This is a genomic window from Luteibacter sp. SVR4-7G, assembly GCF_056755555.1.
In genome coordinates this window covers 1-57,671 of record NZ_JBPGXO010000014.1, presented here as the reverse complement: position 1 = coordinate 57,671, position 57,671 = coordinate 1, and the positions used below count along the sequence as shown (strand labels likewise).

The following is a 57,671-nucleotide window of genomic DNA, read 5'->3' as shown; positions in this document are numbered from 1 at the left end:
CCCACCTTCAGCTCGCGGGCCTGCGCAAGGTTGCGCTCGTCGAAGGCTTCGTCGAGGAGCGAGTCCACCTCGTCGTCCGGCTCCGGCGCGGCGGCCGGTTCCTCGATGGCCTGGATCGCTTCGGGAAGCGGCATCACGCTGGCGACGATCGTGCCCGAAGCCGTCTCGGGCGCCGCTTCGCCCAGCTGCTGACGATAGAACGCGTGCAACTGGCCGAGGAGCTGTTCGGTATCGGCTTCCTGGAAGGCCACGGCGGCGAGGCCGCGGCGGAGGCCGCGCTCGATGCCGGGCAGCATGGCGCGCAGGTCGCGGCGGCCGTTGAGGTCATGCACCGGTCGCGCGCTGGCGATGAAGTCGTCGATGAAGCGCAGCGAGTCGCGGAACTCGTGCGATTCCTCACCCTGGCGGAGAAGGGTGAGCACAATGTAGTTGGCCCAGGCGCGGGTGAGCACGCCATAGACGAGCGGCGGCAGCGATGCGCCGCCGATGCGGCTGACGATCTCCTGCGCGGCGCGGCGGCGGGCCTGTTCGAGCTTCTCGCGGCCACGGGCGGATTCGGCCACGCGCTGCTCGGCCAGTTCCGCACGCTTGCGGCTGACGTCCAGGAAATCCTGCAGTTCGGCGACGAGCCTGGTGAAGATGCCCATGTCGTCATCGAAGTCGTGCAGCAGGCGCTCCACGATCGACTTCACTTTCTCGAACAGCCGCCCGTCGCGATCGGCTTCGGCCGACCAGCCCTTGGCGGCGTCGGCCAGGGCGTCCAGCAGCTGGCGCGCCGGATGCGACTTGTGCGCGAACACGCGGCGATCGAGCAGCGCGACCTTGAGATACGGAATCTGCAGGCGGGCGAGCATCACCTGCATCTCGGCCGGCAGGTTGTGATCCTCGAGGATGAACTCGAAGAGCATGCCCACCAGGTCGATGGTGTCCTCGTCCATGCCGGAGACATGCGCCGTCTGCTGGCCGCGCAGCTGGCCGATCTGGGCGAGCAGCTGTTCCTTGAGCTGGGCGACGTCGCGGGTGACGTCGGCCTGGGTGGCCAGCGGCGCGGCGTTGCTCGGCAGCACTGCGATCTGGCTCTGCAGCAGGGTCAGCGCACCGAGCAATTCGGTGGGGCTGGGCAACGGGCCCGTGGCCAGCGGCATGCCGCCACCGACGGTCGCCGTCTCGCCCCGCCGCGCCGAGAACAGCGCATGCAGCGACTGCATGAACTCCGCGGCAGCGGCATCCGTCACCGGAGCGGCGACCTGGGCCTGCGGGGTGGCCGGCGACACCGGCCCGATCGGCGCGGGCGCGTCGCTGCGCCGCGTGGGAATCTCATGGCGCAGCTGCGGCAGCACGCCGGCGGCGGCCAGTTCGTTGTTGATGTCGTCGTAGAGCTCGTCGATGCCGGCGAGCACGTAGCGGTCGAACAGCTTGTAGATGATCAGCTTGACCCGGACCTCGACCATCAGCTCGCGCATCGCCTGGCGGAACGCACCGGCGAGCGAGGCGGGGCCGACGGGATTGCTGGCGTCGTCCATCTTGGCCCCGCCGCAGATCACCGACAGGCGCTGGTTCACGGCGAACAGGGCGCGCGCGAGGCGCTGCTCGTTCTTGCCGATCATGCTGGTGATGGCGAGCGATTCTTCCAGCTCGTTCTCGCCGACGAGGCTGAGTTCGATATTGGCGAGAGGACGCGCCTGCGCGTCGGCGTCCGGGGCGCGCGTGCGGCCCGCGGAAAAATCGGCCAGGTCACGCGCGACCTGGCCCAGGAACGTGCGTTCGACGATCGCGCGCTTCTTGCGCACTTCGCGCATGCCGTCGAAGAACTGGGTCTGGGCCGCGTTGTTCTCGGCTTTCTCGGCCAGGTCGAAGAGGGCGTCGTCGATGTTCTCGAACATGTTCGAAGCCAGCGCGTGCAGCCGCTTCGTAGCCAGGCCGCGCACCGTCACCAGCAGCGCGCCCACGCGCTCGCTGCGCGGATCGAGGCGCTGGCTCAGGTCTACGACGTTGGACGGCTCGCTCGCGTTGTTCATCGCGCATCCTGGATGTGTACTGGCCCCCGCCCGAGGCGCCATTGTGCTGGAACGAATGCCTTATAGCGTGACTTGCATCACGGATTCTGGGCGCGACCCGTTTCCGGAGTAAAGCCCGTCAATTGGACGGTACCGATACCAGCCTCGGGGAGCATCACGGGGATGCCGTCCTCGACCCGGTAAATCAGCTTGCCGTCGGTGGTGATCAGACCTTCGGAGACCGTTTCGGCGACCTTCTCACCGGCCACCGTGTCGACCGATCCGGCGCGGATGGCGTTGTTGAGCTGGTCGCGCTCCGCCGCCGAAAGCGGGCGGAGGGGGCGTTTGCTGACCGGGCAGCAAAGAATGTCGAGAAGACGCTTGTCCATGGATAGGGCCGCCGGAGGGGCCACCTTGATGAAAGGAATGCCTTTACAATAGCGACTTTTGGGTGCTCCGGCCATGACTTCCAACGGCGGTAACGAAGCGGACAGGCCACGTATCGGCGTGGTGATGGGCTCGCGTTCGGACTGGGAAACGATGGAGCACGCCTCCGCCACGCTGACCCGCCTGGGCATCGTGCACGAGGTGCGCGTGGTCTCCGCACACCGGACCCCCGATCTCCTTTTCGACTATGCCGCCACGGCCCGCGACCGCGGCATCCAGATCATCGTCGCCGGGGCCGGCGGTGCCGCGCACCTGCCGGGCATGCTCGCCGCAAAGACGCCGCTGCCGGTGTTCGGCGTGCCCGTGCAGTCCAAGGCCCTGAATGGCATGGATTCCCTGCTTTCCATCGCGCAGATGCCGGCCGGTATCCCCGTGGGCACCCTGGCCATCGGCCGTGCCGGTGCGGTCAATGCCGCGCTCCTGGCCGCGTCGGTGCTGGCTCTCCATGACGCCGCCGTGGCGTCGGCCCTCGACGCCTTCCGTGCCGAGCAGACCCGCACCGTCCTGAACGACCCGGATCCCCGCTCGTGAGCCGCAAGCTTCCCACCGTAGGCATCCTCGGCGGCGGCCAGCTGGCCCGCATGCTGGCCCTGGCCGCCGCGCCGCTGGGTATCCGTACCCTCGCCGTCGATCCTTCGCCCGAGGCCTGCGCAGGCCAGGTCACCGGCCTCGTGGTCGCCGACTGGAGCGACGAGGCCGCCCTGGCGGACTTCGCCGGGCAGGTGGATGCGGTCACCTTCGATTTCGAGAACGTGCCGGCCGCCGCGGCCGAGCGCCTGGCCGGCAAGCTGCCGGTCCATCCCAATCCGCGGGCGCTGGCCGTGGCCCAGGACCGGCTGGCCGAAAAGACCCTGTTTCGTGAGGCGGGCCTGGACACGCCGGAATTCGCCGCGGTGGACACCCGCGACGACCTGGTTGCCGCCGTCGGGCGCATCGGCCTGCCGGCAATCCTGAAGACGCGTCGCTTCGGCTACGACGGCAAGGGCCAGTTCCGCCTGAGGTCGCCGGCAGACATCGACGCGGCGTGGGCGGCGCTCGGCGAGGCCGCGGCGAAGCACGGGCTGATCCTCGAGGCCTTCGTTCCCTTCGACCGCGAACTGTCGGTAGTGGCGGTGCGCGGCCGCGACGGGGAATTCCGGACCTGGCCGCTCACCCGCAACTGGCATGTCGACGGGGTGCTGTCGCTGAGTCTCGCCCCGGCGCCCGGCACCTCCGACGAGCTGGCGCAGGCCGCGATCGAACAGGCGAAGGCGATCGCGGAACGGCTCGATTATGTCGGTGTGTTCGCGCTGGAGCTCTTCGTCCGCGGTGGCGAACTGCTGGGCAACGAGATGGCGCCGCGCGTGCACAACTCGGGGCACTGGACTATCGAAGGCGCGCATACCAGCCAGTTCGAGAATCACATCCGCGCGGTGCTCGGCCTGCCGCTGGGCGACACTGGCGTCCGCGGTGCGAGCGCTATGCTCAACTGGATCGGCGAGATGCCCGATCCAAGGCCGGTGCTGTCGATCGCCGACGGCCACTGGCACGACTACGGCAAGGAGGTCCGCCCTGGCCGCAAGGTCGGCCACGCCACGATCTGTGCCAGCGATGCCGGCAGCCTGAGGACGAAGCTGGTGGAAGCAGGGGCCGGGCTGGGCCGCGAAGCACAGGTAGCCCCGGCGATCGAAGCCCTGGGCTGACAACGGAATGTAGGAGCGCGCCTTGCGCGCGACATGTTTTGAGGCCGTGACCTGGAGCTGGCGCGCGAGCTTGTGGACAGGCGCGAAAGATGTCGCGCGCAAGGCGCGCTCCTACAAAAAGGCCGGGTCGTGGGACCCGGCCTTTCATCTGCTGATCCTGGGCTCAGGCGAAGTTCTTCGCCGCGAAGTCCCAGTTGACGACGCCCCAGAAGTTCTCCAGGTACTTCGGACGCGCGTTGCGGTAGTCGATGTAGTAGGCGTGCTCCCACACGTCGGCGGTGAACAGCGGCTTGTCGCTGCCGGTGATCGGGGTGGCCGCGTTGGAGGTGTTCACGATGGCCAGCGAGCCGTCCGGGCGCTGCACCAGCCAGGTCCAGCCCGAGCCGAAGTTGCCGATGGCCTGCTTGTTGAACTCTTCCTTGAACTTGTCGACCGAGCCGAACGCCTTGTCGATCGCATCCTTGAGCGCGCCGGTGGGCTCCGAAGCCTGGGAGGCAGGGCGCATGGAGTTCCAGTAGAACGTGTGGTTCCAGGTCTGCGCGGCATTGTTGAAGATGCCGCCCGAGGAGCTCTTGACGATCTCTTCCAGCTCCTTGCCCTCGAATTCCGTACCCTTGATCAGGTTATTGAGGTTCGTGACGTAGGCCTGGTGGTGCTTGCCGTAGTGGAACTCCAGCGTCTCGGCGGAGATGTGCGGCTCCAGGGCATTCTTTTCGTACGGGAGCGGGGGAAGTTCGATCGCCATTGCGGGACTCCTTAGCGGTGGCTGGGGGATGGGACTGCTACACTATGCAACTACTCGCATTCTAATGAAAACCGAGCTATGGACGTCGTAGACGAGATCAAGGCCATCGTGGGGGCCCATCCGATCGTGCTTTTCATGAAAGGCACGCCGGAATACCCCACCTGTGGCTTCTCCGATCGCGCGGTGAAAGCCCTCCAGGCCGCCGGCGCGACGTTCCATTCCGTGAACGTGCTGGCCGATCCGCGTATCCGCGCGGGGCTGCCGCATTACTCGAACTGGCCCACGTTCCCGCAGCTGTTCCTCCTCGGCGAATTCATCGGCGGCTGCGACATCGTCGAAGACCTGCACGCCGCGGGCGAGCTGAAACGCATGGCGGCGGATGTCGCCGGAGCGGCGTCTTGAGCGGCTTGCCGTCCGCGCGACTGCCGCAAGGGTGGGTTCCCGCGTCCGGTGCCCTCGCCGGACGGGTGGTCATCGTGACCGGTGCGACCGGCGGCCTGGGCGGCGAAACCGCGAAGGCTGCCACGCGTGCCGGTGCCACGGTGGTCATCACCGGCCGCAAGGTGCGCGCGCTGGAAAAGTGCTACGACGAGCTGGTGGGACTCGGCGGCGGCGAGCCGGTGATCCATCCGCTGGACCTGGAAAGCGCCACGCCGAACGACTACGCGGCACTCGCCGAAGGTATCGAAAAGGAGTTCGGCCGCCTGGACGGCATCGTGCACGCGGCCGCGCACTTCAACGAGCTCACGCCCATGGCGATGCACAAGCCGGACGACTGGTTGCGTGCGATGCAGGTGAACGTGTCCGCGCCGTTCGCGCTCACCCAGGCCTGCATGCCCCTGCTGGCCAAGGCCGCGGATAGCGCGGTGGTGTTCGTGCTAGACGACCCGGAGCTCGTCTCGCGCGCGCACTGGGGCGGCTACGGCGTGTCCAAGGCCGCGGTGGAACGCATGGCCGCGGTACTGCACGCCGAGAACGGCCGCGGGGCGCTGCGCGTGCACGCGTTGCTGCCGCCGCCGATGCGCACGGCGTTGCGCCGCGCGGCGTACTACGGCGAGAACACGCTGGAGAAACCGCTGCCCACGGCCTCGGCCGAAGCCGTCGTCTACCTGCTTTCCGGTGCCGGCGCGGATGCGCGGGGCACCGTGCTCGATATCCGCGACTAAGGAGCTGTACCCATGGAAACGCAGATGACCACCCTGTCAGCGGGCATCCTGCTGTTCCTGATCATGGATCCGCTGGGGAACATTCCGCTGTTCCTCGCCCTGCTCAAGGACGTTCCGCCGCAGCGCCGGCGCAAGGTGATGATCCGCGAACTGCTGATCGCCCTGGCCGTGCTCGTGGCCTTCCTGCTCGGCGGACAGTACATCCTCAAGCTGCTGCAGCTGCGCCAGGAATCGGTGAGCATCGCCGGCGGCATCGTGCTGTTCCTCATCGGCATCCGCATGGTCTTTCCACCGGTGGAAGGCGGCGTGTTCGGCAAGCCGGGCGAGGGCGAGCCGTTCATCGTGCCCATGGCCATTCCCGGCGTGGCCGGTCCTTCGGCCATGGCCGCGCTGTTGCTGTTGACCAATTCCCAACCCGGACGCACGGCGGAGTGGGGTATTGCCCTGTTCCTCGCCTGGCTCACCACCGCGGTGATCCTGCTCAGTTCCACCTTCCTGTTCCGCTGGTTGGGCGAAAGCGTGTTGACGGCCATGGAGCGCCTGATGGGCATGTTGCTCATCGCCCTGTCCGTGCAGATGTTTCTGAGCGGCCTTTCCGCATACCTGCATATCGCCGTCTGATCGACATTCGGCACATTGCCGCAAGAACATACGTGGCGGTAGGGTTACTGTCATAATTGCCCGCGAGCATGTGGACGTCTAAGGGAGCCCAAGCCATGCTGAGCATCGATCAGACCCTGCTGGAACGCGTGCCGTGGCTGGCACAGCATCCGCGCCTCCGCAAGCCTATCGTCGGTGTATTGGAAAGCCTCGCCCAGGAAGATCGCTTCAACCGCACGCTGGCCCTGGCCGGTCCGGCGCGAGGTTTCGAGTTCTGCGAAAAGACGCTCGACAACCTTGGCGTCAGCTGCCGCGTCACCGAGCGCGAGCGCGAGAACATTCCTGTCGAGGGACCGCTGATCGTCGTCGCCAACCATCCCCTGGGCATGGTGGACGCGATTGCGCTGGTGCAGTTGATCGGCTCGGTGCGCCGCGACGTCCGTATCCTCGGCAACGACGTGCTCGCCGCCGTGCCGCAGCTCGGCTCGCTGCTGCTCCCGGTGGACGTGTTCGGCAAGGGCGCCACGTCAAGGATGCGCGCCATCTTCCGCTCGATCGAAGCGGGCGAAGTCCTCATCATGTTCCCCGCCGGCGAAGTGTCGCGCGTGCGTCCGAGCGGCGTGCGTGACGGCAAGTGGAACGACGGGTTCGCGCGCATCGCCATGCGCGCGGGCGTGCCGGTCCTCCCGGTGCACATCGCCGCGCGCAACTCGGTGGCCTTCTACGGGCTGTCGATGCTGGCGAAACCGCTGAGCACGGCGATGCTTCCGCGCGAGGCCACCTCGGGCCGCCAGCGCGTGGGTTTCCGCATCGGCAAGCTCGTGGACGCCGAAGAGCTGAAGCAGGCCAGCGGCGGCTCGTCCGAGCAGGCCGCGAAGCTGATGCGCCGGCACGTCTATCGCGTGGCGCGCCAGCGCGGCCTGGTCTTCGGCGGCCAGACGCCGCTGGCGCACCCCGAACCCGTCGAACGCGTCGTCGCGGAACTGGACAAGGCCGAACTCCTGGCCGAGCTGCCGGACGGTAAGAAGATCCTGCTCATGCAGGGGGCTACCGACAGCTACGCCATGCGCGAGATCGGCCGCCTGCGCGAGCTCACCTTCCGCCGGGTGGGCGAGGGCACCGGCAAGCGCCGCGACCTCGACGCCTACGATCCGCTCTACGAGCACCTCGTGCTGTGGGACGCGAAGGCGCTGCGCATCGTCGGTGCGTACCGGTTCGGCCACGGCGGCCGTCTGATCGCCGAGCACGGCATGCGTTCGCTATACACCTCCAGCCTGTTCGACTACTCGCCGGCGCTGGAGTCCCGCCTGGCCCAGGGCCTCGAGCTCGGGCGCAGCTTCATCGCTCCGGCGTACTGGCGCTCGCGCGCCCTCGACCAGCTGTGGCAGGGCATCGGCCTTTACCTGCAGCGCCACCGCGACCTGCGTTACCTGTTCGGCCCGGTCAGCATGTCGGTGAGCATGCCGCGAGAGGCGCGCGAATGGATCGCCGCGGCGCATCAGCACTTCTTCGGCGCGCCGGGGCTGGCCGCCGCCCGCCTGCCGTTCGTGATCCCGGAGGCGACCCTCGAATCCGTACGTCGCGAACTGGAAGGCCTGGACGCGGCCGCGGGCCTCGGGAAGCTCAAGCATCGCCTGGATGCCCTCGGCGTGACCCTGCCGGTGCTCTACCGCCAATACGTGGACCTCGTGGAACCGGAGGGCGTGCAATTCCTCGCCTTCGGCGAGGACCCGGACTTCGCAGGCTGCGTCGACGGTCTGGTGATGCTGGATCTTGCGTCCCTCAAGCCTGCCAAGCGCTCGCGCTACCTCGGCAAGGCCTGAGTCCGTTACTGCGGAGATCGCTTCCCTTCGCGGGAAAGATGGCAGTCCCTTATGGCTGCTGACGGTAGGGTGGCTCTTACAAAGAGCCACCCTAGAGCCGCATACGTCGAAAAAAGTCACGCCCTGACAACCACTTGGCTCGCAAGATGGCTGGAGCAGGAAAAAGTGGTATTTATCGAATCTGCGTGAAAACGTTACAAAATTGTCATACAATGCCGTTAAAGTTGGCTTAACAACTGTCGCCACCGTGTCCCGAAGGGGGCCGGGCATACCGAGACGACACAGCCAGAGATTGGGGTTTCCAAACGAAAGCGCGCGATCCGGCCAGGGGCCGGCAGCTGTTCGTTTGGCCGAAAAATTTTTCGTTGCAAGCCACAGGGTCGACCATTAATGAATAGCCGAGTCCGCGCCAAACTTCTGCCGCTTGCGATCGCATCGCTGCTCGCGGCCCCTGCCTTCGCGCAGGAAACGTCCTCCACCATCAGCGGTCGCGTGGTCGACGCCGGTGGCCAGCCGGTCGCCAATGCCACCGTGGTCATCGTCCATGAGCCCTCGGGCACTTCGAAGACGACGACCACCGACGCGAACGGCCGCTACTCGGCCCAGGGCCTGCGTGTGGGCGGTCCGTTCGACGTCACCGCCACCAAGGACGGCATGCCGTCGGTGCGCCAGGACAACGTTTACCTGCAGCTCGGCAGCGACACGGCGGTGAACCTCACCGCGACCGCCGCCAGCGCCGCCGATGCCACCGCCCTGGGCGGCGTCACCGTCTCGGCCGTCTCGGGTCAGTTCACCTCGGAGAACAAGGGCCTCGGCACTAACATCTCGCAGCGCGAGCTCAAAGCAGCTCCCTCGCCGAGCCGCAACATCGCCGACATTGCACGCCGCGATCCGCGCGTGAACGTCGACCACGGCACGGGCGCCATCTCGGCCAACGGCCAGAACACCCGCCTCAACAACATCAAGGTCGACGGCCTTGGCGTGGGCGACCCGTTCGGCCTGAACTCCACCGGCATGCCGACCGTCGGCTCCCCGGTGTCGCTCGACACGATCGACTCGTTCAACATTTCGACCGCCAACTACGATGTCGCCTCCGACACCGTCGGCGCCGAGATCAACGCGGTCACCAAGTCGGGTACCAACGAGTTCCACGGTTCGGTCTACTACGGCTTCAAGAACGCCAGCAGCATGGTCGGCGACGCCGGCTGGCTGGACCACGATCGCGAGTATCGCGAATTCGACCGTAACTGGACGGCCGGTGCCACCGTCGGCGGCCCGATCATCAAGGACAAGCTGTTCTTCTTCGCCGGTTACGAGAAGGAAGAAGTCACCGGCCTGAGTTCGGGCGCCGTCAACGGCCTCGACCCGTCGCTGGCCAGCTCCACCACCGGCAAGATCTCGCAGGGCGACCTGGACAGCATCATCGCCGGTGCTCGCGGCCTCGGCCTGCAGCCGGGTTCGCTCGGTGCGAACGCCGGCACGCTGACCGACAAGCGCTACATCGCAAAGCTCGACTGGAACATCACCGACGGCCACCGCATGAACCTTGCGTACTCGCGTACCAAGGAAGTGAAGCCCAACCCGCAGGGTAACTTCACCGACGCCGTCGGCCTGTCGAGCTACTGGTACACCGTTAACACCGACATCAAGAACTACACGCTGCAGTCGTTCGACGACTGGACCGACAATTTCTCGTCGGAAACCAAGATCGGCTACAGCGATTACCAGCTGAACCGTTCGGTGCCGTACCAGCAGCCGCAGATCGGCGTGCGCATCAACAACACCAATTTCGGCACGAGCGCCACGGGTCCGACGGTCAACCTCGGCGAAGACCAGTTCAGCCACTACAACTCCGCGTCGGTGAAGACCCTGAACGCGATGTGGGCAGGTACGCTGTACCTCGACGAGCACACCATCAAGGGTGGCTTCGAGTGGGAGCGCAATCGTATCTACAACCTGTTCGGCCGCACGGAATTCGGCGCGTACACCTTCGGCAACAATGGTGTCGTGAACTTCCCGCTTGGCCTGTACAGCAACTACTCGCTGTACCAGCCGGCGCCTGGCTACTCGCTCAACGACATCGCTGCCCAGTGGGAACTGCGTCGCCACACCTTCTTCCTGCAGGACACCTGGCAGCCGACCGATAACCTCTCGGTGCAGTACGGCTTCCGCGTCAACAAGTACCTGACCGACGACAAACCGCTGTACAACGCCACGTTCGAGCAGCGCTTCGGCTTCAGCAACGCGAACACGATCAACGGCACCAAGCTGGTCGAGCCGCGCCTGTCGTTCAACTACACCTTCGACAGCGAGTACAAGACCCAGCTGCGCGGCGGCGTGGGCCTGTTCCAGTCCGATCCGCCGACGGTGTGGATGACGAACCCGTACCAGAACAACGGTATCAACATCGTCACCTATTCGTACGATCGTCAGCCTGATGGTGTTACGTGCAAGTTGGGCAAGCAAACTCTGCCGTGCCCGCCCTTCAGCCCGAATCCGCATGCTCAGCCAACGAGCGGCGCAGGTACGGTTCCGCAGATGGCCGTCGACACCGTCGACAAGAACTTCAATCTGCCGAGCGTATGGAAATCCTCGCTGGCCTTCGATCGTGAGCTGCCGTGGCAGGGCATCGTCGCCAGCATCGAGTGGCAGCACCTCGACGTGCAGGACGGCATCCTGTACCAGAACCTCAACATCGGCGCGCCGACGGGGCTCATGCCGGACGGCCGCTACACCTACGCCGGCTGCATCGGCGGTTCGACGCCGCTGGGCGGTGCGACGGGCGCCAACTGCGCGGGCAACCTCACCGGTTCCAACACCGGTGGTGCGAACGCCCGCTATCGCCAGGACGGTCGCTTTGCCCAGGGCGTGACCTACCTGACCAACACCAGCAAGGGCGGTGCGGACACGGTGACCCTGTCGTTCACCAAGCCGATGGAGAATGGCTGGTCGTGGAGCGTCGCCGCCACCGGCGGGCACTCGACCGAAGTGAACCCGGGCACCTCGAGCCAGGCCACCTCGAACTACTCGAACAGCGCCTGGTACAACCCGAACGAAGATGTGGCTTCCACGGCCAACACCAACATCGCGCGCCGTCTGAACGCGTCGATCACGTGGCAGCACAACTTCTTCGGCGACTACGCCACCACGGTCAGCGCGTTCTACGACGGCCACGACGGCGTGCCGTACAGCTGGATCTTCAGCAATGACGCGAACGGCGACAGCTACTCGAAGGACCTGGCGTACATTCCGACGCGCACCGATGGCACGGTCTTCAACAACTCGAAGGGTGCTCCCGCGAGCCAGCAGCTCGTCAACCAGTTCTTCGACTACATCCAGCACGACGATTACCTGCGCAAGAACCAGGGCAAGGTGGCTCGTCGCAACGGCGCGCAGTCGGCCTGGGTCAACCAGCTCGACCTGAGCATCAGCCAGGAAGTGCCCGGCATCTTCAAGGGCAACAAGGGCGAGATCCGTCTCGACGTCTACAACTTCCTGAACCTGGTGAACAAGGACTGGGGCCAGCAGTCGTACATCGGCTTCCCGTACACGCGTAACCTCGCCGCCTTCGGTGGCGTGGACGCGCAGGGCAACTACATCTACAACCTGCCGACGGATGCCAACGGCAACTACCAGCCGGGCCAGAAGGCCGTCTACGACGCCCCGACGGACAACAGCGCGACCAAGGTGAACCCGGTCTCCCGCTGGTCGGCCATGCTGACCGTGCGCTACACGTTCTAAGCGAAGGATTCGCTATGCGACCCAGGCCGGCACCCGAAAGGGTGCCGGCCTTTTTCTTTGTGTGGGAACAACGGTCTCTGTGGGAAACCGCGTAAGCGGCGATGGGTACTCGGGGCAAGCTGGCCCGCTGCCGCGGGATCGCCGGCATAGCCGGCTCCCACAGGGAGCGCGCCGCCTGGAGGCCGTCAGGCTTGACCCCTGCCGACCACTCGCGTGATCCTAGGCGGTCCGCTCCCACCCCGGGGCGGGGTTCGCCGCTAATTCGCGGTCAGAAGGACGTAATACCCATGAATGCCATCCAGTTCGGGGACCCGGTCAGCGGCAAGACCGTCAGCGCACGCGTCTCGCCGGCCGGCGGCCTCGACATCCTCTCCCGCAACGAGGTTGCGCGCCTGCGCGACGCCAGCGGGTCCGGTCTGCACCAGTTGCTGCGCCGCTGCGCGCTGGCCGTGCTGACTTCCGGCAATCTTTCCGACGACCCGGGCACGATCTTCGAGCAGTATCCCGACTTCGACATCCAGGTGCTGCAGGAAGACCGCGGCATCAAGATCGAACTGAAGAACGCACCCGAGCAGGCTTTCGTCGACGGCCGCATCATCCGCGGCATCAACGAACTGCTCGTGGCCGTGGTGCGCGACATCGTCTATGTATCCACGCAGCTGGAAGCCGGCGCGTTCGACCTCGACGACACCGTGGGCATCACCCACGCCGTCTTCGAGATCCTGCGCAACTCGCGCATCCTGCGCCCGCAGGTGGATCCGAACCTCGTCGTGTGCTGGGGCGGCCATTCCATCTCGCGCGACGAGTACGAGTACACCAAGCGTGTGGGTTACCAGCTTGGCCTGCGCGGCATGGACATCTGCACGGGCTGCGGCCCGGGTGCGATGAAGGGTCCGATGAAGGGCGCGACCATCGCCCATGCCAAGCAGCGCCGCAAGGGCAACCGCTACATCGGCGTGACCGAACCGGGCATCATCGCCGCCGAGTCGCCGAATCCGATCGTGAACAACCTCGTGATCATGCCGGACATCGAGAAGCGCCTCGAGGCCTTCGTCCGTCTCGGCCATGGCATCATCGTGTTCCCGGGCGGCGTGGGTACCGCGGAAGAAATCCTGTACATGCTCGGCATCCTGCTGTTGCCGCAGAACAAGGACATTCCGTTCCCGCTGATCTTCACCGGTCCGCAGAAGTCGGCTGGGTACTTCGAGCAGATCGACCGCTTCCTGCGTCTCGCGCTCGGCGACGATATTGCGCGGCATTACAAGATCATCATCGACGATCCCGCCGCGGTGGCCCATGCGATGGTTTCCGGCATCGACAAGGTGCGCAATCACCGCCTGGACAACAAGGACGCGTTCTTCTTCAACTGGGCGCTCGACATCCCGCTGTCGTTCCAGCAACCGTTCCGTCCCACCCATCAGGCGATGGCGTCGCTGGCGCTGCATCGTGGCCGTCCGCGCCACGAACTTGCCGCCGACCTGCGCCGCGCGTTCTCCGGCATCGTCGCGGGCAACGTGAAGGAGGAGGGCGTCAGGGCCATCGAGCAGTACGGCCCGTTCGTGATCGACGGCGAGGCCGAGATCATGCGTGCGCTGGACAACCTGTTGCAGGCCTTCGTGGAGCAGCATCGCATGAAGCTGCCCGGCGGCACGGCATACGAGCCCTGCTACATCGTTCGTACCTGAGTCAACGGCAGGGGCGGCCTCTTGCCGCCCCTGGCCTTCCGCTTGCTGAACACGGCATCGCGATGGTCTCTCCGCGTCACGCATCCTAGACGGGGTGGCGCGCGAGTATGCGACTCACTGGCCCACTGCCGGAGACCCGCAATGCTTTTCACTATTCTCATCATCGTCCTGATCATCGCCCTCATCGGCGGCCTGCCCACCTGGGGCTATTCCAGCGGTTGGGGCTACGGCCCTAGCGGCGGTATCGGCGTCATCCTCGCCATCGTGCTCATCTGCTGGCTGCTTGGCGTATTCTGATGGACCCACGCAGGGGGCGGCCGCGATCGTGGCTCGCCCCCTGCGGTTTCATGGCGCGGAGTCGCCTGCCGGAGCCTCGCCGACGTGCCAAGACCGTACCGTCCCGTCCCCGATTCCGAGAGGCCGCATCCCGGCACGTCGCCGCCGCCATACGAGCATGAGCCGGTAGAGAGGCCCGGGCCCGATCCGGATACCGATGGCGAGCCGGTGGAGCCCTGATGGCATCGCGTCGACCCCGCTGGCCAGGCGCCGTTCTTCCCCGTTCCTTCTTTCATCGCGACGCCCGCGTCGTCGCCCCTGAGCTGCTCAACAAGGTGCTCGCCTGCGCCGACGGGCGGGCAGGACGCATCGTGGAAGTCGAAGCCTATGTCGGCGCCATCGACCCGGCTGCGCACACCTTTCGCGGCAAGACCAAACGTAACGCCGTGATGTTCGGCCCGCCGGGGCACATGTATGTCTACTTCACCTATGGGATGCACTGGTGCTGCAATACGGTCTGTGGCGATGAAGGCGAAGGATCCGGCGTGCTCATCCGGGCGCTCGAGCCGCTGGCGGGCATAGAGCGCATGCGCGAGGCGCGGCCGAAGGTCCGGCGCGATCGCGAACTCTGCAGCGGCCCGGCCCGCCTGACCCAGGCGCTCGGCATCACCGGTGAGCAGAACGGCATCGACCTGGTGCGGGCGCGTGACGGATACACCGTGCTCGACGACGGCATGCCTCCGCCCGAGAACGTGCCGGGCTCAGCGCGCATCGGCATCAGGGAAGGCACCGACCTCCTGTGGCGCTGGCTCGTGGCGGGCAATCCCCACGTCTCCCGGGCATGAATCCGGGCAGGTGAAGGAACCTTCACGGTTTCGTGAGGCCATCGTGGTTACGGTGCGCGCCGGGGGACTAGGCCATCCATGAACCGTGACGACATCGACGAACTCCGACGCAGCCACGAGCAATTCCGCTTGCTCGTGCAGGGCGTTGCGGACTATGCCATCTACATGCTGGACCCCGAAGGCAACGTCTCCAGTTGGAATTCCGGCGCACAGCGGATCAAGGGCTACAAGCCCGAAGACATCATCGGCTCGCATTACTCGGCGTTTTTTACCCCGGAGGACGTCACCACCCGCGAGCCCTGGAAAAACCTCAAGGCTGCGAAGGAAGCGGGGCGCCTCGAGACCGAAGGTTGGCGCGTTCGCAAGGACGGCACGCGTTTCTGGGCCCACGTCATCCTGGACCGGATCGACGACGACAACGGCGAGTTCATCGGTTTCGCCAAGGTGACGCGCGACGTCACCGAGAAGCGCAACGCGGCCCTGGCCCTGGAACAGGCCCGCAATGCCTTGTTCCAGTCGCAGAAGCTCGAGGCCATCGGCCAGCTTACCGGCGGCGTGGCGCACGACTTCAACAACCTGCTGATGGCCATCCACGGCAATCTCGACCTGCTCACGCAGGTCGAGAGCATGCCGCCGCGCGCCCGCACGCTGGTAGGCAACGCATTGAGCGGCGTGCGGCGCGGCGTGGCGCTGGTACAGCGCATGCTCGCATTCGCGCGCCGGCAGCAGCTGCATCTGGCGCCGGTGAACGTTCCCGATCTCGTCTATGGCATGTCCGACCTCATGCGTACGTCGCTCGGCCCGGGCATCCTCGTCGAGGCGAGTTTCCCCTTGTCTTTGCCGGCGGTGCTCGCGGATGTGAACCAGCTGGAACTCTGTCTGCTGAACCTGGCGGTGAACGCGCGCGATGCGATGCCCGACGGAGGGACGTTGCGGATATCCGGCCAGACCGACGATGTCCGCGCCACCGACGGGCTCGGCCTTTCGCCCGGCGAATACGTGCGGCTTTCCATTTCCGACAATGGTGAGGGCATGGATCCGGTGACCCTCGAGCGCGCCACCGAACCTTTCTTCACGACCAAGGGCGTGGGCAAGGGCACGGGACTGGGGCTGTCGATGGTGCACGGCATCGTGCAGCAGTGCGGCGGCGCTTTGAGGCTCAACAGCTCGCGGCCCGGCGGCACGACGGTGGACCTCTGGCTGCCGCTCGCACAGCCTGCGGTGCTGTCCGTGGAGGTGCCTGCGAAGGGAGCAGTGATGGCATCGGCGATCCGTCGGGAAGCTCCTGTCGAAGCGCCGCTCGAGGCCACGGAAGCGACCTCGGTACTCGTCGTCGACGACGACCCGCTGGTTCTCTCCACCACGGTGGAGATGCTGTGCTTCGAGGGCTATGACGCCGTAGGCGCGTCATCGGGGCAGCAGGCTCTGAAGGTGCTCGGCGAATCGCCCTCGGTCTCGATCCTGATTACCGACCACGCGATGCCGGGCATGACGGGCATGGAACTGGCATCCCGCGTCGCGGAAACCTATCCCGACATCCACGTGGTGCTCGCGAGCGGTTATGCGGAGCTGCCGGAGCACGCCGCGACAGTGCATGCCCGCCTGCAGAAACCTTACGGCCGCGCCGACCTGCTGGCTGCGATTCGCGCGGCGTAGCGCATCAGCGCAAGAACCAAATAAAAAAAGGCCGGCATTGCTGCCGACCTTTCAAAACCTGGCGCCCGAAGTTGGACTCGAACCAACGACCCCCTGATTAACAGTCAAGTGCTCTAACCGGCTGAGCTATTCGGGCGGGGAGCCACGTATTTTGTGGAACTGGGGATGGGCTGTCAAGCTTCCTCAGCGCCTCCGTGAACGCTGCCTGGCGCAGAGCGCCGCGTCGTCCGGTGCCGCTGGCTCGCGTCGGGCCAGTCCTGCGTTTCCGATGATGACAGCCACAGCTGTGGCCGGCCGACCGCGGACGCAGAGGACGATGGTCTGGTTGGTGCCGGGAGAAGTGCCATTGGCGGCAAACCTGATCTCCTCGCGGCCCGGGCGGCGGATGCCAGCGAGTTTCCGATCGAGCTGCGACCCGGCGGCGAGGATGGCGCCCTTGCGCATGTCCCGGACGATCCAGCCCTGGGTCCAGTCGGCCCAGGACGAGCAGGTGCGCCCATCACCGCTCGCGCATGCGAGCGTCTCGTGGCCGCGCCATACCGCGATGGAGCGGGCCTTTCGCAGGGCATCGAGCAGGTCGTCGGCCGCGGCCCTCAGCCGGTGCCGCGCGACCGCTTCGCCCATGGCCGGCGCGGCGAGGCCGCAGACGATGCCAACGATCGCGATGACGACCAGCAGTTCCGACAAGGTGTAGCCGCATGAACGGGAGCTGGGCACGGTTCCGGCCTGCCGTGGGTCTGGGGCCCGCGACCATGCCAGGCTTCGGGGCTGGCGCGCCCCCGGTGCGCTGCATCACGGCGCGTAGGCACTGGCGCTTTAAACTTGACCTCCGAACCAGCATATCGTCAGCCATGACCGATCGCTTCCAGCTCGTCTCCCCCTATAAACCCTCGGGCGACCAGCCCGAGGCCATCGCCCGCCTCACCGAAGGGTTCGAGGCCGGCCTGGCTGCCCAGACCCTCCTGGGCGTGACCGGTTCGGGCAAGACCTTCACGATCGCCAACGTGGTCGAGAAGATCCAGAAGCCGACCATCGTGCTCGCGCCCAACAAGACCCTGGCGGCGCAGCTGTACGGCGAATTCAAGGAATTCTTCCCGCACAACGCCGTGGAGTATTTCGTCAGCTACTACGATTATTACCAGCCGGAAGCCTATGTGGTCGCTTCGGACACCTTCATCGAGAAGGATTCGAGCATCAACGACCATATCGAGCAGATGCGTCTGGCCGCGACCAAGGCGCTGCTGTCGCGTCGCGACGCGCTGATCGTCGCGACGGTGTCCGCGATCTACGGCCTTGGCGACCCGGAGGACTACATGAGCCTCCGCCTGATTCTCTCGCGTGGCGAGCATATCGAACAGCGCGCGCTCATCCGTCAGCTCACCGAACTCCAGTACGTGCGCAACGAGATGGAATTGCGCCGCGGCACTTACCGCGTACGCGGCGAGGTCGTGGACGTGTTCCCGGCGGAATCAGAGTCCGAGGCCCTGCGCATCGAGTTGTTCGACGGCGACGTGGAAAACCTCTCGCTGTTCGACCCGCTGACCGGCGAAGTATTGCGCAAGGTGCCGCGTTACACGGTGTATCCGAAGACGCACTACGCCAGCACCCGGCAGAGCGTGCTGAACGCCATGGAGACGATCAAGATCGAGCTCTCCGAGCGCCTGGAGCAGCTCTATCGCGACAATAAACTGGTGGAAGCGCAGCGCCTCGAGCAGCGCACGCGTTTCGACCTGGAAATGATGGCCGAGGTGGGTTTCTGCCAGGGCATCGAGAACTATTCGCGGCACATGACCCGGCGTGGTCCAGGCGAGCCGCCGCCGACGCTGTTCGACTACCTGCCGCCGGACGCGCTCATGGTGGTCGACGAATCGCACGTGACCGTGCCGCAGCTTGGCGCCATGTACAAGGGCGATCGCTCGCGCAAGGAAACGCTGGTGGAATTCGGTTTCCGCCTGCCGTCGGCGATGGACAACCGGCCACTGCGTTTCGAGGAATGGGAGCGCCGCGCGCCGCGTGCGATCTATGTGTCGGCGACGCCTGCGAAGTATGAGCTGGAGCGTTCGGACGGCAACGTGGTGGAACTCGTGGTGCGTCCCACCGGCCTCATCGATCCCGAGGTGGAGGTGCGTCCGGTGCGCACCCAGGTGGACGACCTGCTGGGCGAGATCCACAAGCGCGTCGCCATGGGCGATCGCGTGCTGGTGACCACGCTGACCAAGCGCATGGCGGAGAACCTCACCGACTACCTCTCCGAGCACGACGTGAGGGTGCGGTACCTTCATGCCGACATCGACACCGTGGAGCGCACGGAGATCATCCGCGATCTCCGTCTCGGCGAGTTCGACGTGCTGGTGGGCATCAACCTCCTGCGCGAGGGCCTGGACATGCCGGAAGTGTCGCTGGTGGCGATACTCGACGCCGACAAGGAAGGCTTCCTCCGATCCACCCGCTCGCTGATCCAGACCATCGGCCGCGCGGCGCGCAACGTCCGCGGCAAGGCCATCCTGTATGCGGACGAGATCACCGGCTCGATGAAAGAAGCGATGGACGAGACCGCCCGTCGCCGCGAGAAGCAGAAGGAGTACAACGCCGCCCAAGGCATCACCCCGACGACGGTAGTCCGGCGCATCGCGGACATCATGGAGGGCGCGCGCGCCGACGTGGGCTCGCGCGGCGGCAAGGGCAAGAAGGGCAGGGAGGCCAGGAAGGTGGCGGAGGAAGTGCCCGATTACGGCGCCCTCAGCCCGGAGCAGGTGGGCTCGACCATCAAGAAGCTCGAGGCCCGCATGTACAAGCACGCCCAGAACCTGGAGTTCGAGGAGGCCGGGAAACTCCGCGACGAGATCCACCGCCTGCGCGAACGGGCCCTCCGCTAGGACGGCCCCGACCCCTTGCAGAGCCCGGCAGGGGCCGGTAAACTGCGCAGCTCTTCGGGCGGTTAGCTCAGCGGTAGAGCACTACCTTGACATGGTAGGGGTCACAAGTTCGATCCTTGTACCGCCCACCACTTCCTCTCATGGAGTGGCACGAAGACCGCAGGAAAGGAGCCGATGGCTCCTTTTTTTGTGCCCGTCGCAGCGTGGGCTAAACTCGACGCTTCCCCTGACGGAGCGCTGCCGGTGGCCTACCTGCTGACCAAGTCCCTGCACATCGTGTTCGTCATCGCCTGGATGGCGACGGTGTTCTACCTGCCGCGTATCCTCGTGAACATCGCCGAGGCCGGCAACGAGCCGGCGGTGAAGGCGCGCCTGGAACTGATGGGCCGCCGGCTCTACAAGTTCGGCCACAACATGTTCGGCATCGCTCTCCTGTTCGGCCTCGTGCTCTGGCTGTACTTCCACGTGAGCGGCGGTTGGCTGCACGCCAAGCTGGCGCTCGTGGTGCTGATGCTGGCTTATTTCATCTGGACCGGGCGCCTACTGAAGCGGAGCATCGCGGGCGGCACGCTGCCTTCCACGAAGACGTTGCGCATCCTCAACGAGTTGCCGGTGCTGGTGCTGATCGCCATCATCTTCCTGGTCGTGGCGAAACCCTTCTGAAGTCTCACCCGGGGAGACGCGGATCGGCGATGATCGCCATCGCACCTTTTCGCCCTGGAGCCGCCCGTTGAGCGACGTGGACGACATCGTGCCGGGCCTGATGGTCCTGCACGGCAACCGCCTCGAGGAACTGCGCGACGTGCTGGTCGGCTGGCTGGCCCGCACGCCGCTGCGTCCGCTCGAGGACGAGCGCGTGCTCGTGCAGTCGAACGGTATCGCCCAGTGGTTTCGCATGGCGCTCGCCCGCGGCAGCGATGAAGGCGGCCTGGGGATTGCCGCGGCGGTGGACGTGGAGCTGCCGGGCCGCTTCCTGTGGGAGGCGTATCGCGCCGTATTGGGCCGCGACGCGGTGCCGCCGGAATCGCCCTTCGACAAGTCGCGCCTGGTATGGCGCCTGATGCGCCTGCTGCCGGCTCTTTCGGGCGATTCCGGTTTCGAGTCGCTGGCGGCGTTCCTCGGTGACGGCGACGACGCGCGCAAATGCCATCAACTCGCTGAGCGCCTCGCCGACCTTTACGACCAGTACCAGGTGTATCGCGCCGACTGGCTCGACGACTGGGCGGAAGGGCGCGACGTGGTTCGCGACGCGCGCGGTGGCGCACCGGCGCTCCCGGCGGCCGACCGGTGGCAGGCGGCATTGTGGCGGCGCCTGCTGGCGGACGTGGGAGACGAAGAGGCCCGCGGCAACCGCGCCGCGGTGCACGAGCGCTTTCTTGCCGCCGTGTCCACCGCCACTGAACGCCCCAGGGCCCTGCCGCGGCGCATCGTGGTCTTCGGCATGTCGTCGCTGCCGCGACAGACGCTGGAAGCCCTCGCCGCACTCGGCCGCTGGTCGCAGGTGCTGCTCGTGGTCATGAATCCGTGCCGGCATTACTGGGCAGACATCGTCGACGACCGCGAACTGCTGCGTGCCGAGCGGCGTCGCCAGCAGGGCAAGCCGGGCATGCCAGCCCTGCCCTCGGACGAAGACCTTCACAGGTATGCCCATCCGCTACTGGCCGCCTGGGGCAAGCAGGGGCGCGACTATATCCGCCTGCTCGACGAATTCGACAACCCGGACGGCTATCGCGAGCGCTTCACCGCCTGGGACCAGCGCATCGACCTGTTCGCGGAACCGCGCACCGACACGCTGCTTGGCCAGGTGCAGGCAGCCATCCTGGATCTGGAACCGCTTCCCGCGGTGCCGCGCCTGCTGGAAGCGGGCGACACGTCCATCGCCTTCCATGTCACCCACGGTCCGCAGCGCGAAGTCGAGGTGCTGCACGACCAGTTGCTGGCACGTTTCGAGGAGGCATCGCGCAAGGGCGATCCGATCCTCCCGCGCGACGTCATCGTGATGGTCCCCGACATCGAGACGTACGGGCCGCATATCGATGCCGTCTTCGGCCGCGTGCCGCGCGACGATGCGCGCTTCATTCCGTACAGCATCGCCGATCGCACCGCGCGCGGTACCGCACCGATGGTGATGGCGCTGGACATGCTGCTGGCGCTGCCGGAATCGCGATTCGGCGTGGGCGACATGGCCGACCTGCTCGACGTGCCGGCGGTGCGTGAGCGATTCGGTCTCGGGGAGGACGATCTTCCGCTCCTGCATCGCTGGACCGAGGGCGCCGGCATCCGCTGGGGCCTGGACGCGGCCCAGCGCGCATCGCTGGGACTGCCGGCCCTGGAGCAGAACACGTGGATGTTCGGCCTGCGCCGGATGTTGCTTGGCTATGCCGCGGGGCAGGGCGAGGCATGGGGCGACATCGAGCCTTACGGCGAAGTAGGCGGCCTTGACGCGCGCCTGGTGGGGCCGCTGGCAGACCTCCTCGCTGCCCTGGGCAAGCACTGGCGTCACCTGGCTACTCCGGCGTCGCCCGCCCTGTGGGGCGAGCGCCTGCGTGCGCTGCTGCGCGACCTGTTCGCGCCATCGGAGCCCGACGACCGCATCCTGCATGAGCGCTTGATGGATGCCTTGGAAACCTGGGAGCGAGCCTGCGCGGAAGCCTCGTTCGAGCAGCCCCTGCCGGTGGAGGTGGTACGCGAAGCCTGGCTGGCGCCCTTCGACGAGGGCGGCCTCTCCAAGCGCTTCCTCGCCGGTGCGGTGAGCTTCGGCACGCTGATGCCGATGCGTGCCATCCCGTTCCGCGTCGTCTGCCTGCTGGGCATGAATGACGGCGATTACCCGCGCGCGCGGCCACCGATGGATTTCGACCTGATGGCGCGTAACGGTGCATGGCGGCCGGGCGATCGCTCGCGCCGCGAAGACGATCGCTACCTGTTCCTCGAGGCGTTGCTCTCGGCACGCGATGCCCTGCATGTCGGCTGGGTGGGGCGCAGCGCGCGCGACAACGCCGAGCTCGCACCCTCGGTGCTGGTAGGCCAGCTGCGCGATTACCTCGCGGCCGGCTGGCGAACCGCAGGGGACGACGACGTGTTGGCGGCCCTGACGGTGACCCATCCGCTGCAGCCTTTCAGCCGCGCGTATTTCCAGCAGGGCGACGCGCGTCTCTTCACTTACGCGGGCGAATGGCGCGTGGCCCACGAGGCGCGCGACGAATACCGTGACGCCGCGCTCGAGCCGCTGCTCGTGGAGCGGCCTGTCCCGATCGCCACCTTGCGCCGCTTCCTGCGTCATCCCGTGCGCGAGTTCTTCAATACCCGCCTTGGCGTGCGCTTCGATGCGGCGGAAGCCGCGAGCGAAGACAATGAACCCTTCTCCCTTGGCGGCCTCGACCGTTATGGGATGATCGACGCGCTATTGCATGCGGCACTTCGCGAGGAAGGCCGCGACCCTGCTCATGCCATCGAAAGGGCTAGCGCACGCCTGCAGCGCAGCGGTGTCCTGCCGATGGGTGGCTTCGCCGGCATGGCGCGGCGCACGCTGGAAGAAGGCGCGCTCGCCGTGCATGCCCGCTATGCGGCGGAATGCGCACGCTGGCCGCTGGACGCGGGCAAGCGCGAACTGAGCGTGTCGGCAGACGGGCTGGTCATCGAGGACTGGCTGGCGGGGCTGCGCATGAATGGCGAAGGACACCTGGTGTCGTTGCGCGCATCCCCCACCGCCGTCATCGACAAGGAAGGACGGCCTGTGGCGCGTCGGCTCGTCGAAGCGTGGGTCGAACATCTCGTTGCGCAGGCGGCGGGGATCGCCGTGGAAACCCGCTACGTGGGGCCTGACGGCACCATCGTCATGCCGCCGCTGGGTACCGATGTGGCCCAGGGCTATCTGCTGCACGTGGTACGGATGTGGCGCGAGGGCATGCGCCGTCCGCTCCCGATCGCCTTGCGCACGGCGCTCGCCTGGCTCGGGGAAGGCGAAGACAAGGCGGAAACGGCGGCCCGCGCAGCTTACGGGCCCACGGCGCCAGGCACCCGCGCGCCTGGCGAAGTGGATAACGACGCCTATCTTCGCAGGGCGTTTCCGCAGTTCGGTGCGTTGATGGCCAGCGGCTTCGTCGACTGGCTGCCCGCCTATGCCGATTTCCTCGGCGCGCTGCGCGTGGAGGCGGCATGAGTCCTTCTGTCGCACCGCTGCAACCGGCGTCCATGCCCCTGGATGGCGTGCGTCTCATCGAGGCGAGCGCCGGTACCGGCAAGACCTGGACCATTGCCGCGCTCTACGTGCGCGCCGTGCTCGGCCATGGCCTGGCGCAGCCGTTGCTGCCGCCGCAGTTGCTCGTGGTCACCTTCACCGAAGCGGCTACGCAGGAACTGCGCGAACGCATCCGCGCGCGGCTCGTCGAGGCGTCCAGCGCCTTCCGTGCATCCGCCTCGGCGGAACCTTTCCTCGCGGAACTGATCGCCACCTATCCGGCGGACGCCCATCCCGCCTGTGCGCGCCGCCTCGAGCTGGCGGCGCAATGGATGGACGAAGCCGCCATCTTCACCATCCACGGCTGGAGCCAGCGCATGCTCACGCAGCATGCCTTCGGCAGCGGCCACGCCTTCGCGCTCACGCTGGAGCCGGACGAGAACGAGTTGCTTGCCGATTGCGTGCGCGACTACTGGCGCCAGGCGTTCTATCCGCTATCGCCACGTCAGGCAGAAGCCGTTCTCGAGGAATGGCATTCGCCGGACGATCTGCTGCGCTCGCTGAAGCCGTTGTTTTACGGCGGGGAGGTGACCTTGCGGGTCGAGGGACAGATCCTCGATGCCGTGACCGATCCGCGCTCCCTGCTCGCAGCGCGCGAAGCCTGGGAGGCGGAGAACGAGCGCCTGCGTGCCGAGGCCGCCTCGGCGTGGCGTGCCGACGTGGACCGGATCGAAGCCCTGCTCACGGATGCGTCGACGTCCAAGGTACTCAATAACAATCGTTATCGCCCCGATCGCATGCCGGGCTATCTTGCTCCCCTGCGCCGGTGGGCGTTGGGTGGCGAAGCGACCGACGAGGAGCTTCAGCGCTTCACGGCGACGCGGCTTGGCGAGGCTACCTGCAAGGGCAAGTCACGACCCGAACATCCGGCCTTCGCCGCACTAGATGCCTGGCAGTCGGGGAACGAAGGAAAGGTGGAAATCCGCCATGCGCTGCTGGCCGATGCGCTGACCCGCGTGCGCGAACGCTTCGCCATGCTGAAGCGCAAGCGCGCGCAGATCGGTTTCGACGATCTGCTGCAGCGCCTGGACGCAGCGCTGCACGGCCCGGCAGGCGACCTGCTGGCGGAGACCATCCGCAGGCAGTTCCCACTGGCGTTGATCGACGAGTTCCAGGACACCGATCCCGTCCAGTACCGCATCTTCAGCCGCGTCTACGCCGACGCGGCCGATGTGGGTCTATTGTTGATCGGCGATCCGAAACAGGCGATCTATGCTTTCCGCGGCGCGGATATCCACACGTATCTCGCGGCACGGGCGCAAGCCAGGGCCCCGCATTACAGCCTGGAGACCAACTTCCGTTCCACCCAGGCCATGGTGGAAGCGGTGAACGCCGTGTTCCTGCACGGCGAACGGCATCCCCATGGCGCGTTCCATTTCCCCCAGCGCAGTCTTCCCTTCGCTGCCGTGGGAGCAAAGGGGAGGGTGGAGCGCTTCGTGATCGATCGCCAGGAACAGCCTGCGCTGCGCCTCTGGCTGCTCGACGACGAGGTGCCAGTCGGTGTGCGTCACTATCGCGAACAGATGGCGGAAGCCTGTGCCAGCGAGATCGTGCGCCTGCTCGATGGCGCGACGCGGGGCGATAGCGGATTCGTGGATGGCGACGATCGCTTCGTTCCGCTGAAGCCGGCCGATATCGCCATACTGGTCCGGAGCCGGACCGAGGCCATACAGGTGCGGGCATCGTTGGCCTCGCGGCATGTGCGCAGCGTCTTCCTTTCCGACCGCGACTCCGTGCTCGAGAGCATCGAGGCCGGCGACGTACTGGCGTGGCTTCGCGCGGTGGCATCGCCCGCTTCCGATATCGCGATGCGAGCCGCCCTCGCGACGCGAACGCTCGACCTCGGCTATGCCGAACTCGAACGGCTGAATGTGGACGAAGCGCATTGGGAGCGACGTGGCGAGCTGTTCGTCGCATTGCGCCACGTGTGGCAACGCTCGGGCGTGCTCGCGATGCTGCACTCGCTGCTGCATCGCTTCGACCTGCCTGCGCGACTTCTTGGTCGTGCGGGCGGCGAGCGCGCGCTCACCAATGTGCTCCACCTGGCCGAACTGCTGCAGCATGCTGCGTCCACTCTCGACGGTGAACAGGCGCTCATCCGCCACCTCGCCGAACGCATCGCGGACACCGCGAGTCATCATGGCGACGACCAGCTGGTGCGTCTGGAAAGCGACGAGGATGTCGTGAAGGTGGTGACCATCCACAAATCCAAGGGCCTCGAATACCCCGTGGTGTTCCTGCCCTTCGTCTGCGCCAGTGGCGGCACCCATCCCGGGCAGGCGACGTACCGCTACCACGATGGCGCGGGGACCCAGCTGGAACTGGTGAGCAAATCCAGGGGCGGCGAGGCGTCCGAACGCGCCAAGGAGGCAGCCGACCTGGCGGAACTCCAGGAAGACCTGCGCCTGCTCTACGTGGCCATGACCCGTGCACGGCATGCCTGCTACGTCGGCGTGGCGCCCGTCTGCCACAATAACTCGCGTACCCCTCAGGTGCATCGCAGCGCCTTCGGCCACCTGCTGGGGGGCGGCAGTGAGATCGCCAACGGAGCGATCGCGGGCCTGCTTCGCGAACTCGCGAACGGCGTGCCCTCGATCCGCGTGGAATACATGCCGCCGCCCGACGAGCGCCGTTACGCCCCGGCCGAACAGGAAGTGGCGCCACGGCCTGCGCGCGAGCCTGCGATCGCCCCGGCGAAGCCCTGGCGTATCGCGAGCTATAGCGGCCTGCGTTATGCCGAGGATATCGCGGCGCCAGAAACGGCCACCGACGACGTCATCGTCGAATACGCGACCGAGCCTGTCGTGCCATCGCCGCAGGTGAGCGGCATCCATGCGTTCCCGCGCGGCGCCGAAGCCGGCACGTTCCTGCACGACCTGCTCGAATGGATCGCGGAGGAAGGCTTTGCGACCATCGCGGACGACCGCGAGCGCCTGCGCGACATGGTCGCGCGCCGTTGTGGGCGGCGGCCCGGCTGGACTGCCTTCATCGATCTCCTCACGGACTGGCTGCTCGTGTTGCTGCGCACGCCTATGCCCTTGCCCGATGCCGGACAGGTGGCGCTCACGGACGTGGACGATGCCACGCGATACCGCGCAGAGCTTGAGTTCCTGTTCGAGTCGCGGGACGTGGACACGCTGGCGCTCGATCGCATCGTCCGCGAACACACGCTCGGGGCCGCGAAGCGCCCGCATCTGGCGGCGGATACCATCAATGGCATGCTCAAGGGCTTCATCGACCTGATCGTGGAGCACGACGGGCGCTGGTATGTCGTCGATTACAAGTCGAATTGGCTAGGCGAGGAGGAGCGCGCCTATACGCCCGACGCCATGCGGCAGTCGATCCTCGAGGCACGTTACGAACTCCAATACGCGCTGTATCTCCTGGCGCTGCACCGGCACCTGCGTAGCCGGCTCGGTGACGCCTACGACTATGACACCCATGTGGGCGGCGCCGTCTATCTCTTCCTGCGCGGTGTCGACGGCCGCGGCCACGGTGTGCACGGGGAGCGGCCGCCGAAGGCGATGATCGAGGCCATGGACGCCTTGTTCGAAGGAGCCGCCGCATGATCGCCGACAGCGCCGCCTGGCTTGACCAGGCTCTCGCAGATGCCCGCATCGAGGCGGTCGACCGCGCATTTGCCCGCTTCCTGCGCGAATTGGATCCGGCGGTGGACGCACGTGTGCAGATCGCTGCCGCGCTTTTGAGTCATGAACTCGGCGACGGGCATATCTGCATGCCCCTGGAAGCGCTGCGCGAGCGCGAGCCCGGTCTCGGCGATCCGATGACTTTCCTTTCCGTATCAAAGGTGGTGGCGGATCCCGCTGGAGACCCCGCCGCGCCGCTCGTCCTCGAGCACGGATTGCTCTACATGCGCCGCTTCTGGCGCGACGAGGCGCGCGTGGCCGAGGCCATCCGCGGGCGGATGGGCGATCGCGAAGCCGGCGCCGGCCTCCGTGCCGAGCTCGACCGCCTTTTCCCGCCGGATGGCTCCCGCCCGAACTGGCAGAAGATCGCCTGCGCCCTCGCTGCGCGTTCCGGTTTTGCCGTCATTACGGGTGGGCCTGGCACTGGCAAGACGACCACCGTCGTGCGCCTGCTCGGTCTTTTGCAGACCCTGGCGTTGCGCGATGGCGGAAGCCGCCTGCGCATCCGCCTTGCCGCGCCGACGGGCAAGGCGGCCGCTCGCCTCAATGCGTCCATCGCGGGGCAGGTGGCGCAGCTTCAGATCGACCCTGCGGTGAAGCAGGCGATCCCCGCGGAAGTGACCACGCTGCACCGGCTGCTCGGTACCCGCCCGGATTCGCGCAGCTTCCGGCATAACGCGGAGAATCCGCTCCATCTCGACGTCCTCGTGATCGACGAAGCGTCGATGATCGATCTCGAAATGATGGCGGCAACACTCGAGGCCCTGCCGCCCAGTGCGCGCCTCGTGCTGCTGGGCGACAAGGACCAGCTGTCGTCGGTGGAGGCCGGTGCGGTCCTAGGCGATCTTTGCGCGCGTGCGGACGCCGGTCACTACGACCTGTCTACGCGCGACTGGGTCCGTGCCGTCTGCGGCGAAGACGTCACGCCCTGGACGGACGGTGGCGATGCCGCAACCCTGGACCAGCATGTGGCGATGCTGCGCCTGAGCCGCCGTTTTGGCAGCGACAGCGGTATCGGCGCGCTGGCCGCGGCGATCAACGAGGGAGACGCCAGCCGCGCATGTGCGGTGTTCGACCTGTTCGACGATGTGGCGCTCGGTACCCCGTCGCCGGCTGCCATCGCCAGGCTGGCCATCGAAGGCCGCGACGGCGCTCCGGGGTATCGTCATTACCTTGACTGGATCGAACGCGAACGTCCGCCCGTCGGAGCCGACGACGCGGCCATCGCCGCGTGGGGCCGCGGCGCCCTGCGAGCCTACGCGGGCTTTCAGCTGCTCTGTGCCACGCGCCTGGGCGAGCACGGCGTGCTCGGGCAGAACGCGCGCATCGCGCAGGGCCTGCTCGACCGGGGACTGATAGACGCGACCGGCGGCTGGTACGAAGGGCGCCCGGTGATGCTCACGCGCAACGACTACACCCTTGGCCTCATGAATGGCGACGTGGGCATAACCTTGTGGGTGCCGGATGGGGAGGGTGGCATGGCGCTCCGTGTCGCCTTCGCGGTGATGGACGAACGCGGTGGCGAACGCATCCGCTTCATCGTGCCGAGTCGTCTCGCGGCGGTGGAGACGGTGTTCGCAATGACGGTGCACAAGTCTCAGGGTTCGGAGTTCGAACATACGGCGCTTGCGCTGCCGCCCGAACCATCGCCCGTGTTGACGCGCGAATTGCTTTACACCGGCGTGACCCGCGCCCGTCGCTGGTTCACGCTCTTCGCATCGCCCGACATCTTGAGCCACGCCACGCAACGAAAGACCCAGCGCGCATCAGGCCTCCTGCGCCGCCTGCTGTAGCAGCGCGCCCGGCATGCGACAGCATTTCGGTCCCCCCTAGGCCGCTGTAGGAGCGCGCCTGCGCGCGACATCTTTTGAGGCCGCGACTCGAAGCTGGCGCGCCAGCTTCAGGACTGGGGCGAAAACCTGTCGCGCGCAGGCGCGCTCCTACATTGGGCGACGGCTAGCGGACGGCAAACCCATCGGGAAAGTGGGTCGCCCAGAGACCGAAACGGATGCCCCCGATTGACACGGCAGCGACCCTGATCTAGTTTTCGCCAGATATCCATGCAACGAAGGTGGCCCGCGGCAACGCCGGCCGAGTGTGCGACATGCGGACTACGCGCTTCCCAACCTGAGCCCCCGCCACGTCTTCGTACCCCGAAGGGCGCCTGGCGCCCTTTTTGTTTGTCCGGAACCACCATCCATGATCCAGATCACGCTACCCGACGGCAGCCAGCGCCCGTTCGATCACCCGGTTTCCGTGCAGGACGTCGCCGCCTCCATCGGCGCCGGCCTGGCCAAGGCCACCCTTGCCGGCAAGGTGGACGGCAAGCTGGTGGACGCCAGCTACACCATCGACCGCGACGCGGCGCTTGAGATCGTTACCGAGAAGAGCCCCGAGGCGCTGGACATCCTCCGCCATTCCACCGCCCACCTGCTGGGCCAGGCCGTGCAGCGCTTGTTCCCCGGCGCGCAGGTCACCATCGGCCCCGTGGTGGAAAACGGCTTCTACTACGACTTCGCGTACGAGCGGCCCTTCACCCCGGACGATCTGGACGCCATCCAGGCCGAGATGGAGAAGATCGTGAAGGAGCAGATCCCGGTTACGCGCTCGGTGATGAGCCGCGACGAGGCGATCCGCTTCTTCCGGGGCATGGGCGAGGAATACAAGGCGCAGATCATCGAATCGATCCCGGCCAATGAGGAGCTTTCGCTCTATACGCAGGGGGAGTTCACCGACCTCTGCCGTGGCCCGCACGTGCCCAACACCGGCAAGCTGCGCGCCTTCAAGCTCATGAAGGTGGCCGGCGCCTACTGGCGCGGCGATTCGAACAACGAGATGCTCACGCGCATCTACGGCACCGCCTGGCTCAACGACAAGGATCTCAAGGCCTACCTGCTCCAGCTGGAGGAGGCCGAGAAGCGCGACCACCGCCGCATCGGCAAGCAGCTCGACCTGTTCCACCAGCAGGAAGAAGCACCGGGCATGGTGTTCTGGCACCCGAAGGGCTGGGCCATCTGGCAGGCCGTGGAGCAGTACGTCCGCGGCGTGTACCGCAAGAGCGGCTACCAAGAAGTGCGCGGCCCGCAGATCATGGACGTGAGCCTGTGGAAGAAGTCCGGCCACTGGGACAACTACCAGGAAAACATGTTCTTCACCGAGTCGGAGAAGCGCACCTATGCGCTCAAGCCGATGAACTGCCCGGGCCACGTGCAGATCTTCAACACCAGCCTGCACAGCTACCGCGACCTGCCGATCCGCTACGGCGAGTTCGGCGGCTGCCACCGCAACGAGCCCTCGGGCGCGCTGCACGGCATCATGCGCGTGCGCGCCTTCACCCAGGACGATGGCCACATCTTCTGCACCCCGGCCCAGATCGAAGAGGAGGTCGCCGCCTTCCACGCCCAGGCCATGAAGGTGTACGAGGACTTCGGCTTCAACGACATCGCGATGAAGATCGCCCTGCGCCCGGACAAGCGCATCGGTTCGGACGAGGTCTGGGACAAGGCCGAGCACGCCTTGCGGGCCGCCCTGTCCGCCGCCGGCGTCACCTGGGAGGAACTGCCGGGCGAGGGCGCCTTCTACGGCCCCAAGATCGAGTACCACATGAAGGATTCCATCGGCCGCGCCTGGCAGGTGGGCACGATGCAGGTGGATTTCATGATGCCCGAGCGCCTGGGTGCCGAGTACGTCGACGAGCACAGCCAGCGCCAGCATCCGGTGATGCTGCACCGGGCCATCGTGGGGTCCATGGAGCGCTTCATCGGCATCCTGATCGAGCACCACGCGGGCTTGCTTCCCACCTGGCTTGCCCCCATTCAGGCCGTGGCGTTCAGCATCACCGACGCTCAGGCCGATTACGTGCGTGAAATCGTGCAAGCCCTTGTCGGACAAGGCTTCAGGGTGGCCGCCGATTTGCGCAATGAAAAGGTCGGATATAAAATCCGCGAGCATACGTTGCAGAAGGTCCCCTATCTCATCGTGGTCGGCGACCGCGAGCGGGAAACAGGTACCATCTCCGTACGTACCCGTGGAGGCGACGACCTGGGCAGCATGCCGCTGGCACAGTTCGTCCAACGCTTGGAAGCCGAGACCCGCCGATAAGGCTGCGGGTCCGGTATTGGGATCATTCTTCTGGAGGATAGCGGTATCGCTACGACCGAAAACAAGGGCAATCGCAAGAACAACGAGATCCGCGTCCCGCGGGTCCGGGTGCTTGGCGTCGAAGGTGAGCAGCTGGGCATCATGGAAACCCGTGACGCCATCCGCGCCGCCGAAGACCTCGGCATGGACCTCGTCGAAATCCAGCCGAACGGCGATCCGCCGGTCTGCCGCATCATGGACTACGGCAAGTTCAAGTTCGAAGCCCAGAAGAAGGCCCAGGCCGCCAAGAAGAAGCAGAAGCAGGTCGAGATCAAGGAAGTGAAGTTCCGTCCGGTCACGGACGTGGGCGACTACGACATCAAGCTGCGCAAGATGCGCGAGTTCCTCGAGGAAGGCGACAAGGTCAAGGTCACGATCCGTTTCCGCGGCCGCGAGATGTCCCACCAGGACCTCGGCCAGAACCTGGCCCGGAAGATCCAGACCGATATCGGCGAAGAGGGCGTGGTCGAGCAGTTCCCCCGCCTGGAAGGCCGCCAGATGGTCATGATGATCGGACCGAAGAAGAAGGTCTGATCGCCTAGGCTCCTTGTAGGAGCGCGCCCTGCGCGCGACATGTTTTGAGGCCAAGCCCCGGAGCTGGCGCGCCACCTAGAAGACTGGCGCGAAAGTCTGTCGCGCGCAGGCGCGCTCCTACACACCGTCTTAAGATTCGTGTATCATCGCCGGCTCGGTCCGAATGGATGGGCCGAACCACCGTACCCGGCAGGAAGGAAAGTGCAGGCCCTTCAAGGCCTTGCCGCCGGATCAGTCAGCAACCGAATACGGAGCATTCCGATGCCCAAGATCAAGACCAACCGGGCGGCCGCGAAGCGTTTTCGCAAGACCGCATCCGGCAAGTTCAAGGCCGGTCACGCCTTCAAGTCGCACATCCTGACGAAGAAGTCGACCAAGCGTAAGCGCGGCCTGCGCGCTCCCAACCACGTCAAGGCGTGCGACACCAAGGGTGTGGCTCGCATGTTGCCGTATCTCTAAGGGAGGCTTGAACCATGGCTCGTGTTAAGCGTGGCGTTACCGCCCGTCGTCGTCACAAGAAGATCATCGGCCGTGCCAAGGGCTACTACAACGCCCGCCGCAAGGTTTTCCGCGTAGCTAACCAGGCCGTCATCAAGGCCGGTCAGTACGCCTACATCGGCCGCAAGCAGCGCAAGCGCCAGTTCCGCGCGCTGTGGATCGTCCGTATCAACGCTGCCGCCCGTCAGTTCGGTCTGTCGTACAGCCGCCTGATCAACGGTCTGGCCAAGGCCAACATCTCGGTCGACCGCAAGGTCCTCGCCGACCTGGCCGTGCACGACATCAAGGCGTTTGGCGCGATCGCAGAGAAGGCCAAGGCCAGTCTGGCTGCGTAATCCGCTGTACCACGCGCGGTAGCGATACCGCGCGATGATGGATAACGTGGGGAGAAGGCCTTGCCTTCTCCCCATTCTTTTTTCCGCCCAGGAAAATCGGAAACCTGATGGAATCGATCGAGCATATCGACGCGTCCCTGCGGGACATCGAAGCCGCTCCCACGCTCGAGGCGCTGGATGCCCTGCGCGTGGCCCTGCTGGGCAAGAACGGCGCGGTCACTGCCGCTCTCAAGGCCCTCGGCCAGCTCTCCGGCGACGAACGCAAGGCGCGTGGCGCCGAGGTCAATCGGGCCAAGGAGCGCCTCACCGATGCCATCGCGCTGCGCAGGCAGTCGCTGGAGCAGGCGGAACTGGACCGCCGCCTCGGCTCCGAGCGCATCGACGTGACCCTGCCGGGCCGCGATGGCGAATACGGCGGCATCCACCCGATCACCCGGGCGCTCGAACGCATCGCCGACATCTTCGGTCGCCTCGGCTACCAGCGTGCCGACGGTCCCGAAATCGAGGACGACTGGCACAACTTCGAGGCGCTGAATTTTCCGCCGCACCATCCGGCCCGTGCCATGCACGACACCTTTTACTTCGGTGACGGCCGCCTGCTGCGCACGCATACCTCGCCGGTACAGATCCGCTCGATGCAGGGCCGGCAGCCGCCGATCCGCATCATCGCGCCGGGCAAGGTCTACCGCAGCGATTCCGACCAGACCCACTCGCCGATGTTCCATCAGATCGAGGGGCTGCTGGTCGACGAGACCTCCAGCTTCGCCGACCTGAAGGGCACGCTGGCCGAGTTCGTGCGGGCGTTCTTCGAGCGCGATTTCGAAATGCGCTTCCGGCCCAGCTATTTCCCCTTCACCGAGCCTTCCGCCGAGGTCGACATCCGCTGGGATGCCGAGGACGGCAGCACGCGCTGGCTCGAAGTGCTCGGCTGCGGCATGGTCCACCCGACCGTGCTGTCCAATTGCGGCATCGACCCGGAGCGCTATACCGGCTTCGCCTTCGGCCTGGGCGTGGAGCGTTTCGCCATGCTCCGCTACGGCGTAAGCGACCTGCGCGCCTTCTTCGAGAACGACCTGCGCTTCCTGCGCCAGTTCGCCTGATCGATCCCAAGTTCAACGAGTCGCTCCCATGAAATTCTCCGAAAAATGGCTACGCGAACTGGTGACCATCGACGCCGATCGCGCGGCGCTGGTCCACGCGCTGACGATGTCGGGCCTGGAAGTCGAAGAGGTCACGCCCCTGGGCGAGGGCCTCGACGGCGTCGTGGTCGCCGAGATCGTGGAAGCCACGAAGCATCCCGAGGCTGACCGCCTCCAGGTCTGCACGGTGGACGCGGGGCAGGGCGAGCTCCTGCAGATCGTCTGCGGCGCACCCAACGCACGCGCCGGCATTCGCGTGCCGCTCGCCAAGGTCGGTGCCGTGTTGCCCGGCGGCATCCAGATCAAGGCGGCGAAGCTGCGTGGCGTCGAGTCGTCCGGCATGCTCTGCTCGGCGAAAGAGCTCGGCATCGATGCCGATGCCTCGGGACTGCTCGAACTGCCGGCCGATGCGCCCGTCGGCACGCCGCTGGCTGAATACCTCGGCCTGCCCGACGCCAGCATCGAGCTGAAGATCACCCCGAACCGCCCCGACGTGCTCGGACTGAACGGTCTCGCCCACGATGTGGCGGCGCTGTTCGGCAGCCGCGTCAAGCCGGTCGGCAGTACCGAAGCGCCGGTCGGCTCGAGTCTCTCGCGCTCCGTGCAACTCGAAGCCGGCGCGGACGCGCCGCGCTACCTCGGCCGCGTGATCGAGGGCGTCGACGCCACGGCACGCTCGCCGCTGTGGCTGGCCGAGCGCCTGCGCCGGTCGGGCATCCGCCCCATCAGTGCCATCGTCGACATCACCCAGTATGTGATGCTCGAGCTCGGCCATCCGCTGCACGCGTTCGACAACGACACGTTGTCCGGCAGCATCCGGGTCCGCCATGCGGGCGAGGGCGAGACGCTGAAGCTGCTCGACGGTAACGACGCGAAGCTCGATCCGTCCTTCGTCGTGATCGCCGACGAGGCGCGTCCGCTGGCCGTCGCCGGCGTCATGGGCGGCTTCGACTCTCGCGTGACCGACAACACCCGTAACGTATTCCTCGAAGCCGCCCACTTCGCACCGTCGGCGATCATGGGCCGTGCCCGCAAGCTTGGTTTGCACACCGATGCCTCCCACCGCTATGAGCGCGGCGTGGACCCGGCGCTGCCGGCGCGGGCCATGGAGCGGGCGACGGAACTGCTGCTGCAGATCGCCGGTGGCAAGGCCGGCCCGGTCACCGTGGCCGAGCGTCTGGAAGACCTGCGCGAGCACGCGCCGGTGCTGCTCCGCCATGCGCGTCTGCGCCGCGTGCTGGGCATCGAAGTGGCAGCCGCCGAAGTCAGCCGCATCTTCACCGCTCTCGGCATGGGCGTGGTCGAGGTTGCCGACGGATGGCAGATCACGCCGCCGAGCAGCCGCTTCGACATCGAACGCGAGGAGGACCTCATCGAGGAGGTCGCCCGCATCCATGGTTACGAGCGCATTCCGACCCACGTGCCGGCGGGCGAGATCGCCCTGCGCGCCGAGCCGGAAGCTCGCCTGACCGAGATGGCGTTGCGGGACCAGCTTGCTGCCCGCGGCTACTACGAGGCGGTGACCCTGTCCTTCGTCAGCGCCGACCTGCTGAAAACCTGGCAGCTGGAGCGCGACTGGGTGCCCCTGGCAAACCCGCTCTCCGCCGACCTGGCGGTCATGCGCACCTCGCTGCTGCCCGGCCTGGTCGAGGCGCTGCGCCATAACCGCGCCCGCCAGCAGGAGCGCGTGCGCCTGTTCGAAGTCGCGCGCAGCTTCCACGCTACGGGTGGCGCCCCGGACGAGGTCGGCCGCGTCGCCGTCGTCGCCTCGGGCGGCGCACGGGCGGAGCAGTGGGGCGAGGTGTCGCGCACGGTCGACTTCTTCGACCTCAAGGGCGATCTCGACGCCTTGATCGGCCATACCGGCGAACCGCAGCGCTGGTCGGTGGACGCCGAGGACCTGCCGTCCTGGCTCCACCCCGGACGCGGTGCCCGCGTGCTCCGCGACGGGCAGCCGGCCGGCTTCCTTGGCGCCCTGCACCCGGCGCTGGCCAAGTCGCTGGACCTCGGTCCCGATGTCCACGTGATGGAACTGGCCCTCGAGCCGATTCTCTCCCGGCGCCTGCCGAGCGCCGGCCGCGTCCCGCGTTTTCCTGCGGTACGCCGCGATATCGCGGTGGAGTTGCCGGAGGAGGTGACCTGGTCCGCCGTGGAAGCCGCCGTGCGCGGCGCGCTCGGCGACGTCCTCAAGGAGATCCGCCTGTTCGATCGCTACGCGGGCAAGGGCATCGATGAAGGGCGAAAGAGTCTCGCTATGGGCTTGATTTTACAGGACGCTTCACGCACCCTTACCGACGACGATGCCGACGCTCGCGTGGCAGACGCAGTGGGGGCATTGGAGAAATCATGCAAGGCGAGACTGCGAGGATAAGATGGCGCTGACCAAGGCGGAAATGGCCGAGCGGCTTTTCCTCGACGTGGGCCTCAACAAGCGCGAGGCCAAGGAATTCGTGGACGCGTATTTCGAGGTCGTGCGCGAGGCGCTGGAGCGAGGCGAGCAGGTGAAGCTGTCGGGCTTCGGCAATTTCGACCTGCGGCAGAAGAATCAGCGGCCCGGTCGCAATCCGAAGACCGGCGAAGAAATTCCCATCTCTGCCCGGCGGGTGGTCACCTTCCGTCCCGGCCAGAAACTCAAGGTAAGAGTCGAGGGCTATGCTGGATCCAGGGAATAACACCGAACTTCCCGCCATTCCGGCGAAGCGCTACTTCACCATCGGTGAGGTCAGCGAGCTTTGCGGCGTCAAGCCGCATGTCCTTCGCTACTGGGAGCAGGAGTTTCCCGCGCTCAAGCCCGTCAAGCGCCGCGGCAACCGCCGCTATTACCAGCGCCACGACGTGCTCATGATCCGCCAGATCCGTTCGTTGCTATACGACGAAGGGTTCACCATCACGGGTGCCCGCGCCCGCCTGGAAGGACCGCAGGCACGCATGGAAGCCAGCATGTCGCACCAGATCGTGCGCCAGGTTCGCCTGGAGCTCGAAGAAGTCCTGACCCTCCTTCGTCGCTGATCCGCCTTCCGCAGATCGCGGCGATGCTGTTACAATCGTTCGCTCGTCGGGGTGTAGCGCAGCCTGGTAGCGCACTACGCTGGGGGTGTAGTGGTCGCGAGTTCGAATCTCGCCACCCCGACCATTTTTCGGAAAAGCGTCCCATCGGGGCGCTTTTTTTATGGGCGGGCACTCCCTACCCGTCGTCCCCGCGCAGGCGGGGACCCCAGCGACTCATGCTTCGGTCGGGCGATAAGACACTGGATTCCCGCCTTCGCGGGAATGACGAGTGGTGGGGATCGCCGCAAGCCCTACGAGCACCAGCAGCCCCACCACATCCAGCCACGCGAACCAGTTGCCCCAGCGCGCATACAGCGTGCGCGTCTCGCGCAGCGGAAGGTTGCCGGCCAGTTCCGCGTCGCCCTGTTCGCTCGACACTTCCGCCATCACCCGGCCGCGGTCGTCGCTCAAGGTGAGGCGGCCGGAGCGGGCGGTCCGGGCGACGGCGAAACCGCCTTCGACGCCCCGCATGATCGCCATGCGACTGTGCAGCCAGCCATCCACCACGAAGTCCCATGCAGGCACCAGCAGCAGCTGAGTGTTCCGTTGCCCATAGGCGATGGCGACATCCTGGAAATCCATGTCCTTGCAGATGGCGAGGCCGATACGGGGCGTACCGTCCAGCACCTGGAATTCACTGCCCGGCGTGAACCTGTCTTCGAAACCGGGGATCAGGTGGTGCTTGTCGTACATGACGGGCGACGCCGCTCCTGGCTGGAACACCATCGCCATGTTGCGCTCGGCACCGGATTCGCCCTGGAAGTCCACGGCAATATTCAGGGTGATTCCTCGCTGCTGCGCGAACCCGGCGAAGGCCGGGATGGCGGCGGTCGTGGCGAACGTGCCCTCGGGAATCACGACCAGCTGTGCGCCCTGCGCGGCAAGCCGGTCCATCGCCGCCAGGTAACGGTCCTGGCGCGCCGTGCCTTCCGGCGAATCGACCGACACCAGCTTCCCTGTCTGTTCGAGCGAGACCAACCCGACGCGCACGCTTGAGGTGGCCGGCACATCGAGGCGCCAGAAACCGTAGGCGAGGACGAGCACGAGGGCCAGCCCCGAGGCGCCGAGCATCGCGATCCGGGTCCGGCGCGGGACGTCGACCGCAGCGAGCATGGCTACCGCGGTCACGGCCAGCATGAGCAGCGTACCGATACCCCAGATGCCCGTGACGGCGGCTACCTGGATCAGCGGCAGCGCGTTCGCCTGCGTATACCCGATATCGAAAAACGTGCCGTGCGGCGAAAGCAGGTTGTTGACGAAGGCCAGTGCGACCCAGGCGACCGGGACCGCGAGCAGTGCGGCAACAGGACGATGCCGCAGCAACAAGCACTTATGAAGCAGGATGCAGAGCGCGAACATGACTCCCGGCAAGACCATCGCGTAGATGACCGTGCCGAGCGGCAGGTGGATGTGGCTGTACATGTACGACCACAGGTTGCCCGAACCGATGGCCATCGCCAGGAAGGCGGCAGCGACGGCCCAAGCGGTCCGTACCCGGGACGTGAGCCACAGGACGGGAAGAGGCGCCAACCAGGTCGCCCACCACAAGGGATGGGTGCCGCTGCCGAACCACCAGCCGATGGCGGTCAGTGCGGCGGCAAGGGCCCAGGCCGGAATGACGGAACGTTCAAGTTGCGAAGGCATCGATCAGTCTTCCCGTGGAGGCGCGATAGAAAGTGCGGAAGCGCTCCTGGTCGTAACTGAAGCGACCCGCCCGGTACAGCGCGATGAGTCCATGGGCGTGCGCCCACAGGTCCATCGCAAGCTCCCATTCGTCGAGCGCGCGCAGCTTGCCCTGGGCCATGCCTTCCACGATCGCATCGGCGATCAGGTTCAGCGTGGGCGAGCGGCGCGCGCGGAAATCCTCGGGGAAGCGCCGGGCATCCTCGCGGGGTAGCCCGAACGCATGATCGAAAAGATGTGGATGAGCCAGGGCGTAATCGAGGTACGACTCCAGCATGGCCAGCAGGCGCCGCCGGGGATCGCGCTGGCGCGCATGTGCCTTCCAGGTGCGTGCCGCCTCTTCGAAGCTGTCGTTGGAAAGCCGCTCCAGCAGCGCCTCCCGGTTCGGAAAATGGCGGTAGATCGCCATGGCCGACAGGCCCACCTCGGCCGCGACCCGGCGCATCGTCACGGCCTCGGCGCCCTGCGCGTCGAAGAGGGCGTGGGCGGCGGCGAGGATCCGGCTGGCGGTGGTATCGGACGGCATGTTTACACTGTAAACATGCCGGGGGAGGGACGCAATCCCCCCTCCGGGTACCGGCGCTCAGTACAGGACGCGCGTCCGCAGCGTCCCGTCGATGGCCGCCAATTCGTTGCGCAACGCCACCGCGTGCTCTTCGCTCGTGGTCACGTCGATCACCACATAGCCCACCTGCGGCGAGGTCTGCAGGTACTGGCCGTCGATATTCACCGCCGCGCGGGAGAACACGTCGTTCACGCGCGAAAGCACGCCAGGGATGTTGCGATGGATGTGCAGCAGCCGGCGGCTGGTCGGGTGGCCGGGCAGCGACACTTCGGGGAAGTTGACCGCCGAAAGCGTGCCGCCGTTGTCGCTGTAACGCACCAGCTTCGAGGCCACCTCGATGCCGATGTTCTCCTGAGCCTCCGCCGTGCTGCCGCCCACGTGCGGCGTGAGGATCACGTTGTCCATGCCCACCAGCGGCGAGACGAAGGGATCGTCGTTGCCCTTGGGCTCCACGGGGAAGACGTCGATCGCCGCACCGGCAAGGTGCTTCGAATGCAGCGCGGCGGCGAGCGCGTCGATGTCGACCACGGTGCCGCGGGAGGCGTTCACCAGCATGGAGCCGGGCCGCATCCGTGCCATCTCGGTCGCACCGATGAGGTTCTTCGTCTGCGGCGTCTCGGGCACGTGGAGGGTCACCACGTCGGAACGCTCCAGCAGGTCTTCGAGGCTGGCGGCCGCGCGCGCGTTGCCGAGCGAAAGCTTCGGCTCGATGTCGTGGAAGATGACGCGCATGCCCAGGGCTTCCGCCAGGACGCCCACCTGCGTGCCGATGTGTCCATAACCGACGATGCCGAGCACCTTGTCGCGAACCTCGAAGCTGCCGGCGGCCGACTTCGACCAGCCGCCACGATGGCACTGCGCGTTCTTCTCCGGAATGCGGCGCACCAGCAGGATCGTCTCGGCAATGACCAGCTCGGCGACGCTGCGGGTATTGGAGTAGGGCGCGTTGAACACGGGAATGCCAAGCCGTTCCGCTTCCACGGTGTCGACCTGGTTCGTGCCAATGCAGAAGCAGCCCACGGCCATGAGCCGGCGGGCCTCGGCCAGCACCTCGGCGGTCAGCTGCGTGCGCGAGCGGATGCCTACGATGTGCGCGTCGGCAATGCGTTCCAGCAGATCGTCGCCGGAGAGCGACTTTTCGTGGAACTCGATCTGCGAGTACCCGGCTTGGCGGAAGGTGTCCAGCGCACTGCGGCTGACGCCCTCGAGCAGGAGCACCTTGATGTCTTCCTTCGGATACGAGGTACGCTTCATGGCCGGCGCTTCTGTTCCAGGGTGAAGGGCCTTCACTATGCCAGAACGTGACCGTCATGTTGCAGCGCACCCAAGGGAACTGGCACGCTCAACGGCATATCGAGTGAGACTCCGATGACCGACCCGCGCCTGACCGAGTTGACCCGCCTGCTCCCCGACCTGAAGGTGTCGGTGGACCCAGGCGACCTGGAACATCATGGCCGCGACTGGACCCGGCGCTGGACGCCGGCGCCGCTGGCCATCGCCTGGCCGGCCTCCATCGAAGAGGTGCAGGGGATTGTCCGCTGGGCGAACGGGCAGCGCGTGGCCATCGTCCCTTCGGGCGGGAGAACCGGGCTCTCCGGTGGTGCGGTGGCAGCGCGTGGCGAACTGGTGGTCAGCCTGGACAGGATGAACCGCGTGCTCGATTTCGATCCCATCGACCGGACGCTGACGGTCCAGCCCGGCATCGCACTGGAAGCCGTGCAGAACGCCGCGCGCGAACGCGGGCTGCTCTACCCCGTGAATTTCGCGGCGCGCGGTTCTTGCCAGATTGGCGGCAACATCGCCACCAACGCCGGCGGCATCCGGGTCATCCGCTACGGGAATACGCGACAGTGGATCGCCGGCCTCAAGGTGGTCTCCGGCACCGGCGAGCTGCTCGACCTCAACCGCGGACTGGTGAAGAACGCATCGGGTTACGACCTGCGCCACCTGGTGATCGGCTCCGAAGGCACGCTGGGCATCGTCGTGGAGGCCACGCTTTCGCTGACCTCGCCACCCCCGCCGTCGCAAGTGATGCTGCTGGCCGTGCCCGCGATGGATGCCTTGATGAAGGTGTTTGCCGAGGCGCGCCACCGTTTGCGTCTGGAAGCCTTCGAGTTCTTCACCGATAAGGCCCTGCGCCATGTCCTCGCGCACGGCGCGCAGAAGCCATTCGAGGAAGACCACCCCTTCTATGTCGTCACCGAGTTCGATGCCGGGGAAGGGGAGACAGGGAGCGAAGCGATGGCGTTCTTCGAGTTCTGTCTTGGCGAAGGATGGGTGGTGGACGGTGCGATCGCTTCCAGCGAGGCACAGGCCGCTTCGTTGTGGCGGCTGCGCGAAGGCATCACCGAAAGCCTCGCGCCGCACAAGCCGTACAAGAACGACGTCTCGGTGCGCATCTCCGCCGTCCCGGCCTTCATGGACGACATGCAGCACCTTCTCGCCGCGCAGTACCCCCACTTCGACGTGGTCTGGTTCGGCCACATCGGCGACGGCAACCTGCACATCAACGTCCTGAAGCCCTCGGACCTGGACGACGCCGCGTTCGTCGGGCAATGCGAGCACGTGACCACGCTGCTGGTGGAAACGCTGAGCCGCCACGGTGGCAGCATCTCGGCCGAGCACGGCATCGGCCTGGTCAAGAAGCCCTGGCTGGGCAGCGTGCGCAGCGAGGCCGAAATCGCGCTGATGCGCGACATCAAGGCGGTATGGGACCCGAACGGCGTCATGAATCCCGGTAAGCTTTTGTAGCCCCTTCCCTCACAGGACCCCGACATGCCCCAGGATTCTTCCGCCCTCTACCCGGCCATCGAGCCTTATAACAGCGGCATGCTGCAGGTCTCGCCCCTGCATACGCTCTATTTCGAGGAAAGCGGGAATCCCGACGGCAAGCCGGTCGTCTTCCTCCACGGTGGCCCTGGCGCCGGCACCAATCCGCGCTGCCGCCGCTTCTTCGACCCGAAGAAGTACCGCATCGTGCTGTTCGACCAGCGCGGCTGCGGCAAGTCCAGGCCCCACGCGGAGTTGACCGACAACACCACCTGGGATCTCGTGGCCGATATCGAGCGCGTGCGCGAGCACCTGGGCATCGACCGCTGGCAGGTATTCGGCGGCTCGTGGGGGTCGACGCTGGCGCTGGCATACGCGGAGACGCATCCGGACCGCGCCACCGAGCTGGTGTTGCGCGGCATCTTCATGCTCCGCCGCTGGGAACTGGAGTGGTTCTACCAGGCAGGCTGCGATGCCCTTTATCCGGACGCGTGGGAACGCTACCTCGCAGCCATCCCGCAGGCGGAGCATGGCGACCTCATCAGTGCCTACCATCGCCGCCTGACCAGCACCGATCCGGCCGTTCGCGTGGCGGCTGCGCGCGCATGGTCGGTCTGGGAAGCCGCGACGAGCTACCTGTATCAGGACGAAGGCCACATGGCCTCCAGCGGCGAGGACGAGTTCGCACTCGCCTTCGCGCGCATCGAATGCCACTACTTCGTCAACGCAGGGTTCTTCGAGGTGGACGGGCAGCTGCTGCGCGACGTGCACAAGATCCGGCACATACCCACGGTGATCGTGCAGGGCCGTTACGACGTGGTGTGTCCGGCGCGTAGCGCATGGGACCTCCACCGTGCGTTCCCGGAGGCCGAGCTGCGCATCGTGCAGGACGCCGGGCATTCGGCGTTCGAGCCGGGGATTACGAGTGAGCTCGTGAGGGCCACCGACCGGTTTGCAGCGTAGGAGCGCGCCTGCGCGCGCTGAGCATTTCGCGAGCAACCGCAGGACCTGTTGCCAAGTCGCGAAAAGCCGTCGCGCGCAAGCGCGCTCCTACAAAAATGAGCGCCCGGCCGGAGCCGGGCGCTCTTTACATCATCAGAACAGGCCCAGCGGCAGCGCCAGCATGTCGACGACGAAACCGTCGTGGTCCGACGAGCCGATCGCCTTCTGCACGCCCGGTGCGGACGCCGAATCATCGATCGTCTGCACCGGTGCGTCGAGGTTGCCACGTCCGTACTGCATCTGCAGGAACAGGCCGCGAGCGACGGTGTTCAGCAGTGCATGGTCCAGCACCTGGTGCGTGGGCACCTGGCGCGGGGCCTGGCCCTGGATGTTGCCGAAGTTCTCGGTGAACAGGAACGAGTAGCGGTCCTGCGGAGGCACCGAATCCACCGCATTCCAGAGCGCCGGCTTCACCAGGTTCTTGCCCAGCTTCAGCAGGTTCTGGCTGTCGTCGTACTTGCCCGAGATGAGGCCCACCACGTCAGTGAAGCCATCGCTGAACTGGTACGAGTTGAAGTCGCCCACCACCAGCAGCGGAGCTAGCAGGTTCTTCCGGTCCGTCTGGATCGCCTGTACCTGGGTCGCCAGCGACTTGGCCTGGAGGAAGCGCTTCTCGCGGTCGCGATCGGCGGTACTGCCGGTCTTGTCCACATTCTGGCGCGCCTTCGGATGCACCGAGATCACGTTGATGCGCATGCGGCCGACGATCGACGGGACTTCGGCGGTCAGGAGCAGCGGCGGATGGTCGTGTACGAAGGCCGTCTGGCCACCGTCCTGCCAGGTCTCGCCGGCGCCGAGCTGGCGCACGTCGAGGACGCGCACGCGGTCGGTGCGGACCAGGAAGCCCACGTTGATGCCGCTCGGATCGTGACCGGGCTGCAGGATCGCCTCGTACTGCGCCGGGTAATCGTCACCCAGCTGCCTGGCCAGGCCCTGGAGCACTTGCAGGCTCTTCACCTCCTCAACGGAGAGGATGTCCGGCAGCTTCAGCACGCCGCCGATATAGGCAGACAGGCGTTGCGTCTTCAGCTTCACCTCGTCGGCGGTGGGTTCCTTGTCGCCGCCGCTGCAGGTGAACGTGGTATTGAACTCCGTGTCGCAGAAGCGCTCGGTGTTCAGCGCGCCCACACGCACGGCGTAGAACGGACGCGAATCCACTGCACGCGGCAGCGTGGCCGCCTTCTTGACGTCGATCTTCGTCGGGATGAAGGTGTACATGCCGAACGCGTACGACATCACGCCTTCCGCGCGGAACGTGGTGCCCGCGTTGAATGGCGTGTTGGCGGGCACCGCACCGAAGTCTGCCGTGTTCATCTTGAACACCTGCGGGTTGCCCGACCAGTTCGGCAGGTTCACGCCTTCCGGCACCGGCACGGTGTAACGCACGCCCGGCTCGCGCAGCGAACGCTTGCCGTTGGCGGTGATGTACACCTCGGCGAAGGGCTCGTTGCTGAAGCGCAGGTTGCCGGTGGTGATCATGCCGTTGTCGATGGAGACACGCATGCTCACGTAGCACTGGAAGTTCGTGTCGCCGCAGGACAGCGCGTTCGGGTCCGAGGACGGGGTCTTCTCGCCGAAGACGATGGCCTTCGGCAGGCGCACGCCGTGCTTCGTGGCCGTTACGTCGGCATTCTTCAGTTCCGGCAGGTTGAAGTAGTTGTCGACCGTGGCTTCCACATCCACCATGTCGCCGACCTTCACCGCAGGCGCCGTGCTGGTGAACACGTAGATGCCATTGGAGGTGAGGCGGTCGTCGTCGGCGCGGTCGTCGGGCGTCTGCATGGTGAAACCGGCGGGGCCTACGGCGGTGACGATGTTGCCGTGCGTCGACACGCGCTTGCCAAGAAGAGGGGAGACCTGGCCACGACCGGTGACCTGCCAGATTTCCGCGGCGACCGGGATTTCGTTGAGGATGGCGCCCACCGCGGTGGCCTTGGCCAGCGTCACGCCGCCGCCGGTGGCGTCGCTCAGGTTGACCCGGAACGCCTTGTCCGGGCCGGCTGCCTTCGCGCCGTGCACGTTTACGTTGAGCGTCGTGCTCGTGGTGCCCGCCGGCAGGGTCACCGTCGTGTCGACGGCGTCGTAGTCGCCGGCGGCGACGGTGGCGGTGTCGTCGGCCGTCGCAGCGTGCACGGTGACGTCGGCCTTGGCAGGCGCGCTCAGCGTGATCGCGAAGGGCATCGGTTGGTCGTCGCCGTTGCGCACGCTGACCGTCGCATCGGCGATCGACAGGCTCAGACCTTGCACGGTGCAGGGCGAGGTACTGGAGCGCGGTGCGGTGGGCGCGACTTTCACCCAGTCGGCCGAGTTGTCGCCGCTGTTCTGCGGCAGGCCGGTGCCGTTCACCTTGCGGCCGTAGCCCTGGTCGCTGTTCGCGCTGCCGAGACTGGCGAGCGGCGTGCCCTGCTTATAGGCCGAGCCGGCGCTCAGGCCGACCTGATCGATGACCGCGCCGGAGGCGTCGAGGAGGGCGAGGCCGCCGTCGTCGGTGATGCCGGTGCTGTACTTGAGGTCCGGGGTGACGCTGCCGGAGTAGCCCGAGGCCGCCGTGTTGGCCAGCAGCAGGAAGCAGCCCGGCGCCACCCCGGTACCGGCGGGGAAGGTCAGTCGCGTGCCGGTGGTGCCGCTGGCGTTGGAGGCATTCAACTTATAGCCGGAAAGGTCCAGAGGGGCCGTGCCGGTGTTCTGCACTTCCACGAATTCGTCGTTGCCGCCGCTGGGGCCACGAACGCGGAACTGCGTGATGGAAAGATCCGCTGCCTGCAGCGACGATACGGCCATAAGGCCTGCCAGCGCCGCCCATAAGGCGCGCCGTGACGTGATCAAACGCATTCGAATGTCCCTCGAGTCGTTGGGTTGTGTGCGACCCGAAGCACCCCGCATCCCCCGCGCGGCGATCCCCCTGTCGAGCCCACGGTGGGAGTTTGCTCCCGATTTGTGACAGCGCGATGTGACGAAACCGACGACTCAGGAAGGAAACGCAGGCCCGTAGGAGCGCGCCTGCGCGCGACATCTTTTGAGGCCGTGAGCTACAGGGCCTGTTGTTCCTCGCGAAAAGCTGTCGCGCGCAGGACGCGCTCCTACAGGCCTGTTCGTCAGCTGACCTTCTGCTTGGTGCCGAAGATCTTGTCGCCCGCGTCGCCGAGCCCCGGCAGGATGTAACCGAGCTCGTTCAGGCGCTCGTCGATCGAGGCCACGTAAATCTCGATATCCGGATGCGCCGCCTCGATGCGCTTCAGGCCTTCCGGCGCCGCAACGAGGAACAACCCCTTGATCCGCTTCGCTCCCGCTGCCTTGAGCATGTCGACGGTGGCAACCAGGGTCCCGGCGGTGGCCAGCATCGGGTCTACGATGAGGGCCGTGCGTTCGGCCATGCCGCCGCTGAGCTTCTCGTAGTACGCGACCGGCTCCAGCGTTTCTTCGTCGCGCTGGATGCCCACCACACTGACCTTCGCCGAAGGAATCAGCTCCAGCACGCCGCTCAGCATGCCCAGCCCCGCGCGCAGGATCGGGACGATGGTGACCTTCTTGCCCTTGATGTGGGTGACCTCGACCGGCCCGGCCCAACCCTCGATCGTCTTGCACTCCGTCTCCATGTCCGCCGTCGCCTCGTAGGTCAGCAGCGCGGCGACTTCGGAAGCCAGCTCGCGGAATTCCTTGGTGCTGATCCCGGCCCGGCGCATGAGGCCGAGCTTGTGCTGGATAAGGGGGTGACGGACTTCGACGATCTTCATGGGCAGGAGCTTCGGCTGGCGGCGACTATCACATTGTCGCATCTCATATTGTAGGAGCGCGCCTTGCGCGCGACAGCTTTTGAGGCCGTGAGTAACAGGCCCTGTTGCTTCTCGCGAAAAGATGTCGCGCGCAAGGCGCGCTCCTACCAAACGAATCAGTTCTTCAGGCAACTGCTCATGAAGCTCTTCCGCTCGTCGCCCTTGAGGCCCTTCGCGGAAGCATCCTTGTTACAGGACTTCATCTTGTCCTGCTGCGAGGGGGCCTTGGCCGGCTGTTCGCCCTTGAGACAGCTGCTCATGAAGGCTTTGCGCTCGTCGCCGGTCTTGCCGGAGGCCTGCGAGTTGCAGGTGCTCATCCGCTGCTGCTGCGGGGTGAGGTCTTTCTTGGCGGGCATCTGCTGCGCGGCGACGGTGCCGGCGGCGAAAAGGGACAGGGAAACGACGGCAAGGACACGAAGCTGCGTACGCATGGCGAACCCCAAGGTGAGAGGCCGGCAACCGGCTGCTGGAGCTTACCGCCCTTGTTGTAGGAGCGCACCTTGTGCGCGACAGGTTTTCGCGCCAGTCCCCAAGCCTTCCCGCGAAAGGCTGTCGCGCACAAGGTGCGCTCCTACGGCGCTTCGTAGGGTCAGGCGGCCTTGGTGGAGGCCCGGCGAGGGCCTTCCTTCAGTGCGTGGCGTACCTCGTCCACGATCAGGTCCACTTCGGCGCTGGTGACGCGGAAGTGCGGCGTGAAGCGCAGGGAGTTGGCGCCGCCGTGGATCACGCCGATGCCGCGCTCGCGCATGTACTCCTCGGTGGAGCCTTCACCGTAGCACTTGAATTCCGGTGCCAGCTCGCAGGAGAACAGCAGGCCCGTACCCTGGACCTTGGTGATGAGGCCGCCGAGTTCGTTCTTCAGCGCCTCCATCTTCTTCAGGAATTCCTGGCCCTTCTCGCGGATGTTCGCGCGGACGTCGTCGGTCAGCTCGTCCAGCGTGGCGACCGCCACGTCGAGCGCGCGGGGGTTGGCGGTCATCGTGTTGCCGTAGATGCCCTTGCGGTACAGCCCGGCGACGCGATCGGTCACCGCAAGCACGGACAGCGGATACTGGCCTGCGTTGAGCGCCTTCGAGAAGGTTTCCATGTCCGGCGCTTCCATCGACTCGAAGCCCGGATAATCCACGATGGACAGCACGCCATGCGCGCGCAGTCCGGCCTGGATCGAATCGACGAGGAGCAGGGTACCGTGCTCGCGGGTGAGTTCGCGTGCGGCGGCGTAGAACTCCGGCGTGAGCGCGCGGCCCGGGTCGCCTTCACCCATCACGGGCTCGAGGAACATCGCCTCGATGAACCAGCCCTGGCGATCGGCTTCGGCGAATGCGGCCTTCAACTGGGCCACGTTGTACGGGTCCACCGTGACCAGGCTGTCCTCGTTACGGAAGCTGGCGAGGTGCTGCTGGTAGTTGCGGCGCGAGGAGTCGGAATAGATGGCGGGTCGCTCGGTGCGCCCGTGGAACGCGCCCTTCACGGCGAGGCGCTTGATGGTGCGGCCGGCATGGCGCGCGCCCGGGTCGGTCATGAGGCGTGCATTGACGTCCGCGATACGGCCGGCCAGCGTCACCGACTCCGACCCCGAGTTCAGGCAGAGAAAGTGCGAATACGGGCTGCCGCCGCGCGTGTGGCCAAGCTCCTTGCGCAGCGCGTCCGACAGGCGCAGCTGCGACACGTTCGCGGTCATCACGTTCGCCATCACCTGGGGGCGGCACATGGCCTCGAGCACATGCTGCGGGTTGTGCCCGAAGCCGAGCATGCCGTAACCGCCGTCGTCGTGGAGTACCGCGCCCTTGAGCGTGACGATCCACGGACCGCGGGCAGCGGCCGGCACATAAGGATTCACGCCATCGTCTGGATAGAAGTTCACCAGGCCGGACTGGACGCGATGGATCTGTTCGGCTTCGTCCAGGCGCAGGAAGTCGGCCATGTCGTCGCGCAGGGCGCGGTGATACGCCACGGCGTCCTCGATGGCCTTCACCAGCGAGGCATCGGTGGCCGCGAAGCGGGCGATGGTGCCATCGGGCAGGCCGTGGGTTCGCGGCGCGCCGCCGAAATCGCGCAATTCACGCAGTAAACCGATGACGTCCATAAACCCACTCCTCGCACGGGTGACGCGGCACTAGCTTTCGCACGATCCCTTAAGAGGCCGCTAAGTATCTATATGTAAAGGGATTATCAACTCAGCATATCACGCGTATTTGGACGGCGTAACCCCCGGGTGACGCTTGTCACATACGCACAATGACGCAAGCGACTGCCGCCAATGGCTTGCGCAGGAATATGTTGCGCTGCAAGGAGGAGAGCATGAACGACACCCGCATCGCCGGCCTTGTAAAGGCCCGAAAGAAATATGGCGCGATCACCGCGCTCGACGGCATCGACCTCGACATCCACCGCGGCGAAATACTCGCCTTGCTAGGCCCCAACGGTGCCGGCAAGAGCACGAGCATCGCCCTGTTGCTCGGTCTGCAGCGTCCCGACGGCGGTAGCGCCACGCTGTTCGACAGGGACCCCCAGGACATCGAGGCGCGCCGGCGCATCGGCGTGATGCTGCAATCGGCCAGCCTGCCCGCCACGCTCAAGGTGGGCGAGCTCCTCCGCCTGACGGCCAGCTATTACCCGGAACCGCGATCCTTCGGCGAGTGCGCCGATCTGGCCGGCGTCGCCGACCTGCTCGATCGCCGCTATGGTGCGCTCTCGGGCGGGCAGCAGCGTCGCGTGCAGTTCGCGCTGGCGATGGCGGGGCGGCCCGACATCCTCTTCCTCGACGAACCCACCGTGGGCATGGACATCGACGCCCGCCAGTCGCTCTGGGCCGCCATCCGGCGGCTCGTGTCCGAAGGCTGCGCGGTGGTGCTCACCACCCATTACCTGGAAGAAGCCGAAGCGCTGGCCGATCGCGTCTGCGTGATCGCGAAGGGACGCGTCGTGTCCGAAGGCAGCGTGGATGCCTTGCGCGCACATGTCTCGCTTCGCCGCATCCGCTGCCTCACTTCCGTGAAGCTCGACACTTTGCAGGCGTGGCCAGAGGTCGTTTCAGCAGAGACGAAACTGGACCGTACAGTCATCGCGACCGCGCAGGCCGAGGCCGTGGTGAGGCGGTTGCTCGATGCCGACCCGTCGCTGTCCGAGCTGGAAGTGCAACGTGCCGGCCTGGCCGAGGCGTTCCAGGAAATCACCCGCGAAGCCGAAGACGTCCGGGAGGCCGCATGAGCACCATCGACAGCACCGCCACGCCCGTCATGACGGCGGGACGCGTGATCAACGCTTACCTGCAAGAAGCGAGGGCGGAATGCGTGCGCTACCTGCGCAATCCCGGTTTCCTCCTGCCGACGCTGCTGTTCCCGTCGGTGTTCTACCTCATGTTCGGCATCTTCCTCGGCCATGCCAACAGCGCAGATGCGCCGCGTTACCTGCTTGCCTCGTACGGCACGTTCGGTGTGATGGCCCCTGGCCTGTTCGGCTTCGGCGTGTCGCTGGCGCTGGAGCGCGACACCGGTTTGCTCACCCTGAAGCGCGCGCTGCCGATGCCTCCCGGCGCCTACCTCCTCGGCAAGATGTGCATGGCCCTGCTGGTGGCGGCGATCATCTCGGTCATCCTGCTCTGCCTCGCCATCTTCGCGGCGGGTGTGAACCTGCCCCCGTCGCGCATGGCTTCCTTTTTCGCGCTGGAGGTTCTGGGCGTCCTGCCGTTCGCCGCGCTGGGCCTGCTCGTCGGCACGCTGGTGAAGGGGCAGGCGGCGCCGGGTATCATCAACCTGGTCTACCTGCCCATGGCTTTCCTCTCGGGCCTTTGGTTTCCCCTGTCGGTCATGCCGGCCTTCCTCCAGTCGATCGCACCGCTCTGGCCGGCCTACCACCTCAATCGGCTGGCGCTCTCGGCCGTGGGCCTGGGGCAGGGCGGCGAAGCCGTGCACGCGGCTGTGCTCGTGGCCTTCACCGTGGCCTTCGTACTGGTCGCTGCGCGTCGCCTGCGCCGCCACGGTTGAAGTAGCATGACGGCACGCCTTTCCACGGACACTTCCATGCGCCGCTCGTGGTTCCAGCCGACCCCGGATTCGCTCTGGAACCGCTTCCGGGACAGGCCGAGGCTGCGCATCGCGAGCTTCTTCAACCTCATATGGGCCGTGTACGTCTTCGGCGACGTGATCTTCGCCGACAAGCTCGGCCCGCATTGGGGCGTGGCCACCGCGGTATCGTTCCCGCTCTTCCTGTTCCTCTACGCGATGAGCTACGTGCGGCCCTTGCGCCAGGTGCCGTGGTTCGTTGCAGTTGTCGCACTGCTGTCATATGTCACGCTGCACTTCAATGCCAGCGCCGGCAGCACCTATATCATCTATGCCTGCGCGATGATGAGTTTCGAAGGCGCGCCGAAGAAGTGCCTCATCGGCATGGCGATCGTGCTGGGCTTCTTCGCGGCCGTTGCGCATTTCTCGGCCGGCTGGCCGTTGCCGATCATCGCCACGCTCAGCTTCATCGCCATGTCGGTCGGCACCATCAACGTGGTCTACCGGTTCAACGCTCAGCGCGACATCGAGCTGCAGCTCTCGCACGACGAGATCCGCCGGCTGGCGGCGACCGCTGAGCGCGAGCGCATCGGCCGCGACCTGCACGACCTGCTCGGCCATACCTTGTCCTTGATCGCCCTCAAACTGGAGCTGTCGCGGCGCCTGCTCGATCGCGACAGCGAGGCGGCACGGCGGGAGATGGAAGAAGCCGAGCAGGTGGCGCGTCACGCGCTGGCCGAAGTGCGCTCGGCGGTCACCGGGATCCGCGCTTCCGGCGTCGTGGCCGAACTCGCGTCCGCACGGGTGTTGCTCAATACCTCGCTGATCGATTTCGTCTACACGAGCAACGTTCCCGATCTGCCCGCGCGGCTCGACAATCAATTAGCCCTCGTGCTGCGCGAAGCCGTGACCAACATCCATCGCCATGCGGGCGCGACCTTCGCCGAAGCGACGGTAATCATGGACGGCCAAACCTGCACGATGACCATCGTCGACAACGGCCGCGGCCTCGCAGGCGGCGAAGGCAACGGCATCTGCGGCATGCGCGAACGCGTGCGTGCTCTCGGTGGCACGCTGGCCTTCGAGTCGAACGCACACAAGGGCACGCTCGTCCGCATCCAGGTGCCGCTGGCTCCCGGTGACCGGTTACCCGTACCCCCGGGCGAACCGTCCAGGCTGGCGTCGTGATGCGCATACCTCCGCCGCATAAGGATTCCCTGCTTGGCGGGCTGCGCTCGCCGGTGTACCTGCGCTGGCAGGCCGGGTTGCAGATGTTCTGGCTGATCGCGCTCATCCAGGCGCCGCTGGCCGGCAAAGGATTCGACTGGGCCTGGATGGCGCCGACGCTGGCGTCCATTCCCGTATATCTCGTCTGCTATACGGCGGTATTCGTGGCACCGCTCTCCCAGCTACCGTTCTTTGCTGCGGCCATCTCCGTGCTCGGTTTCGTTGTCTGGACGGTGAATCCCGTGTCGTTGGGATACGTCGTGATCGGTGTCACCTTGCTCGCTTATGCGCACAGGCCGTATTTCTGGCTGGGCGGCGTGGCCGTCGCGACATTGGTCACGATGGGCTGGGTATACGCCTTCCATATACCGGGTTTCCACGTGGCAATCGTCTTCATGGCCGGTCTCGCCGCCGGGTTCAGCAACCATCTGTATGTACGCGGCGCGCGCCGCGATGCGGAGCTTCGCCTCTCGCAGGCGGAGGTGCGCCGGCTTGCCACGCTGGCCGAGCGCGAGCGCATCGGCCGCGACCTGCACGACCTGCTCGGCCATACGTTGTCGCTGATCACGCTGAAGTCGGAGTTGGCCAAGCGCCTCGCGCTTGCCGATCCCTCTCGCGCGCAGCAGGAGATGGAAGAGGTGGAGCGCGTCGCGCGGCATACCCTTTCGGAAGTCCGCAGCGCCGTCACCGGCCTGCGCGCAGGCGATCTCTCCAGCGAACTGGTTTCGGCGCGGCTCATGCTGGAATCCTCCGGCATCGCCTTCGGCGTGGAATTGCCGGGGGAGCTTGGCCTTCCGGAGTCCACCGAAGCGACTCTCTGCCTCGTGCTCCGTGAGGCCGTCACCAACATTCATCGTCATGCGCGCGCCACCCAGGCTCGCGTGGCCATTATCAGGAACGGACGGGAACTCTCGATGCGAATCACGGACAACGGCTGCGGCGGCCTCGCCGCGCACGGGAACGGCGTCTCGGGCATGCGAGAGCGGGTGCGCCAGATCGGCGGACGCCTAGCCATCGATTCTCCGCCGAGGCAGGGCACCACGCTGGCTATCGACGTACCGACGCAGGCCGACCGACTGGAGCGCTTCGCATGATCCGCGTGCTGCTTGCCGAAGACCAGGCCATGGTGCGTGGCGCCTTGTCCGCGCTGCTCAATCTTGAATCCGACATCGAAGTATTGGGCTCCGCCGCCGACGGCGAGAGCGCCTGGCGCGAACTCCAACGCCTCAAGCCCGACGTGCTGGTCACCGACATCGAGATGCCCGGCCTTACGGGGCTGGAGATCGCGCAGCGCGTGCGCCGGCACGAACTGCCGGTGAAGGTCATCATCGTCACCACCTTCGCGCGCCCGGGTTTCCTCCGCCGCGCGCTCGACGCCGGGGTCGGTGGTTACCTGCTGAAGGACGCTCCTGCCGAAAACCTCGCCGAGGCGCTGCGTACCGTGCATCGGGGCGGGCGGGCCATCGATCCGCACCTGGCGCTCGAGGCCTGGTCGGATGCCGATCCGCTGAACGACCGTGAGCGCCAGGTGCTGCGCCTGGCCGGCGAAGGCCACTCCGCCAGCGACATCGGCGTCCAGCTGAACCTCTCCCACGGCACGGTCCGCAACTACCTGTCCGAGGCCATCGGCAAACTCGGCGCAGCCAACCGCATCGAGGCGTACCGCCTGGCCCGGCAGAAAGGCTGGCTCTAACGCTCGCCCGGATAAGCGATAATCACCCACCTCGCTCCATCCCCGGCCGTACCCGTGAAGAAATCCGATTTCGACTTCGATCTCCCGCAAGACCTCATCGCGCAGGCACCGCTCGCTCGCCGGTCGGGGAGCCGGTTGCTCGTGGTCGATGTCGCGTCGCACAGCAAGAAGGACCGCAAGTTCTACGAACTGCCGGAAATGCTCCGTCCCGGCGACCTGCTGGTGTTCAACGACACCCGTGTTCTCCCGGCGCGCCTGTACGGCCGCAAGGAATCGGGTGGAGCGGTGGAAATCCTGATCGAGCGCGTCACCGGTGCCCACGAGGCCCGGGCACAGCTTGGGGTCAGCAAGAAGCCCAAGGAGGGCGGCCGCATCGAGCTCGCCGACGGCAGCATGGTCACCGTGCTCGGCCGCGAAGGCGAATTCTTCGTGCTCCGCTTCGATACCGAGGAGCCACTGGAACGCCTCCTGTCCCGCCTGGGCGAGATGCCCCTGCCGCCATACATCGAACGTGGCGCCGATCACACGGACAACGAGCGATACCAGACGGTGTTCGCCCGCGAGCCAGGCGCGGTCGCCGCACCTACGGCGGGGCTGCACTTCGACGAGGAGCTGCTCGATCGCCTGCGCGAACGCGGCGTGGAAATGGGCTATGTCACCCTGCACGTCGGCGCGGGCACGTTCCAGCCGATGCGTGCCGACGACGTACGCGACCACGTGATGCATCGCGAGTGGCTGAATGTGGGGGCCGGCCTGGTCGAAAAGATCCGTGCCACGCGCGCTGCGGGCGGCCGCGTCATCGCCGTGGGCACCACCGTGGTCCGCGCGCTCGAAAGCGCCACGGTTGACGGCGTCCTGCGCCCCTTCGCCGGCGAAACCCAGATCTTCATCTTCCCCGGCTACAAGATCACCAGCATCGATGCCCTCATCACCAACTTCCACCTGCCGCAGTCGACGCTGCTGATGCTGGTTTCGGCGCTGGCAGGCAAGGAAGCGATCCTCGACGCATACCGCTATGCCGTGTTGCAGCGGTATCGCTTCTTTTCCTATGGCGACGCGATGCTCATCATTCCGGCGAAGTCGCCGTAGTCGACCGGCGCTCGCCGTTACGTGCAGTGATACTCAAACCATGGCCGCCCCGGGCGCCCCATGCGACAGCTCCCGCGACACATCCGCGGCAGCCGTCATGAGTAAGCGTGCCGTGCCTTTCATGTCGACCTTCGCCCCACGACGTTCGATGAACGGCACGGTGAGCGCGCAAACGGCGTGATTGCCCTCGATGATCGGAGCCGAGAGGTCGGTCACGCCATCCACCACTTCGCTGGGAATCGTGGCGAGGCCGGCTTCTCGGATCTCCTTGATCGTTGTCTCGACCCGCGCGCGCTTCAGTGTCGGCTCGTGCTCGAGCATCGTGCGGAACCAGCGTTCCCGCGTTTCGTCCGTCTGCCATGCGAGCAGCACATAGCCTGAGGCCGAATGCGACATCGGCCGCCGGTGACCCACGCGCACGACCAGACCCGTTTCGCCGGGAGGATCGACGCGCGCGATCACCACGATCTGTTCCTGCGAGGGCACCACGAGGTGGCAGGACTGGTCGATCTCGTCGGCCAGCCGGTGCATCACCGGCATCGCTGTCTCGACGAGGTTGCGCACCGGTGGCTGCTCCATGCCGAGACGGAATAGGCGCGGCGTGATCGAATAGGCGCCATCGCCATCGGCGCGGGCGATGTAGTCGCGCTCTTCCAGCACCTGGAGCATCCGGAAGATCTCGCCGCGGGAGCGGCCGACGCCGTCGGAAATCTCGGCAATGGACAGGGGCTGGGTCGCCTTGGCGAGCAGTTCCAGGATGTCGAGGCCCTTGTCGAGGGCAGGGGCGCGATACTTCGGGGAGTCTGAAGGCATGGCATTCCGTGGCAGTGGCATGGTGTCGCCGAAGGAGTCTAGCCTGCGTGCGGACCGGCCCATGTTGCACCGCAGCTTGTTATGCTGGTGAATATTGAGTTCATATTTGTACACGACGTGGCGAGCCGTGTCACGGTGGGAGGAGGGCAGCATGCAGCAACACACGCCGATCGCGGCGCCCGCAGCGCGTGCCCTCGGCCGTACACCGCTGGTTCCGCTGGTATTGATCGTCAGCCTGTTCTTTCTCTGGGGCGTGGCGAACAACCTCAACGACGTGCTGGTGGCGCAGTTCAAGAAGGCCTTCACGCTGTCCGACCTGCAGGCGGGCCTGGTCCAGAGTGCTTTCTATCTGGGCTATTTCCTGCTCGCCATCCCCGCAGGCATCTTCATGCGCCGCTTCGGATACAAGGCCGCGGTGGTCTTCGGTTTGCTGCTCTATGGCGCCGGCGCGCTACTGTTCTGGCCCGCGGCGGCCACGGCGACCTACGACACCTTCCTCGTCGGACTCTTCGTGATCGCGGCGGGGCTGGCATTCCTCGAGACGTCCGCGAACCCGTGGGTAACGCTGCTGGGACCACGTGAATCGGCCGCCTCCCGCCTGAATCTCGCGCAGGCGTTCAATCCCCTGGGGTCGATCACCGGTGTCCTGATCGGCCAGCACTTCATCTTCAGCGGCGTGGAGCGCACGCCGTCCGAACTGGCTGCCATGGACGCGGTGGCCCGCGCTGCCTACATGAAAAGCGAAGCGGCCGCTGTGCAGATGCCTTACCTCGTCATCGGCCTGGGCGTGATCGCATGGGCCGTGATCATCGTTGCGACGCGCTTCCCGCGTACCGCGAAGGAGGATGATGGCAGCGACGCGCTCGAACGCGGCGTACTCGGCCACCTTCTGCGCGACGGCAGGTTCATGTCGGCCGTGGCGGCACAGTTTTTCTACGTGGGCGCGCAGGTCGCCGTCTTCAGTTACATGATCCGCTACGCGCAGGCGACCATGCCGGGTACGGCGGACAAGGTGGCCGCGAACTTCATCACTGCCGGGCTGCTGTGCTTCATGGCGGGCCGATTTGCCGGCGCCGCGCTCATGAAGTACCTGCGGCCGGCGCGCGTGCTGGGCACGTTCGCCATGGTGAATGTCGTGCTGGCCGGCGTCGCGGCGTTCCTTCCGGGCGGCCTGGGCATCTATGCGCTGGTGGCGTCGAGCTTCTTCATGTCGATCATGTATCCGACCATCTTCGCCCTGGGTGTCGAGGGGCGGAGCGACGCCGAGCGCAAGTTGGGCGCCTCGCTGCTGGTAATGTCGATCGTGGGCGGCGCCGTGCTCACTGCGGCGATGGGGGCGACGTCGGACCGGTTCGGCATCGCGCACGCGATGCTGGTTCCGATGCTGTGTTTCGTGGCGATCTTCCTCTTCGCCTGGCGCCGGTGGAAGGGCGGGGAGGCCGTCGCATGAACTGGCAGTGCCTGGCCCTGGACCTGCGTGACGATCCGGCGCTGATAGCGGAATACGAGCGCTGGCATCGCAGCGAATTCATCTGGCCGGACGTGGTCCGCTCGATCCGCGAGGCGGGCATCGTCGACATGCAGATCTTCCGCACCGGCAACCGCCTCGTCATGCTGATGCGCGTGGCGCCGGAGTTCGATGCCGCGGCCAAGGCGAAAGCAGACGCGGCGAACGAGCGCGTGCAGGCATGGGAAGCGCTGATGTCACGCTTCCAGCAACCCCTGCCGTGGGCAGAGGCGGGTCAGAAGTGGGTTCCCATGCAGCAGATCTTCGACCTGGCCAGCTGCCCCGCCTGAACCCCGGCGGCAACGCCTGTTCGTTGTAGGAGCGCGCCTTGCGCGCGACAGACTTTCGCCTCGGTCTACAACTCTTCAGGTGCTCGCGAAAAGATGTCGCGCGCAGGGCGCGCTCCTACAGGGGCGGGTGGGGCAT

46 protein-coding genes and 3 tRNA genes (1 of these 49 running past the window's edge) are annotated in these 57,671 nt (G+C 66.3%); 36 read left to right on the top strand and 13 right to left on the bottom strand.

The window, feature by feature from the left end; translation table 11 throughout:
* On the bottom strand, nucleotides 1-2,018 hold the 5' portion of the coding sequence (locus tag ACR9ZH_RS07520) for a DUF1631 domain-containing protein (RefSeq protein WP_481290131.1). The gene continues 241 nt to the left of window position 1, outside the view; only the first 2,018 of its 2,259 coding nucleotides appear in the window; the start codon lies at nucleotides 2,016-2,018; the stop codon falls past the left edge of the window.
* Nucleotides 2,019-2,095: 77 nt separating this feature from the next.
* Entirely contained in the window at nucleotides 2,096-2,386 is a 291-nt protein-coding gene (locus tag ACR9ZH_RS07515) for a Trm112 family protein (RefSeq protein WP_481290130.1), read from the bottom strand.
* 73 nt (nucleotides 2,387-2,459) lie between these two features.
* Here ACR9ZH_RS07515 and purE point away from each other — a divergent pair, with 73 nt between their 5' ends.
* Complete coding sequence (purE, locus tag ACR9ZH_RS07510) at nucleotides 2,460-2,975, top strand: 5-(carboxyamino)imidazole ribonucleotide mutase (protein ID WP_481290129.1); 516 nt, start codon at nucleotides 2,460-2,462, stop codon at nucleotides 2,973-2,975.
* Between the two features lie 50 nt (nucleotides 2,976-3,025).
* On the top strand, nucleotides 3,026-4,126 hold the full coding sequence (locus ACR9ZH_RS07505) for a 5-(carboxyamino)imidazole ribonucleotide synthase (protein WP_481290163.1): 1,101 nt from the start codon (nucleotides 3,026-3,028) through the stop codon (nucleotides 4,124-4,126).
* 163 nt (nucleotides 4,127-4,289) lie between these two features.
* Here ACR9ZH_RS07505 and ACR9ZH_RS07500 read toward each other — a convergent pair whose 3' ends face one another.
* On the bottom strand, nucleotides 4,290-4,871 hold the full coding sequence (locus ACR9ZH_RS07500) for a Fe-Mn family superoxide dismutase (RefSeq protein ID WP_481290128.1): 582 nt from the start codon (nucleotides 4,869-4,871) through the stop codon (nucleotides 4,290-4,292).
* Nucleotides 4,872-4,949: 78 nt separating this feature from the next.
* On the opposite strand from ACR9ZH_RS07500, the gene grxD reads away from it, so the two are divergent.
* From grxD to ACR9ZH_RS07455, 9 genes are all read left to right on the top strand, one after another.
* The gene (gene grxD / locus ACR9ZH_RS07495; RefSeq protein ID WP_481290127.1) at nucleotides 4,950-5,273 is read left to right on the top strand and encodes a Grx4 family monothiol glutaredoxin; all 324 of its coding nucleotides are present in this window, start codon (nucleotides 4,950-4,952) and stop codon (nucleotides 5,271-5,273) included.
* Nucleotides 5,270-6,037 (top strand): SDR family NAD(P)-dependent oxidoreductase, encoded by a 768-nt coding sequence (locus ACR9ZH_RS07490; protein ID WP_481290126.1) that lies wholly within the window; start codon nucleotides 5,270-5,272, stop codon nucleotides 6,035-6,037. The genes grxD and ACR9ZH_RS07490 overlap by 4 nt, the downstream gene beginning before the upstream one ends.
* Nucleotides 6,038-6,049: 12 nt before the next feature.
* Nucleotides 6,050-6,658, top strand: coding sequence for a YhgN family NAAT transporter (locus tag ACR9ZH_RS07485; protein WP_481290125.1), 609 nt, complete (start codon nucleotides 6,050-6,052; stop codon nucleotides 6,656-6,658).
* A 95-nt stretch (nucleotides 6,659-6,753) separates the two neighbouring features.
* Nucleotides 6,754-8,460, top strand: a complete 1,707-nt coding sequence (gene olsF / locus ACR9ZH_RS07480) for a bifunctional ornithine lipid synthase OlsF (protein ID WP_481290124.1) — start codon at nucleotides 6,754-6,756, stop codon at nucleotides 8,458-8,460.
* A gap of 390 nt (nucleotides 8,461-8,850) precedes the next feature.
* Nucleotides 8,851-12,201, top strand: coding sequence for a TonB-dependent receptor (locus tag ACR9ZH_RS07475; RefSeq protein WP_481290123.1), 3,351 nt, complete (start codon nucleotides 8,851-8,853; stop codon nucleotides 12,199-12,201).
* A 287-nt stretch (nucleotides 12,202-12,488) separates the two neighbouring features.
* Nucleotides 12,489-13,886: a nucleotide 5'-monophosphate nucleosidase PpnN gene (gene ppnN, locus ACR9ZH_RS07470; RefSeq protein WP_481290122.1), complete on the top strand. Its 1,398-nt coding sequence runs from the start codon at nucleotides 12,489-12,491 to the stop codon at nucleotides 13,884-13,886.
* A 141-nt stretch (nucleotides 13,887-14,027) separates the two neighbouring features.
* On the top strand, nucleotides 14,028-14,183 hold the full coding sequence (locus ACR9ZH_RS07465) for a DUF3309 family protein (protein ID WP_167022543.1): 156 nt from the start codon (nucleotides 14,028-14,030) through the stop codon (nucleotides 14,181-14,183).
* Between the two features lie 218 nt (nucleotides 14,184-14,401).
* Nucleotides 14,402-15,007 carry a DNA-3-methyladenine glycosylase gene (locus ACR9ZH_RS07460; RefSeq protein ID WP_481290121.1) on the top strand — a complete coding sequence of 202 codons (606 nt, stop codon included), beginning with the start codon at nucleotides 14,402-14,404 and terminating at the stop codon, nucleotides 15,005-15,007.
* 78 nt (nucleotides 15,008-15,085) lie between these two features.
* Nucleotides 15,086-16,663 carry an ATP-binding protein gene (locus ACR9ZH_RS07455; protein WP_481290120.1) on the top strand — a complete coding sequence of 526 codons (1,578 nt, stop codon included), beginning with the start codon at nucleotides 15,086-15,088 and terminating at the stop codon, nucleotides 16,661-16,663.
* 59 nt (nucleotides 16,664-16,722) lie between these two features.
* Here ACR9ZH_RS07455 and ACR9ZH_RS07450 read toward each other — a convergent pair.
* Nucleotides 16,723-16,799, bottom strand: a tRNA-Asn gene (locus ACR9ZH_RS07450).
* A 47-nt stretch (nucleotides 16,800-16,846) separates the two neighbouring features.
* Nucleotides 16,847-17,380, bottom strand: coding sequence for a GspH/FimT family pseudopilin (locus tag ACR9ZH_RS07445; protein WP_481290119.1), 534 nt, complete (start codon nucleotides 17,378-17,380; stop codon nucleotides 16,847-16,849).
* A 134-nt stretch (nucleotides 17,381-17,514) separates the two neighbouring features.
* Here ACR9ZH_RS07445 and uvrB point away from each other — a divergent pair, with 134 nt between their 5' ends.
* From uvrB to ACR9ZH_RS07370, 15 genes are all read left to right on the top strand, one after another.
* Nucleotides 17,515-19,539 (top strand): excinuclease ABC subunit UvrB, encoded by a 2,025-nt coding sequence (gene uvrB, locus ACR9ZH_RS07440; RefSeq protein WP_481290118.1) that lies wholly within the window; start codon nucleotides 17,515-17,517, stop codon nucleotides 19,537-19,539.
* A gap of 56 nt (nucleotides 19,540-19,595) precedes the next feature.
* A tRNA-Val gene (locus tag ACR9ZH_RS07435) sits at nucleotides 19,596-19,670 on the top strand.
* Nucleotides 19,671-19,782: 112 nt separating this feature from the next.
* Nucleotides 19,783-20,202, top strand: coding sequence for a CopD family protein (locus tag ACR9ZH_RS07430; RefSeq protein ID WP_481290162.1), 420 nt, complete (start codon nucleotides 19,783-19,785; stop codon nucleotides 20,200-20,202).
* A 76-nt stretch (nucleotides 20,203-20,278) separates the two neighbouring features.
* The gene (gene recC, locus ACR9ZH_RS07425) at nucleotides 20,279-23,701 is read left to right on the top strand and encodes an exodeoxyribonuclease V subunit gamma (protein WP_481290161.1); all 3,423 of its coding nucleotides are present in this window, start codon (nucleotides 20,279-20,281) and stop codon (nucleotides 23,699-23,701) included.
* Nucleotides 23,698-27,348 carry an exodeoxyribonuclease V subunit beta gene (recB, locus tag ACR9ZH_RS07420; protein ID WP_481290117.1) on the top strand — a complete coding sequence of 1,217 codons (3,651 nt, stop codon included), beginning with the start codon at nucleotides 23,698-23,700 and terminating at the stop codon, nucleotides 27,346-27,348. Before recC ends, recB begins: the two co-directional genes overlap by 4 nt.
* Complete coding sequence (recD, locus tag ACR9ZH_RS07415; RefSeq protein ID WP_481290116.1) at nucleotides 27,345-29,219, top strand: exodeoxyribonuclease V subunit alpha; 1,875 nt, start codon at nucleotides 27,345-27,347, stop codon at nucleotides 29,217-29,219. The genes recB and recD overlap by 4 nt, the downstream gene beginning before the upstream one ends.
* A 406-nt stretch (nucleotides 29,220-29,625) precedes the next feature.
* Nucleotides 29,626-31,527 carry a threonine--tRNA ligase gene (gene thrS, locus ACR9ZH_RS07410; protein ID WP_481290115.1) on the top strand — a complete coding sequence of 634 codons (1,902 nt, stop codon included), beginning with the start codon at nucleotides 29,626-29,628 and terminating at the stop codon, nucleotides 31,525-31,527.
* Nucleotides 31,528-31,572: 45 nt separating this feature from the next.
* Nucleotides 31,573-32,100 (top strand): translation initiation factor IF-3, encoded by a 528-nt coding sequence (gene infC / locus ACR9ZH_RS07405; protein WP_481290160.1) that lies wholly within the window; start codon nucleotides 31,573-31,575, stop codon nucleotides 32,098-32,100.
* Between the two features lie 261 nt (nucleotides 32,101-32,361).
* Nucleotides 32,362-32,559: a 50S ribosomal protein L35 gene (gene rpmI, locus ACR9ZH_RS07400; RefSeq protein WP_036114929.1), complete on the top strand. Its 198-nt coding sequence runs from the start codon at nucleotides 32,362-32,364 to the stop codon at nucleotides 32,557-32,559.
* Between the two features lie 14 nt (nucleotides 32,560-32,573).
* Nucleotides 32,574-32,933 (top strand): 50S ribosomal protein L20, encoded by a 360-nt coding sequence (rplT, locus tag ACR9ZH_RS07395; RefSeq protein ID WP_072322974.1) that lies wholly within the window; start codon nucleotides 32,574-32,576, stop codon nucleotides 32,931-32,933.
* 107 nt (nucleotides 32,934-33,040) lie between these two features.
* Complete coding sequence (pheS, locus tag ACR9ZH_RS07390; protein ID WP_481290114.1) at nucleotides 33,041-34,033, top strand: phenylalanine--tRNA ligase subunit alpha; 993 nt, start codon at nucleotides 33,041-33,043, stop codon at nucleotides 34,031-34,033.
* A 28-nt stretch (nucleotides 34,034-34,061) separates the two neighbouring features.
* A complete protein-coding gene (gene pheT / locus ACR9ZH_RS07385; RefSeq protein WP_481290113.1) occupies nucleotides 34,062-36,443 on the top strand; it encodes a phenylalanine--tRNA ligase subunit beta in 2,382 nt (793 codons plus the stop codon).
* Nucleotide 36,444: 1 nt separating this feature from the next.
* Entirely contained in the window at nucleotides 36,445-36,744 is a 300-nt protein-coding gene (ihfA, locus tag ACR9ZH_RS07380; RefSeq protein WP_036114917.1) for an integration host factor subunit alpha, read from the top strand.
* Nucleotides 36,725-37,081, top strand: coding sequence for a MerR family transcriptional regulator (locus tag ACR9ZH_RS07375; protein ID WP_036114913.1), 357 nt, complete (start codon nucleotides 36,725-36,727; stop codon nucleotides 37,079-37,081). Before ihfA ends, ACR9ZH_RS07375 begins: the two co-directional genes overlap by 20 nt.
* 47 nt (nucleotides 37,082-37,128) lie before the next feature.
* Nucleotides 37,129-37,205: transfer RNA gene (locus ACR9ZH_RS07370), tRNA-Pro, on the top strand.
* Nucleotides 37,206-37,294: 89 nt separating this feature from the next.
* Here the strand turns inward: ACR9ZH_RS07370 and ACR9ZH_RS07365 are convergent.
* Genes ACR9ZH_RS07365 through serA form a run of 3 tightly spaced genes read right to left on the bottom strand, consistent with a single transcriptional unit; the run spans nucleotide 37,295 to nucleotide 40,622 of the window.
* Nucleotides 37,295-38,764 (bottom strand): nitrilase-related carbon-nitrogen hydrolase, encoded by a 1,470-nt coding sequence (locus tag ACR9ZH_RS07365; protein ID WP_481290112.1) that lies wholly within the window; start codon nucleotides 38,762-38,764, stop codon nucleotides 37,295-37,297.
* Complete coding sequence (locus ACR9ZH_RS07360; RefSeq protein ID WP_481290111.1) at nucleotides 38,748-39,329, bottom strand: TetR/AcrR family transcriptional regulator; 582 nt, start codon at nucleotides 39,327-39,329, stop codon at nucleotides 38,748-38,750. Before ACR9ZH_RS07360 ends, ACR9ZH_RS07365 begins: the two co-directional genes overlap by 17 nt.
* A gap of 57 nt (nucleotides 39,330-39,386) precedes the next feature.
* Nucleotides 39,387-40,622 carry a phosphoglycerate dehydrogenase gene (gene serA / locus ACR9ZH_RS07355; protein WP_481290110.1) on the bottom strand — a complete coding sequence of 412 codons (1,236 nt, stop codon included), beginning with the start codon at nucleotides 40,620-40,622 and terminating at the stop codon, nucleotides 39,387-39,389.
* Between the two features lie 114 nt (nucleotides 40,623-40,736).
* On the opposite strand from serA, the gene ACR9ZH_RS07350 reads away from it, so the two are divergent.
* Together ACR9ZH_RS07350 and pip are read left to right on the top strand one after the other, a co-directional pair.
* Complete coding sequence (locus ACR9ZH_RS07350; RefSeq protein WP_481290109.1) at nucleotides 40,737-42,119, top strand: FAD-binding oxidoreductase; 1,383 nt, start codon at nucleotides 40,737-40,739, stop codon at nucleotides 42,117-42,119.
* Between the two features lie 24 nt (nucleotides 42,120-42,143).
* On the top strand, nucleotides 42,144-43,100 hold the full coding sequence (gene pip, locus ACR9ZH_RS07345; RefSeq protein WP_481290108.1) for a prolyl aminopeptidase: 957 nt from the start codon (nucleotides 42,144-42,146) through the stop codon (nucleotides 43,098-43,100).
* 132 nt (nucleotides 43,101-43,232) lie between these two features.
* Here pip and ACR9ZH_RS07340 read toward each other — a convergent pair whose 3' ends face one another.
* The 4 genes from ACR9ZH_RS07340 to ACR9ZH_RS07325 form a co-directional block, all read right to left on the bottom strand.
* Nucleotides 43,233-45,971 (bottom strand): lamin tail domain-containing protein, encoded by a 2,739-nt coding sequence (locus ACR9ZH_RS07340; RefSeq protein WP_481290107.1) that lies wholly within the window; start codon nucleotides 45,969-45,971, stop codon nucleotides 43,233-43,235.
* Nucleotides 45,972-46,234: 263 nt separating this feature from the next.
* Complete coding sequence (gene upp, locus ACR9ZH_RS07335; RefSeq protein ID WP_481290106.1) at nucleotides 46,235-46,873, bottom strand: uracil phosphoribosyltransferase; 639 nt, start codon at nucleotides 46,871-46,873, stop codon at nucleotides 46,235-46,237.
* 155 nt (nucleotides 46,874-47,028) lie between these two features.
* Complete coding sequence (locus ACR9ZH_RS07330) at nucleotides 47,029-47,343, bottom strand: PsiF family protein (RefSeq protein ID WP_481290105.1); 315 nt, start codon at nucleotides 47,341-47,343, stop codon at nucleotides 47,029-47,031.
* 158 nt (nucleotides 47,344-47,501) lie between these two features.
* A complete protein-coding gene (locus ACR9ZH_RS07325) occupies nucleotides 47,502-48,998 on the bottom strand; it encodes an aminotransferase class III-fold pyridoxal phosphate-dependent enzyme (RefSeq protein WP_481290104.1) in 1,497 nt (498 codons plus the stop codon).
* A 215-nt stretch (nucleotides 48,999-49,213) separates the two neighbouring features.
* Between ACR9ZH_RS07325 and ACR9ZH_RS07320 the strand changes: the two genes are divergently transcribed.
* Genes ACR9ZH_RS07320 through queA form a run of 6 tightly spaced genes read left to right on the top strand, consistent with a single transcriptional unit; the run spans nucleotide 49,214 to nucleotide 54,925 of the window.
* Nucleotides 49,214-50,122, top strand: coding sequence for an ABC transporter ATP-binding protein (locus ACR9ZH_RS07320; protein ID WP_481290103.1), 909 nt, complete (start codon nucleotides 49,214-49,216; stop codon nucleotides 50,120-50,122).
* Nucleotides 50,119-50,898, top strand: coding sequence for an ABC transporter permease (locus tag ACR9ZH_RS07315; RefSeq protein ID WP_481290102.1), 780 nt, complete (start codon nucleotides 50,119-50,121; stop codon nucleotides 50,896-50,898). Before ACR9ZH_RS07320 ends, ACR9ZH_RS07315 begins: the two co-directional genes overlap by 4 nt.
* A 6-nt stretch (nucleotides 50,899-50,904) precedes the next feature.
* The gene (locus tag ACR9ZH_RS07310; RefSeq protein WP_481290101.1) at nucleotides 50,905-52,104 is read left to right on the top strand and encodes a sensor histidine kinase; all 1,200 of its coding nucleotides are present in this window, start codon (nucleotides 50,905-50,907) and stop codon (nucleotides 52,102-52,104) included.
* On the top strand, nucleotides 52,104-53,237 hold the full coding sequence (locus ACR9ZH_RS07305) for a sensor histidine kinase (RefSeq protein ID WP_481290159.1): 1,134 nt from the start codon (nucleotides 52,104-52,106) through the stop codon (nucleotides 53,235-53,237). The genes ACR9ZH_RS07310 and ACR9ZH_RS07305 overlap by 1 nt, the downstream gene beginning before the upstream one ends.
* Complete coding sequence (locus ACR9ZH_RS07300; RefSeq protein ID WP_481290100.1) at nucleotides 53,234-53,836, top strand: response regulator transcription factor; 603 nt, start codon at nucleotides 53,234-53,236, stop codon at nucleotides 53,834-53,836. Before ACR9ZH_RS07305 ends, ACR9ZH_RS07300 begins: the two co-directional genes overlap by 4 nt.
* A gap of 54 nt (nucleotides 53,837-53,890) precedes the next feature.
* The gene (gene queA / locus ACR9ZH_RS07295) at nucleotides 53,891-54,925 is read left to right on the top strand and encodes a tRNA preQ1(34) S-adenosylmethionine ribosyltransferase-isomerase QueA (RefSeq protein ID WP_481290099.1); all 1,035 of its coding nucleotides are present in this window, start codon (nucleotides 53,891-53,893) and stop codon (nucleotides 54,923-54,925) included.
* A gap of 33 nt (nucleotides 54,926-54,958) precedes the next feature.
* Here queA and ACR9ZH_RS07290 read toward each other — a convergent pair whose 3' ends face one another.
* On the bottom strand, nucleotides 54,959-55,738 hold the full coding sequence (locus ACR9ZH_RS07290) for an IclR family transcriptional regulator (protein WP_481290098.1): 780 nt from the start codon (nucleotides 55,736-55,738) through the stop codon (nucleotides 54,959-54,961).
* A gap of 151 nt (nucleotides 55,739-55,889) precedes the next feature.
* On the opposite strand from ACR9ZH_RS07290, the gene fucP reads away from it, so the two are divergent.
* Both fucP and ACR9ZH_RS07280 read left to right on the top strand, forming a co-directional pair.
* Nucleotides 55,890-57,188, top strand: coding sequence for an L-fucose:H+ symporter permease (gene fucP / locus ACR9ZH_RS07285; RefSeq protein ID WP_481290097.1), 1,299 nt, complete (start codon nucleotides 55,890-55,892; stop codon nucleotides 57,186-57,188).
* Nucleotides 57,185-57,535, top strand: a complete 351-nt coding sequence (locus ACR9ZH_RS07280; protein ID WP_481290096.1) for an L-rhamnose mutarotase — start codon at nucleotides 57,185-57,187, stop codon at nucleotides 57,533-57,535. Before fucP ends, ACR9ZH_RS07280 begins: the two co-directional genes overlap by 4 nt.
* The last annotated feature ends 136 nt before the right edge of the window (nucleotides 57,536-57,671 follow it).

Coding starts and splice junctions, on each gene's coding strand:
- ACR9ZH_RS07325 (WP_481290104.1), bottom strand. CDS start 48,998: ATGGACGTCATCGGTTTACTGCGTGAATTGCGCGATTTCGGCGGCGCG.
- olsF (WP_481290124.1), top strand. CDS start 6,754: ATGCTGAGCATCGATCAGACCCTGCTGGAACGCGTGCCGTGGCTGGCA.
- ACR9ZH_RS07465 (WP_167022543.1), top strand. CDS start 14,028: ATGCTTTTCACTATTCTCATCATCGTCCTGATCATCGCCCTCATCGGC.
- ACR9ZH_RS07350 (WP_481290109.1), top strand. CDS start 40,737: ATGACCGACCCGCGCCTGACCGAGTTGACCCGCCTGCTCCCCGACCTG.
- ACR9ZH_RS07300 (WP_481290100.1), top strand. CDS start 53,234: ATGATCCGCGTGCTGCTTGCCGAAGACCAGGCCATGGTGCGTGGCGCC.
- upp (WP_481290106.1), bottom strand. CDS start 46,873: ATGAAGATCGTCGAAGTCCGTCACCCCCTTATCCAGCACAAGCTCGGC.
- grxD (WP_481290127.1), top strand. CDS start 4,950: ATGGACGTCGTAGACGAGATCAAGGCCATCGTGGGGGCCCATCCGATC.
- pheT (WP_481290113.1), top strand. CDS start 34,062: ATGAAATTCTCCGAAAAATGGCTACGCGAACTGGTGACCATCGACGCC.
- ACR9ZH_RS07475 (WP_481290123.1), top strand. CDS start 8,851: ATGAATAGCCGAGTCCGCGCCAAACTTCTGCCGCTTGCGATCGCATCG.
- ACR9ZH_RS07330 (WP_481290105.1), bottom strand. CDS start 47,343: ATGCGTACGCAGCTTCGTGTCCTTGCCGTCGTTTCCCTGTCCCTTTTC.
- recD (WP_481290116.1), top strand. CDS start 27,345: ATGATCGCCGACAGCGCCGCCTGGCTTGACCAGGCTCTCGCAGATGCC.
- ACR9ZH_RS07280 (WP_481290096.1), top strand. CDS start 57,185: ATGAACTGGCAGTGCCTGGCCCTGGACCTGCGTGACGATCCGGCGCTG.
- ACR9ZH_RS07290 (WP_481290098.1), bottom strand. CDS start 55,738: ATGCCTTCAGACTCCCCGAAGTATCGCGCCCCTGCCCTCGACAAGGGC.
- ihfA (WP_036114917.1), top strand. CDS start 36,445: ATGGCGCTGACCAAGGCGGAAATGGCCGAGCGGCTTTTCCTCGACGTG.
- ACR9ZH_RS07460 (WP_481290121.1), top strand. CDS start 14,402: ATGGCATCGCGTCGACCCCGCTGGCCAGGCGCCGTTCTTCCCCGTTCC.
- thrS (WP_481290115.1), top strand. CDS start 29,626: ATGATCCAGATCACGCTACCCGACGGCAGCCAGCGCCCGTTCGATCAC.
- ACR9ZH_RS07455 (WP_481290120.1), top strand. CDS start 15,086: ATGAACCGTGACGACATCGACGAACTCCGACGCAGCCACGAGCAATTC.
- serA (WP_481290110.1), bottom strand. CDS start 40,622: ATGAAGCGTACCTCGTATCCGAAGGAAGACATCAAGGTGCTCCTGCTC.
- ACR9ZH_RS07505 (WP_481290163.1), top strand. CDS start 3,026: ATGCTGGCCCTGGCCGCCGCGCCGCTGGGTATCCGTACCCTCGCCGTC.
- uvrB (WP_481290118.1), top strand. CDS start 17,515: ATGACCGATCGCTTCCAGCTCGTCTCCCCCTATAAACCCTCGGGCGAC.
- ACR9ZH_RS07375 (WP_036114913.1), top strand. CDS start 36,725: ATGCTGGATCCAGGGAATAACACCGAACTTCCCGCCATTCCGGCGAAG.
- ppnN (WP_481290122.1), top strand. CDS start 12,489: ATGAATGCCATCCAGTTCGGGGACCCGGTCAGCGGCAAGACCGTCAGC.
- ACR9ZH_RS07320 (WP_481290103.1), top strand. CDS start 49,214: ATGAACGACACCCGCATCGCCGGCCTTGTAAAGGCCCGAAAGAAATAT.
- ACR9ZH_RS07500 (WP_481290128.1), bottom strand. CDS start 4,871: ATGGCGATCGAACTTCCCCCGCTCCCGTACGAAAAGAATGCCCTGGAG.
- purE (WP_481290129.1), top strand. CDS start 2,460: ATGACTTCCAACGGCGGTAACGAAGCGGACAGGCCACGTATCGGCGTG.
- pip (WP_481290108.1), top strand. CDS start 42,144: ATGCCCCAGGATTCTTCCGCCCTCTACCCGGCCATCGAGCCTTATAAC.
- ACR9ZH_RS07360 (WP_481290111.1), bottom strand. CDS start 39,329: ATGCCGTCCGATACCACCGCCAGCCGGATCCTCGCCGCCGCCCACGCC.
- ACR9ZH_RS07310 (WP_481290101.1), top strand. CDS start 50,905: ATGACGGCACGCCTTTCCACGGACACTTCCATGCGCCGCTCGTGGTTC.
- ACR9ZH_RS07305 (WP_481290159.1), top strand. CDS start 52,104: ATGCGCATACCTCCGCCGCATAAGGATTCCCTGCTTGGCGGGCTGCGC.
- ACR9ZH_RS07365 (WP_481290112.1), bottom strand. CDS start 38,764: ATGCCTTCGCAACTTGAACGTTCCGTCATTCCGGCCTGGGCCCTTGCC.
- ACR9ZH_RS07485 (WP_481290125.1), top strand. CDS start 6,050: ATGGAAACGCAGATGACCACCCTGTCAGCGGGCATCCTGCTGTTCCTG.
- pheS (WP_481290114.1), top strand. CDS start 33,041: ATGGAATCGATCGAGCATATCGACGCGTCCCTGCGGGACATCGAAGCC.
- ACR9ZH_RS07340 (WP_481290107.1), bottom strand. CDS start 45,971: ATGCGTTTGATCACGTCACGGCGCGCCTTATGGGCGGCGCTGGCAGGC.
- recB (WP_481290117.1), top strand. CDS start 23,698: ATGAGTCCTTCTGTCGCACCGCTGCAACCGGCGTCCATGCCCCTGGAT.
- rplT (WP_072322974.1), top strand. CDS start 32,574: ATGGCTCGTGTTAAGCGTGGCGTTACCGCCCGTCGTCGTCACAAGAAG.
- fucP (WP_481290097.1), top strand. CDS start 55,890: ATGCAGCAACACACGCCGATCGCGGCGCCCGCAGCGCGTGCCCTCGGC.
- ACR9ZH_RS07515 (WP_481290130.1), bottom strand. CDS start 2,386: ATGGACAAGCGTCTTCTCGACATTCTTTGCTGCCCGGTCAGCAAACGC.
- ACR9ZH_RS07315 (WP_481290102.1), top strand. CDS start 50,119: ATGAGCACCATCGACAGCACCGCCACGCCCGTCATGACGGCGGGACGC.
- rpmI (WP_036114929.1), top strand. CDS start 32,362: ATGCCCAAGATCAAGACCAACCGGGCGGCCGCGAAGCGTTTTCGCAAG.